Raw genomic sequence first — 57,671 nt, 5'->3', positions numbered from 1 at the left:
TAGGTTTGTAAATATGGAAAAAGGTACGTTATTTTTAATTCCAGTTCCACTTAGTGAACAAGCTTCGGCCAAATCATACACTTCTTATTTAGTGGAAACGATCAATAGCTTGGATGAATATATTGTGGAGAATGAAAAAACTGCACGTAAGTTTTTAAAACAGGCAGGCTTGAAAATTCCTCAGCAAGATTTGATAATATATGACTATGGTAAGCATGCTAGAGAAAAAGGAAATATTAAGGATTTCTTCAAAGGTTTATTAGCAGGTAAAAATGTTGGATTGATGTCTGAGGCCGGTTGTCCCGGCGTTGCTGACCCTGGTGCTGATATCGTAGCAGAAGCCCACCGGATCGGTGTCAAGGTTGTACCTTTGGTAGGACCAAGTTCTATTTTGCTGGCTTTAATGTCTTCTGGGTTTAGTGGACAAAAATTTGCTTTTCAAGGTTACTTACCGATCGATAAGGCTGATCGTACCAAAAGAATAAAAGAATTGGAGATCCAGGCATCAAAAGAAAATCAGACCCAAATTTTTATTGAAACTCCATTTCGAAATAATCAGCTATTGGCTGAACTTTTGAAAACATGTAAGGGACAGACAAAACTGTGCATCGCATGCGATCTAACAGATGAACATGAATTTATTAAAACAATGACGGTAGAACAGTGGAAAAAGAGGACGGATGATTTCCATAAAAGACCTGCTATATTTTTAATGTATTCATGAGGTTCTCCCCTACCCTATTGAGATTTAAATCACCTTATTCATAATAAAGTTGCTTAAAAAGGCTTTTAAGGATATTTCATAAGGTAAGTAAGTACTTATTTACCTCTTATTTTTTAGCATCAGTATGCTGCATCCATGGTGGCTTTGTCTGCTGCTGATAAAATTGATGATGTGTAGTTGACTAAATTGAGAGTGGTTGTTGAGTATATGTTGTTGATTATAAGCGTTATAGTTTTTTATATGTTAATATGAGTTTTAGTATTGACTACAAAAGGTACTATATATCAGCCAAGTCATCATACGATCGGTTATGTGCTATGCCCCACCCTGTTTGAATGATGTTGGATGATTTTACCTTACTAACAAATTATCAGAAATGATGATCTGTAATTTTTTAAGAATTGCTAAAAAAATAAAATTAAAGTGATAGAACTGGCGGGTGATCATAAATCCACAGATAAAGAAACTAAAAGATTTGGTATATTTACTGCATCACGAGAACTAGCATAGATGAATCAAGAAGAATTACAAGAACAGCTCTTGAAAGAATTTTCAAAACCTGAAGTTATGTATACTGCAATTGCGGTTTTGGTCGTTCATATTGTTATTTGGTTATTTTTTGCCAATACGATGCGAAAAACATTAAAACTGATAGCAACCGAGAACCAGTGTATAAAACCTAACCAAGTATTTGGTGTGGCCATTCCTTTGTTTAATATCTATTGGAATTTTGAAGTTGCGAGACGTTTACGAGATTCTTTAATCAATGAATTTTTCGATCGTAAGATTGCCATTGACGAAGCGCCCACTTATAAAAAAGGATCGCTCTACGGATGGGTTTATTTAGTGAAAAATTTACCTTTACCGGCCTTTATTTCAGTTATTGCAGTAGTTTTTCAATTTGTTACTTTGATCAATTATTGGGTGGAAATCAACAATTATAAACGTATATTAGAGCAACATAATACTTTTAGATCACAAGAAGAATTAGAGAAAGAGCATGAAGATTAAGGAAGTTACGGCTTATCTGGAACAGATAGCTCCATTAGATTTGCAGGAGTCCTATGACAACTCAGGGTTGATCGTGGGAGATCCGGATCAAGATATTTCAAAAATATTAATTTCTTTGGATTGCACTGAAGCTGTTGTTGCTGATGCAATTGCAAAAGGATGTAATTTAATTATTTCTCATCACCCTATTGTCTTTAAGGGCCTGAAAAGATTTAATGGAAATAATTATGTGGAGCGCACCGTTATTAAAGCAATTCAACACGATATTGCGCTGTATGCGATTCATACCAATTTGGATAATGTCACAGGAGGAGTTAACACGAAGATTGCTTCTTTGCTATCGCTTCAAAATCAAGCTATTTTGGAGCCAAAATCCGATCTTTTGTATAAATTGGTGGTGTATGTTCCGAGAAGCCATGTTGAATTGGTGAGAGAGGCGCTTTTTGAAGCAGGCGCAGGTCAGGTCGGGGCTAAATATGATCAATGCAGTTTCAATACGGCTGGTTACGGTACATTTAGACCTCAAGAAGATGCACAGCCTGCAATTGGTGAAATAGGTCTTCAGGAGCGTGTTGAGGAGACGCGTATTGAGGTTGTCTATACCAAGGCTATCGAAAGAAAAGTATTATTGGCCATGTACGAAGCTCATCCTTATGAAGAGGTAGCCTATGATACGATAAAATTGGAAAATAAAAATCAAGAAGTCGGAGCTGGTGTTATTGGAAATTTAGAAAATCCGTTATCAGAGCTGGACTTTTTGGCTTACTTAAAAAATAAATTAAATCTTAATGTTATTAGACATACCGCTTTACAGGGTAAGGCTGTATCGCGGGTTGCTGTTTGCGGGGGTGCTGGTGGTTTTTTGCTACCTGCTGCTAAACGATCAGGAGCTGATTTTTTTGTAACTGCAGACTATAAATATCATGAGTTTTTTGATGCAGAAAATAAAATTGTGATTGCCGATATTGGTCATTATGAAAGCGAACAATTTACGCAAGAATTATTGTTCGATATAATTACAGAAAAATTTCCTAACTTTGCAGTCCTAATAACAGAAGTAGATACAAATCCTATAAAACACTATTGTTGATGGAACAAACCGTAGAACAAAAATTGAAAGCATTATGGTTATTACAGGCCATACATACTAAAGTAGATAAAATTCGCCAAATTAGAGGTGAATTACCTATCGAGGTTGCAGATCTTGAAGATGAAATTGCGGGCTTAGAAACACGTATCGAAAAGATCAGAACAGACTTAGATGAGTTAGAAGATTCGATCGTTAAGCGTAAAAACATGATTAAAGACGCTCAATTGGCTATCAAAAAATATGAAAGCCAACTGAACGAAGTAAAGAATAATCGTGAATATGATGCTATTTCGAAAGAAATTGAAATTCAAGGATTAGAAATCCAAGTTTGTGAGAAAAGAATCAAAGAATTCGAATTCGAGATTCGTAATAAAACAGAAAACTACGATACTACAGTATCTAATTTAGATTATAGTAAAAGTGAGTTAGAAGGTAAAAAGAAAGAATTGGAAACAATTACTTCTGAAACTCAAAAAGACGAAGATGATTTGTTAGCTAAAGCTGAAAAAGCAGAAGAAAACATTGATGAGCGTTTAAATAAAGTATATTACCGTTTACGTAATTCATTTAAAAATGGTCTAGCAGTTGTTTCTATCGACCGTGATAGCTGTTCGGGCTGTCATAATAAGATTCCTGCTCAATTGCAATCAGAAATTCGTCAACGCAAAAAAATCATTATCTGTGAACACTGTGGACGTGTTTTAGTAGATGAAGGTGTTGTTTTGGAAATAGAACAAGATTACGGGTTTTAATAGCCCATACATATCGATATTGAAGCCCCTTTTGAAAAATTGGGGCTTTTCTTATTGCAACTTATTTGATATAAATAGTTTGTGTGTATAAAATGATAAATTATTGATTATTTTTGTAACACAATAAAAACCCTATTTTATTATTCAATATATGTTAAAACCTAAACTTAGATTTTTAGGATTAGTAATAGCTTTATCGGGTGCTTTTGCAGTAGAAGCCCAAGAAACTTTATTATTAAGAAGTCCTAGTGTGAGTGCCGATCATGTTGCATTTGTATATGGCGGCGATATTTGGATTTCGGATAAATCTGGAGCCAATCCAAGAAGACTAACCACAAACCCAGGAGTTGAACAAAATCCGATTTTCTCACCGGATGGCAAACAGATCGCTTTTACTGGAAATTATGATGGTAATACCGACGTCTATGTCCTCCCTATTCAGGGTGGGGAACCTAAACGAATTACTTTTCATCCTTCGTCCGATGTATTGAGAGGTTGGTTAAATAACAACGAAGTGTATTATACCACTACACGTGAGTATAACTATGCGCTAAGTCCGCGTTTATATTCGTCATCGACTACAGGATTGACATTGGACAAAGCGCTGCCCATGCCCGAAGCCTATCAAGGTAGTCCATCAAAAGATGGCCGCTATTGGGCTTATATCAAAAACACTGATCCTACTGAGCGTGATCGTGTCGCTTTTAAGCGTTATAGAGGCGGTGGCATGCCTTCAATTTGGATATTTGATACCAAGACTAATCAAATCGAAACCATCCCTGGAGAACGCTGTAATGACGTGAAACCTGTTTGGTTAGGAGACCAAGTTTATTTCCTATCTGACCGAGATAAAATTGTCAATATCTTTTCTTACGATGTAAAATCTAAGAAAGTGAATAAATTGACCAACTTTACCGATTATGATGTCAGAACTTTAGCTGGAAATGGTTCTGAATTGACTTTCGAACAGGCAGGAAAAATCCATATTTTTAATATCAATGCGCAATCGTCAACTGCTTTACAGATTCATGTAAGTAGTGATGCTCTTTACAAAAGACCGCATTATGATAATATGCGCGATGATATCCGCAATTTCACGATTTCTCCGACAGGTCAGCGTGCGCTTATTGAAGCGCGTGGCGAGATTTTTTCCGTACCCAAAGAAAAAGGTGAAGCGCGCAATATTTCAAATTCTCCAGGCGTGCATGACCGTTTCCCAAGCTGGTCTCCCAATGGTAAGTGGATTTCTTATATTTCAAGCGAGAAAGGAAAATATGTACTCCAATTACGGGATCAATTAGGAAAAGATGAACCATTGATCTATAACTTGGGTGAAACAAATTTTTATTTTGAACCTACTTGGTCACCAGATTCTAAAAAACTTTTTTATAATGATTCACATCTGAATCTATTCTACATCGATATCGATACGAAGAAAATAGTGCTGGTGGACGCTGATAAAGAAAGTGCGCAGACAGGTCGTGTTTTCAATCATTTTCAACCAAGCTGGTCTCCAGACTCAAAATGGATTTCTTATATAAAAACACTTCCAAATGCTGTTCCGGCGATGTTTTTGTATAATATAGATACCAAAAAGAGTACACAGATTACGGATGGAATGAGTGCCATTAGATCGACTTCGTTCAGCAGAGACGGCAAGTATCTATTCTTTACAGCTAGTACCAATGTTGGATTGACCAATTCGGGCCTGCATATGTCAGCAACAGAACGTCGTGCTAACTATGAAGCATATGCCTTTATTCTATCGAGTAAAACACCTTCTATTTTCAAAAATGAAAGTGATGAAGAGACGATAAAAGATGATCAAACTGAAGGCGACAAGCCTAAGGAAGTAGAAAAGTCTGATAAGAAGAAGAAAGACGTCAAGAAAGATACTAAGAAAGAAGATACTAGTAAAGAACCTGCTAAACCGGTCGTACAGCCGACAGTAATAGATTTTGATCGTATCAATAACCGTATTGTTGCTCTCCCACTTGGAGATGGTATATACGGTATCAACGGATCTGTTGCCAATCAATTGACTTATGTGAAGAACGGGACACTCTATGCCTATGATTTTACAGAGTTGAAAGAGAAAGATCTTGTTGCTGGTATCCGTGCGTATGCGATCAGTGCCGATGGCAAGAAAATGATTATTCAGACAAGTGCAGGTATTAGTATTGTAACTGCTGGTCAGAAAGTCGCTACTCCAACAACGGGTGTATTAAAACTAGATAATATCAAGCAGTTAGTAGATCCAGTTGCCGAGTGGAAACAGATCTTTGATGAGGTATGGGCGATGCAGAAAGACTATTTCTACGTTGAAAATATGCATGGCGCAGATTGGAATGCGATTAAAACAAAGTACGAAAAGTTCTTACCGTATGTAAGCCATCGCTCTGATCTGGGATATTTACTGAACGAGATGATGGGTGAAATGGTGGTTGGACATAATTATATTTATCCAGGTGATCAACCTTCTGGTCCTTCGGTAAGTGTAGGGGTACTGGGTGCTGATTATAAGATTGAAAATGGATTTTATAAAATTGATAAGATCTTTACACGCTTAGATTGGAACCCATCGTTTAAAGCGCCTTTGTCAGAACCTGGGTTAAACATTACACCTGGCATGTATTTAGTAGCTGTCAATGGTATAGCTGTGACTGCAGATATGGACTTGTATAGTTTATTTGACAATACTGTTGGAAAGCAGCTGAGCATTAAAGTCAATTCAAAGCCTAGTTTGGTTGGTGCTAAAGAATATGTCGTTAAGCCAATATCATTCTCTGATGAGATGAGCTTGAGAAGTGCTGAGTGGATGGAGCGCAATAGAAAACGTGTTGAAGACTTGAGTAAAGGACAGATTGCTTACATCTATATGCCTAATACCGGTGGTGAAGGATATACTGCTTTTAACCGTTACTATTTCTCTCAAATGGACAAAAAGGCGGTTCTTATTGATGAGCGCAATAATGGTGGTGGTTGGGTTGCCGATTACGTGATCGATTTATTATCCCGTGATTTAATAGCCGGATGGGGAATACGGGACGGAAAGGGATTCAATACTCCAGGTAATGGTATCTATGGGCCGAAAGCCATGATCATCAATGAAAATGCAGGCTCTGGTGGTGATATGATGCCGTATATGTTCCGTCATAAAGGTTTAGGAAAATTAGTAGGTCGTACTACTATGGGAATCTTAGTGGGTATCAGTGGTTATCCTCCTTTATTGGATGGCGGCAGAATTACCTCTCCAAACTTTGGTGTATATGATCTAAAAGGGAATTATATTATTGAAAACGAGGGTGTTGCTCCTGATGTTTTTGTTGAGCAAACACCAAAGGACCTCATAGAAGGTCGTGATCCTCAGTTGGAAAAAACTGTTCAAATCTTGTTGGAAGAAATGAAAACTTATCCATACAAGAATTTGAAAAAACCAGCAGATCCGATTCGTGTCAATTAATCTTTGATAACAGTAGATATAGAAGCCAGTTTCATCATTCATGAAACTGGCTTCTTTTTTATATATGGTGATCGTAAAGAAATGCTTTTAAAAACCAATCGCTTTTGGAAGAATTTGAGGTAATAAAATTTAAATATGATATCTTTATGAAATAAATTATTTGCGATACATGGAAGAATTAGGGATAAAAATAAAGCCAGGTAAGTCATTATTTAGGCTATTGTTATACATGATAGTTTTGGGTACAAGTATTCAGTTGGTATTAATGGGCTTGGTACTTTTGGTTATGAAGATCATGAATCCCGATAGCCCACTCAGTTTTTCGTTTTTTCAAGAAAATACAGCTGCACTTAAGGGGATACTGCTGATGAGTAGTATTTTTACATTTATTGTACCGGCATGGACGTTATATCGCTCAGAATCAAGAGTAAATCGTTATTTTGAGCGAACGGGAAATATTTCGTTAGTACAGTATCTGCTCGTCTTTGCATCTATGTTATGCTTTATTCCGATGATGTCTTTAATTGCGCATTGGAATGAATCTATGCAACTGCCAGATAGCCTACAAGGCATACAGCAGTGGATGAGATCTAGTGAGGACAGTGCCGCGGTCATGACTAAGCAGATCGTAGAAGAATCTACCTGGTTGGGGTTATTTATCAATCTGATCATCTTGGCTGTCGTACCTGCAATAGGTGAAGAAATGGTATTTAGAGGTTGTCTTCAACATATATTTGGGCGGTGGATAACGAATAAACATGTGGTCATATGGTTGGTGGCTATTCTATTTAGTGCATTTCATCTGCAGTTCTTCGGATTCTTTCCAAGATTGCTACTTGGTGCTTTTTTTGGGTATCTTTATATCTGGAGTAAAAACATATATTTACCGATTTTCGGACACTTTATTAATAACGCAAGTGCCACGATAACAGCGTTCTATTATACAAGAAAGGGAATCTCTTTTGAACAAATGAATGCTTTTGAGCAAGAACCATTTTGGGTTTATCTTGCAAGCTTAATATTTACTGTTATTTTTGTGGTATTATATTATCGTTCAACTAAAAAAATACCACATGGAGCAAGATTGGAAGAAAATTAAAGTCTATACAAATGCAATAGAAGCTGAAATCGTCAAACAAATGTTAGAAGAAAGCGGTATCCCAGCTATCGTATTGAATAAGCAAGATTCCTCTTATCTGGTATTTGGTAAGATTGAACTGTACGTCAACCAACAAGACGAAGAGCAAGCCATCATGCTGATTGATTCCACGATAGAAAAAGAAGATTAAGATGAAAACTAGAGCTATTACAGGTTTTTTCTTTATCGTGGTTATGGTTGGTGCGATGCTTTTAGGTGCTGAAGTTTTTCTGGGCTTCTTTACCTTATTGAGTGCTTGGTGTTTGTTTGAGTTCTATGGCATCGTGAGTTCCGAAGACCGGAAACCGAACAAGTTTCTAGGCATATTGACGTCATCAACACTGTTTATAACGACTGCATGCTATAGTTTAGGGTGGCTAGAAGCAAAATTTATATTGTTGTTCATTCCATCACTTTTAGCGATATATATTCATGCACTTTATCAAAAAAGGGACTTTCCTTTTAATGATATTGGCTTTACGATTTTAGGAATTCTGTATGTTGGATTTCCCTTCTATTGTTTTACAATATTAGGTTATATTTCTGGTGATTTTAACCACTTTTTGCCTTTGGGGTTTATGATTCTACTCTGGACCAGTGATACCGGAGCTTATTTGGCAGGTAGGTCTTTGGGAAAGCATAAACTATTTGAACGCATTTCGCCTAAGAAAACGTGGGAAGGATTTTTTGGTGGCATTCTATTAGCCGTGTTAGTCTCCCTGTGTTTAGGGCATTTTTTTGAAACAATACCGCAATGGCAATGGATAGTTACTGCGATTATCATTGGCGTATTTGGCACATTGGGTGATTTGGTTGAGTCCATGCTTAAGAGAAGCTTAAATGTGAAGGATTCGGGAAATATCTTACCTGGTCACGGTGGTTTTTTAGATCGATTTGATGGATTATTAATAGCTGGACCTTTGGTTTATTTATTTTTGTATTTGGTCAATTAGGATTATATATTTATGGCACATATCAATCAAAATACTTTTACGTTTTTAAAAGATTTACAAAATAACAATACACGAGAGTGGTTTGCGGAAGAAAAGGACCGCTATGAGGCAGCGTTAGCTGATGTCCGTTTATTTGTGGCAGATTTGATTATCGAATTATCCAAATTTGATCCTCATATCACAACCGATATTCAAGCCAATAAATGTTTGTTTCGTATCTACCGTGATACCCGTTTTTCAAAAGATAAAACCCCATATAAGAATTGGTTTGGAGCAGGGATTTCCAAAGATGGCCGTAAATTAGATGGTCCAGAGTATTATATTCATATATCACCGGAAAATTCATTTATCGCTTGTGGTTATTGGCGTCCAGAAAAGAAACATCTAGATGCTATTCGTCAAGAAATAGATTATAATGGAGACAAATTTAACCGTATTGTTGCCGAATTAAAAGAGTTAGGCGGTCTGGAATTAGAAACTGAAGATAAACTCAAACGCCCTCCTGCGGGATATGATGCCGATCATACTGCGATTGAGTTTTTAAAATTAAAAAGCTTCGTTAGTCATAAGAGCTTAACCAATAGTGATTTGACGGATAAAAAAGCCTTAGAAAATATCATCGATTCGTACAAAATCATGCTTCCGTTGAAGCAGTATCTGCATGAGGCGATCGACAATGATTAGTCTTATTGTGGAAGACTAATTTTACCCATACAGACAGCAGGTGAGTCTTTTATTTGACTCACATTGTCTGCGTTGCCGACTAATGTTTCATTGGCTAAAAGGGCAAATAAGACGGCTTCTTTAGCATCAGGATCAATGCCCAGATCAGCAAATGAGCTTACCAGATGCTGCGGTAATCCAGCTTTTATTTTATCAATTAATAAAGGATTGTGCAAACCTCCGCCACTGACATAGATATGTACTTGATTGAGGTGCTGCGATTGTTTTTGGATAGCAGTGACAATACATGTTGCCGTAAATTGATTTAATGTCGCCATGATATCCTCAGGACTGATGTCTAGACAATCGGATTTCATTTGACAGCTTTTCAAATAATCTAAATTAAATAATTCGGGACCGGTGGTTTTAGGGAATTCATCTTGCAAAAACGGTTCTTTAAGAAGTTCATGAAGTAAAGGTTCAATGACTTTGCCTTTTTTTGCAATTGCTGCATCTTTATCCATTTCGATATGAAACGATTCTTTTGCAAATTGATTCATCATAGTATTTCCTGGTCCAATGTCCGTTGCAAAGGCTTTTTGATCACTACCTTGATTTGGAATAAACGTATAATTTGCGATTCCTCCAATATTTAATAAAAAACGATTTTCTACAGGGTGCGAAAAAAGTAAGTAGTCACCGTAGGCTGCTAAAGGAGCTCCTTCCCCACCGGCAGCAATATGTTTTTGTCTAAAATCAGAAATGGTAATTATGCCTGTTTTGACCGCAATATGATCCCCATCTCCGATCTGAAGCGTACTATTGGGCATGGATGTATCTTTTGTGAGGCTTTGTGGGGCATGGTAGACCGTCTGTCCATGGCTCGCAATACAGTCAATATCTTCTTTGGATATTCCCCACTTTTGAAGAGCCTGATTGATCAGTGCTGCATGGACATGTCCAATATAGGCATTCAGACCACTTAACAGCTGCTGATCAATAGATCTTTTAGCAAATATACCTCTGATATATGTTCTAAACTCATCGTCGTAATCCATCGTTATAAAATTTTCTAAGCTTACGACGGTAGATTTACCATTATAACTAATTTTACAGAGTGCAATATCGAGCCCATCTAAGGAAGTTCCTGACATAAGACCGATAATGAAACGGCTATCTTTTTTTGCAATTCTGTAAAGTTTTTCAATCATTGAGTTCATAGGTTAAAAGTAGGAACAAAATAGCAGAGAACACACAAGATTTTTGTGATATCAATATATTTTGTAACTTCATGGCGTAATTAAATAGAAGATTAAAAAAAAATAAAATGAATTTTCCAGCTGAATTAAAATACACTAAAGATCACGAATGGATTCGTGTTGAAGGTGATGAGGCCGTTATTGGTATTACTGATTTTGCGCAACGTGAGTTAGGCGATATCGTATTTGTAGACATCAACACAATTGGTGAAGAAGTAGCTGCAAACGAAATTTTTGGAACGATCGAAGCTGTAAAAACTGTTTCCGATTTATTCATTCCAGTTACAGCTACAGTTTTATCTGTTAATGAAGCAATCGATGCTTCACCAGAATTAGTAAACTCAGATCCATATGGAGAAGGTTGGATTATTCGTATTAAATTGAATAATGCAGCTGATGTTGATGCTTTATTAACTGCTGATCAATATAAAGAAGAGATTAACGCGTAATTTTAAAACTTACGTTCAATAAAACCAGGAAAGAGCCGTCTACAAACGGCTCTTTCTTGGTTTTATAGGATTTCTATTTTGCTTGTGACATCTATATCATCTTTTTTGACTTTTGTTTCGATAGTCGCTGCTTTTAGATAATGTGTTTTGGGGTTTAACAGGTATTGTCCTGTCACTGAACCAATGGATTGTCCTTCAGCATTGATCTGACCTTCGGTAGTGATGGAGATACCATCAGCGGAGATGCTTTTAAGGGTATACGTTTGTTCTATTGGACCCAAAGCTTTATTATTGGAGATTGCTTTCCATTGTTCGCCCACCTTCAACTCCTTGCTCGGATATTCAAAAGCTGCTTCTTTCAACATATTCGGGTCAAAGAGATCATTGCCATCAGGAGCATCTTCGACATCTTTTACTTTTCCGTCCAAACTCATGACTGCTATAATTGGATTTTCCAGCATGGTTTTAACTTTTTCATGGATCTGTTTTGAAAACTCGTTAGCATCTGGATTTTTTGAATCATAGTTGATGGTCATCATACCTGCATCCATGGCCATGATCATCTCCGTAAATTTTGTTGAATACGTTATTGTGCTATCTGTGGCTGCCGTATTTGTCGTTAATGATAGCATAGTAGCATCAATCATAGTGCTTTGGGCTCCAGCATTGACATCTATTGTCATGTGCAATTTTTGCGCAATTGGATTATTAAGATCAGGCTTTAGCTTGAGTAATACTTCGTCTTGAGCATTAGAGGTCGTTATCAAGAAGAACGACAAAAATGCAAGTGAGAGGGGTTTGATCATGTAAAATTAGTTAGTATAATAAACCCTAAATTAAAAAAGTCCTTTGGTATACCAAAGGACTTTTTTAATTTAAGCAATATAAATGCTTTTATTTTTTGATGTAGGCAACTTCTTTTACAGCTTTTACCACTTTAGCTACACTTGGAAGTGCTGCTTCAATTAATGTTGCTGCATATGGAAGAGGTACGTCTGCTGCTGTAATACGAACAATCGGAGCATCTAGGTAATCAAATGCATTGCGTTGTACAGCATATGTAATTTCAGATGAAATTGATGCTAAAGGCCAAGCTTCTTCTACAATAACCAAACGATTTGTTTTCTTAACAGACTCAATAATCGTTGGGTAGTCAATAGGGCGTACAGAGCGTAAGTCAATTACTTCCACATTGATACCTTCTTTTGTCAATTCTTCGACAGCAGGTAATACAACACGTGGAACCATTTTACCGAAAGAAACGATGGTGACATCAGCACCTTCTTTTACCACATTAGCTTTACCAATAGGTAAGTAATATTCTTCTTCAGGCACATGACCTTTATCACCGTACATAACTTCAGATTCCATAAAAATAACTGGATCTGGATCGATGATAGCAGATTTTAATAAACCTTTTGCATCATATGGATTTGAAGGAACAACAACTTTTAATCCTGGAGTATTGGCGTACCAGTTCTCAAAATTTTGAGAGTGCTGTGCACCTAATTGTCCAGCGTTACCTGTTGGACCACGGAATACCATTGGAATAGAGAATTGACCTCCACTCATGGAACGAATCTTTGCAGCGGCATTGATAATTTGGTCAATAGCAACTAAAGAAAAGTTAAATGTCATGAATTCAACGATTGGTTTTAAACCATTCATCGCAGCACCTACTGCGATACCAGCAAAACCTAATTCTGCAATAGGTGTATCTATCACGCGTTTAGCTCCGAATTCATCCAGCATACCTTGGCTTACTTTATAAGCACCATTGTATTCTGCAACTTCTTCTCCTAATAAAAATATTGTTTCGTCTTTACGCATTTCTTCGTTCATCGCTTCACGAAGTGCTTCTCTGAATTGTATCTCTCTCATCAGTTGTAAAATAGTGTCAAATTTTAGATTACAAATCTACTATTTATTATTGATATTTTGAAGGTCATTACCGCCTAAATATCTGCTTTTATGTCATTTTTTAATAACAGGATGGCGAAAACAGGAATATAATCGAAATTTAAACTTGATATATTTCCGATAAAATTTGGAAAAGAACAGCATTACTATTCTCGATAGCCAGTGGTATGTTCCACGTGGCACGGTTGCGTTTTTCTACATAATTAGATATCCCGCGAAGCTGAATGGTTTGGGTTTGCGTTTCGGCAGCGGCCAAAAATACAGCTGCGCCTTCCATCGATTCTATTAATGCCTCTGGAACCTGAGTCAATAATTTTGCTATTTCGTTGGCATTTCCATGAACCTTATTGACCGTGATTCCTAGTCCGCTAGGTAGCTTATGCACGAGTTCTCGTGTTGTTGGGTTTTGTAATGCTTGATAATGTGCGGTACCAAAACCCAGTTCATCAATTGGAATAAACTGTTCATCATTTTCAGCTCCGAGCTCGGAAAATAATTCCCGATCTACCGAAACGACCGCGCCAATAGGCAAAGCACGGTTGAAACAACCTCCTATTCCGATATTAATAAGGAGATCGTAATTGTTGTGGGCAAGATGCTTGCCTAGGTGATATGCCGTTTGCACCATTCCGACCTGACTGATCAAGTAGTTGGTCTGTGGATATTGATCGATGCGATCGATATAAGGCTGAATTTCGAAAGTTGTTGCCGCTACAATGAGTGTTTTCATGTCATATAAACCTTTGTACAATATTACTTAATAATTTACGCAAATGTGATGGTAATCATTTTCTCAAAAGCAATATTCTGCTTGTAAACATGTATCTTTGTGTTATTATGGTATATATCACTCGTCGTGAGCGCTTTTGCGCTGCACATAAGCTTTACCGAGAAGATTGGAGTATTGAAAAAAACGAAAATGTTTTCGGCAACTGTTCTAATGTTAACTGGCATGGTCATAACTATGATTTGTTTGTAACGGTCAAAGGTGACGTAAATCCAACTACAGGTTTTTTGATTGATTTAAAATTGATGAAAACCATCATTCTGGAGCATGTTGTGAACAAGGTCGATCATAAAAATATTAATCTTGATGTCGATTTTATGAAAGATAAAATGGCATCTACAGAAAATATTGCGATTGCCATATTTGAAGTCTTACAACCATTATTCGAAGCAGAGCAGGTGCAATTGCACAGTATTCGTCTGCATGAAACTGAAAATAATTACGTCGAATATTTTGGCGATTAATCTTATACACTAATTTATTTAATAACTATGAGTAATCACTCATTTGAAGAGGAAGAGTTAGACGGCTACGTTAAAATTGATCAATATAATCAAGATAAAGTTGATCGTATTGCAGCTCATTATACAGATATTTTAGAATCTTTAGGCGAAAATCCAAATCGTGAAGGATTAATCAAAACACCAGAGCGTGTAGCAAAAGCATTGCAGTTTTTAACACATGGCTATGATATTGATCCGGCAAAAGTATTGCAAGGAGCCATGTTTGAAGAAGACTATAGCCAAATGGTAGTGGTAAAAGATATTGAAGTCTATTCGATGTGCGAGCACCATATGTTGCCATTCTTTGGTAAAGCACATATTGCTTATATTCCAAATGGTCATATCGTAGGTCTGAGTAAAATACCTCGAGTAGTTGATATTTTTGCAAGAAGACTACAAGTACAGGAGCGTTTGACCAATGAGATTCGAGATTGTATCCAAGAAACTTTGGGAGCTAAGGGTGTCGCTGTCGTGATCGAATGCAAGCATATGTGTATGGCGATGCGCGGTATTCAGAAGCAAAATTCTGTAACCACCACATCGGCTTTTACTGGAGCTTTTCAGAATGATGTGACACGTTCAGAATTCTTAAAATTAATTACGGCAAACTTGACGTAATTCATTAAAAAATACAAAACTTTTAAGTCGAATCTTTAGCTAAAGATTCGACTTTTTTTGCTTTAAAATTCCTTAATTTATAAAAATCTCTAAAATTGCAAAAGTGTTTCTATCGCCCATAAGGGCATATGTCATTTTTTATGTAACATTTCCTTAAATATTAATTTCCTTAAAATCAGTTTGTTATGTTTTAATTTTTCTGAATATAAATCATGTTCAGTAAATTTGTTGTTATGGACATTTGTAATGAGCATTTAGAATCCTACTTAGAGCATACCTGTGACGATGAAAATTCGTTGCTAAAAAGTATCAATAGGGAGACCTATTTGAAGGAAACAATGCCCCATATGTTGTCTGGACATTACCAAGGAAGAGTGCTTGCTATGTTGAGTAAATTAGCTGCTCCAAATACTATTTTGGAGATTGGTACGTTTACTGGATACGCTACACTTTGTCTAGCTGAAGGCTTGTCAAAAGAAGGTATCATACATACAATCGATGTCAATGCTGAGCAAGAAGAACGGGTACAGGGTTATTTTGACCGATCACCTTTTGCATCCCAAATTAAGTATCATATTGGCGATGCAGCAACAGTGATCCCGACGATTGAGGGTAGCTTTGATCTGGTTTTTATAGATGCTGATAAGAAGCGTAATCATTACTATTACGAATTAATTTTAGATAGAGTCCCGTCTGGAGGGCTGATTTTAATCGATAATGTCTTGTGGAAAGGCAAAGTATTAGATGAAAATCCAGACAATCAAACAAAGCAAATCATAGATTTGAATGAACAATTAGCTCAGGACCAGCGCATCGAAAAGGTTTTATTGCCCATTCGAGATGGACTTTTTGCATTACGCAAAAAGTGATTAGTGGACTAAATGATTCTTTATGAATTTTAAAACATTAAAAAACTATGTTGCTGTATTAATTTTGGTCGTCAGTAGTTATACTACTGTATCCGCTCAAAGCAATCAATTTTATATTGATAAATACAGCCCCGTAGCACAAGAGATGATGCAAGAACATGGTGTTCCAGCATCGGTAATTTTAGCTATTGCAATGCATGAAAGTGCACATGGAAATAGTAAGATTGCTAAAAATTTAAATAATCACTTCGGTATTAAAGGAAAAAATAATAGCAAAGTGATTAATTCAGCATATAAAGGTTATAAATCAGTACTTGATTCTTATAATGACTTTATATCTTTGGTTAAACGAAAGAAAACCACGACTCCCCTATTTGAGGATAATCGGGGACAAAATTACAAAGCTTGGGTAGGCGCTTTAGCAAAGGCGGGATATTCAAGAACTAAAGATTGGTCTTCGAAGATTATCAAAACAATCGAAATGTATGATTTAGATAATTTTGATAAAAATCCATCACCCATATCGAGAAAACTCACCGCTTCGAAGTAATTCTGCTCATACGATGAAAAAATTTGCTTTTATCCTACTTGCCATTACTGTTTTTTTTAGTTCATGCTCATCCAAAAAAAACACTGTTTATAAAAGTAAAAATCATACAGGTACTCCCTCTTCCAATCTTCCAAGTAAAACCAGACCAGCTGTTTCGGGGAATGCTTATGTTGAAAAATACAAAGATATTGCGATTGCAGAAATGAATAAGTATGGTATTCCTGCGAGTATCAAACTTGCTCAGGCCTTACTGGAGTCTGGCAATGGAAATAGTTATTTAGCAACACAGGCTAATAATCATTTTGGAATCAAATGTGGCGGGGTATGGAAAGGAAAATCCATTACTCGTCCTGACGATCGCTTTGATGATTGTTTTCGTGTATACGAAAGTCCTGAACAATCATTTCGGGATCATTCGGAGTTTTTGTTGCGCAAACGATATTCAGATTTGTTCCTACTCAACAAAAATGACTATAAAGGTTGGGCAAAAGGATTAAAAGCGGCAGGTTATGCCACCAATCCACGGTATCCGGACTTATTGATTGATATGATTGAACGATATGAATTGTATCGATACGATCGTGTAGAGACGCGTGTAGAGAAAGAGAAAAGAGAAGTTGTTGTTGAACGGGAGATTGTGCACAATGCAGTCGAAGCTCCTGTGGTACAAACAGAGCAAATCAAGAGTCCTGTAGCAATGCGTATTCATGAAGTGCAGGGTAAAGATACGCTGTATTCTTTGAGTAAGCTGTATGGCATCTCTGTGGATCAGATTAAAGCGTTGAATGGTCTTACGGATACCAATTTGTCTGTAGGTCAGCTTTTGGTGATTTCGAAGTAAATCATCAAAAGATGTTAAATATTTCACTTTTGCGATGCTAAAACGTAGTTTTACAGGAGTGAAGAATCTACAAAATATCGTTATACTCCTTCTTTTTTTTGCGATAGTACCAACAGCTATTGCGCAAAAGAAAATTGAAGGTATTGTTTCCGATTTCCACACGAAACAAAGAATTTCCAAAGTAACGATTCGCAATGTCAGGACCAACGAAGAGGTTTATAATAATACGAAAGGTGAATTTTCTATTTTAGCAGAGAAAGGTGATGCTTTGATCGCCATTTCACGCGAATACTTCCCAGATACTGTAGTGGTCAGTATGTCTCCCGTTATCTTATTTCATCTGAAACGGGAATCGATATATATTGACGAAGTTTCTGTAGTAGCAAAAAAAGATCCAGATGAAATATTGAAGAAAGCAAAAACCGATTATGAGAAAGCCTTTAGATTGTCCGAATCAGGAGATTTGTTCTCTGTGGGACAAAATGGAGCGGGCTTAAGTATCAATTCCATTTATAGTCTTTTTAGTAGAGAAGCTAAGAATGCGAAAAGATTAAAGAAATTGATTGAAAATGATTATAAAGACAATGTGATCGAGTATAAATTTTCAACGCAATTGGTAAGCCGTACGACAGGGCTTACTGGTGATGAACTTGATAAATTTAGAAGAATTTTTAAACCGAGCTACTTTTTTATCATCAGTTGCACGCAATATGAACTGACAAATTATATCAAAGATTGCTATCAAAAGTATCAAAAAAATCCTTCTCGATATTTTATTGAGCCATTACCAACAATAAATCCTATTTTAGTACCTTAAAATTAAGAAAAGAAAAAGAGTCGCTTGATATGAAGTTACAATCCTTATTTGCCTTATTAATTCTTGGTGTATCGTGCAGTACAGTTCGAGCTCAGGTTTTGAAAGACCTTAGAGTAAAGCCAGATTCAGTTATTTCGGAGAATAAACAAGAAAATGTCTCCTTAAAGAATATAAGACCTATTGTTCCTAAGTTAGAATTAGAAGTTGATTATTGGAAACATTGGACCAGTTTTGGAGTCAATATCAATCAAGCAGCATTCAATGATAATTGGAAAGGTGGTGGTGTCGGATCAACAGCCGTCGGATTAATTGCAAATCATAAATCAGATTATACCAGAGACAATTTCAATTTTGTAACTGAGATCGATTTGCGATATGGTAAGATTAGAAATAATGGGCAAATCGCGAAGAAAAACAATGACCGTATTTTTTGGGACAATAAACTGTCCTATAAATTGTCTCCGAAATGGGCTCTGTATACCTCATTGACATTTGAATCGCAATTTGATGATGGATTTAAATATAAGACAGAGAATGGTAGAGACACGATTGATTATATCGAAAATGCTTTTATGGCACCTGCGTATATTACGGAATCCCTCGGTTTTGAATATAAGCCAAGTCCTTCCTATTCGATTCGTTTTGGTACCGGTACGGCACGTCAAACTCTGATTCTTGATAATCGTATCAAGCCCTTAACTACCGAGCAATATAGTCAGAAATATCCTGACCGTAAACCACTTGAGAAGGATCAAGTAAAATATGGTGTTGAAGGAGGTAAAACTGTTCAAAATGACCTCGCTTTTCAGATCACCGGAAATATGGATAAAAACTTTACAGATAGATTGAATGTGAAAGCACGTTATAATTTATTTGCGAATTATAAAAAATTAAATGATCCTTCACATCGTTTGGATGTAACGGTTACAGCTAAAGTTTCTAGAGCGATCAATGTAAACTTAAATGGAATTATGGTTTACGATTCAGATGTTATTTCACGAGTTCAGTTAAGTGAGTCATTAGCTTTAGGATTAGTTTATAAGTTACCGAGATAATGTTGGCAAGGAAATACTTTTGCTGGTATGCTTTATTCTATTGCTTTTTATTCCTAACGGGTTGTAAGAGCAAATCGAGTGTGGTCAAAAAAGGACCTGCAGAGCAGGTCATACCTGTCAAGATCGATACAGTCATCAAGACGGTGATCGTACATGATACGGTTCCTAAGCTGAGTATGGGTGAGCATAAAGTATGGACCTTAGGAAAAATGGGGTCGCATGCAGGTATGAGACAAGAGACCGCTATCCATTATGATATACGTAAACCTAACTACGTTATTATCCATCATACTGCACAAAATAGCCTGGATCAGACCATTAGAACTTTTCAAGTTGAGCATACTAAGGTCAGCTCCCATTATGTGATAGGGCGCGATGGTGTCATTGTCCAGATGCTCAATGATTATGTCAGGGGATGGCATGCCGGCCTATCGAAGTGGGGTACGATCACTGATATGAATTCGATCTCGATTGGAATAGAATTGGACAACAATGGCAGAGAAGCATTTCCCGAAGCACAGATAGCAGCTCTTTTGGTCGTTTTAGATACATTAAAAACAAATTACGGAATTCCAACAGCCAATTTTATTGGTCATGCAGATATTGCTCCAGCTCGTAAAAATGATCCCAGTGTATTTTTTCCATGGAAAAAATTAGCAGATCGAGGATTTGGCATCTGGTATAATCCCGCTGAACTCGTCACTGCTCCTGAGACCTTCAATCCAATCGATGCACTGAAAATTATTGGTTATGATACATCCAATTTAAAAGCGGCAATAATAGCTTTTAAGAGAAAATTTGTGATCAATGATGTGAGTCCTGAACTGACGGTGTACGATAAAAGTATCTTATACAATTTATATTTAAAATATTAAGCTATTCTAGGGAATGGCTTTTTTTTCGATCTAACTTTTTCATTAGGTAAGCCAGAATCATAACGGCAAGGCAGCCGATCACATTGAGCCACAAAAAGGCTATGACATCCATCTTCCAGATTATAAAAATAATGACTTCCGACAGTATTGCGGCGTAAAATACGGCCTTCCCTCCTATCTTTTTCATGTAAAATGCTACGATAAAGATACCAAGTATGGTCCCATAAAATAAGGATCCTAATATGTTCACTGCCTCGAGGAGATTGCCCAGTTTACTTGCGTAAAGAGCAACAGCAATTGAAAAGATACCCCAAAATAGGGTGAACATGCGGGACCAAAAAAGATCCTGTTCAGTAGTCGATTGTTTATTGATAAATCGTTTATAGATATCCACAGTACTTGTAGAAGCTAAGGAGTTGATGGCACTAGCTGTCGAACCCATGGATGCAAGAAAGATGACCGCGATCAGCAAGCCAATTAAGCCCTTAGGGAACGTGTTGTTGACAAAGGACAAGAAGATGTAGTTGTTGTCGTTTGTTTCCGCTGAGGGGTTATTTTTCTTGATTAATCCAATGACTTCTGTTCGAATATCATTGAGCTGTTCATTTGAATGCTTTAGTGCTGCTCGGCTTTCATCAATGGTTGATTGGTCATCGAGGTCGATCGCTTTTGTTAACCGATCGATGGTTGTACGTTTCTCATTGCTCAGCAAGATCTGTTGCTTTTCCAGATCCTGATAGGAGCTGTTATATTCACTCTGTTTTAATTTATCGATCTCGGCTTGATTGAAAAATATAGGTGGCGTATGGTATTGATAATAAACAAAAACGAGTACTCCAATAAGTAGAATACAAAATTGCATCGGAATTTTCAATAAACCATTCATGAGTAGGCCTAGTCTGCTTTCTTTAATCGAAGAGCCCGTCAAATAACGGCCTACTTGACTTTGGTCTGTACCAAAATAAGATAGCTGCAAGAAAAAACCACCGATAATACCTGTCCATACGGTATATTGATTATTCAGATCAAATGTGAAGTCTATTGCATTTGTTTTTCCGGATTTTCCTGCGATGTGGAGCGCCTTATAGAGTCCGATATCGGATGGTAATAGTTTGACCACCAGTATTCCGGCGACAAGTAATGCCCCAAATATAATACTCATCTGGATCAATTGCGTGTGCGAAACAGCTTTAGTACCTCCATATGTCGTATAGATAACCACCACAGTTCCTATTAACAAGGTCGTGATCGGAAGGTTAATATGTAAGATGCTGGCGATGATCAGTGCTGGAGCAAAAATGCTGATACCTGTTGATATACCGCGTTGTATCAAGAATAAGAAGGCGGTCAATCCACGAGTTCGAATGTCAAATCGTTTTTCCAAAAACTCATAGGCAGTATATACTCGCAGCTTATGAAAGATGGGGACAAAAGTGATACACAGTACAATCATGGCCAAAGGAAGGCCAAAATAGAACTGTACGAAACTCATACCCGAACTATATGCCAGACCAGGGGCAGAAAGAAAGGTGATGGCACTTGCTTGAGTCGCCATCACCGAAAGCCCGACATGATACCAGGGCAAAGATTGATTGCCGAGTAGGTATCCGTCAATATTTTTGATTCCTCTACTTTTGTACATACCATACAGTACGATGAGCAAAAGTGTCAGAATAAGGACTATCCAATCGATCGTACTCATGAAAAATAATTCGTGAATAGATAAAGGAATAGTATGACCACAAGTAGGCTACACGCAACTAAAATATAAAAGCGCTTCCATTTTTGTGTTAAGGGAGTCTGTTCCCTATCTGTCATGTGGCTTTTGAGCGTAAAGGTAGCTATTGAAGAAAACTGCAATTACTAAACCAACAACAGCTCCTCCTATGATACTTAAAAATGTCTCGTTTGCAGTGAATGAAATTAAAGCTCCAAATATGACACCGATTAATACGATTAATCCTTTTGGATTAGGTGCACATGCGCTGTTTTCAACTTGATTTTCCATTGTAATGTCTATTTTATTTTGATTTTGATAACAAATTTACAAATAATCTGTAAGCTCCGGGAACTCCAGCGGGCAATTGTCTGAAAAATGACAATGATGTATAGACAAATCTACCACTTCCATAGTTAGCAATCAAGAGTGATCCATGATGAAGAGGTTCATTTTTATCTTGTATCTGGATCGGTGTCTGGTACCGACTATCGATGTCTTCAGCAAAGTATAATCCCCTTTCCTGGATCCAATTGTCAAAATCAGATGCCGTTATTTTATTGGGATAATCGAAGATGGGATTTTGTGCGTCAAAATGCACCACCGCAAGTTCTTCTGTTACCCTACTATTACCGATCCGGAATGGGTAAGGGCCAAATTGACTGGACAATAATTTATTGTTTACATTATATTGCTCCAAGACAGTACCCCCATTTTTGACATATTCGTTTAGTTTTGGGCTTATCTGATCCATGGTTTTCAATACATTAAAAGCTCTGATACCGACAATAATCGCATCATACTGCTGTAAGTTTTGCTGTAAAATCTGGGATTCAGACAATATATCCACCGATATGCCAATTGCTTTGAGCGATTCTGGTATCAAATCTCCTGCTCCGATCAGATAACCAACCTTTTTAATCGGCACTTGTAACTGCAGATTGCTGACCCTCACGGCCAGATCTGGAAACCAGTTAATGGTTGGGATATGATCGTAATGGATCTGACGATCTATCTTAACCTTTTCATCCGTATCAAAACGGAAGGATAGCGTATCCAATCGCGTCTCTTTTGTTTGAGCTTGAATCGTGAATTCTTTGCTGATGTGTTGAAGATTGTCCGAAAATTCTAATGTAAACACCTCTGGTGTTATTTTCCAGTTCTTATTGATGACTGAAGAAACTGTTTTCGTTATGTTTTTAGTATTGCTTTCATTATCAAAAGTCAGTGTGAGCTTCTGTGGAGTGCTGTTTTGACTGAGTACGACCGTTTGATTTGTCGATGCGGTGACAGCAGGAGCAATTACAATTGGATCGTAGATTTCTCCCCTCACAGGATCTGTAAATTTGTACTGAATAGGCTTTTTATAAGTTAGGGAATTTCCATTGATAAGCAATTCATAACTCACAGATGGGTAATCTGGATTTTCTGGTTCTCCAGTTTTATTAAAGTCTGAAAATTGGAATCGACCGATTAGAACCGGTTCGTTGAGCCAATACGGCTGGGTCGTTGAAATTGCGTCAAAGGTGCCAGAAAAGCTCGTTAGTGAATTATTTTCCAGCTTTTGATTGATAGCTTGTTCATTTATTTTTTTCAGTTGCACAGAGGCAATATCTGCTCTTACAATAAGTTGATTGTTTACCTTGATCTGGTCTCCAACAGCAAAATGTGCTCGGTCTGCTAAGCTCTCAATTCGTATTCCGGCGCATGCAAGTATCAAATCTTTGATTTCATTTGTTTTTTCTACTTTCCAATACGGATCATCGATCGTCTGGATCAGATTCAATACTTCAAATAATTGCGGTAGGGACTTTTCAGGAGCGCGGAGTTGATAAGACGCATTTATAGCTTTGATTTTGTCACTTATGATTTTGCCTTTACCTATTCTAGACCAAGATTGATCGATTCCTTCGAAGATGTCTATTTTAGCGGGTTTTCCAGCAATAAACTCAAAATATTCTTTCGATTTTCCTACTTGAGCAGCACTACCAAATCCTTGACTTTTATGCGATGATCTGCTATCCGCAGCAATTTCACCATAAGATTTTCCAATTAAGGGATTGTATTGCCCGATTTCTACCTGCAGTTGATTTTCGTTTATCGTATTCTGATTGCCAAAATTGTAGGTATTCCAAAGTAATCGTGCAGCTTGCCATGGTTTTACTTGCGTAAGTTGTTCGGGAAAACGAGTTGGATCTGCAGCAGCTAGAAAGGCTTCGTGTGCAAGTATTGCTGATGCTTGATGATGGCCGTGTCCGCCCCTTGCATCTGGTGGAAAACGGGTGATAATCACATCAGGTCTGAATTTTCGAATGATCCATACGGCTTCCCTAAGCACCTGATCTTTATCCCAAAAATTAAAAGTTTCTTCCGATGTTTTGGAAAATCCAAAATCAAATGCTGAGGTAAAGAACTGCTCACCATGATCGATTTTTCTTGCCGCTAAAAGCTCTTGTGTTCTGATCAAACCGAGTTCGATGCCCTGTTCTGTGCCAATTAAGTTTTGACCACCATCTCCTCGAGTCAGTGAAAGATAGCCTGTTTTATAATGTTTTTCTTGCGCTAGCCAAGCGATTAATTTCGTGTTTTCATCATCAGGATGAGCTGCAAAGTATAAGACAGAGCCCAGAACATTCAATTTTTCTAATTTTGATTTGATCGTAGCACTATTCCAATTTGTTGCTGCCTTTTGAGCATGAGCATGTTGAAAAAGTCCCAAGAAAAGAAGAACGTTGGTAAATAGAATTGATTTTAGCATAGATTAAAGGTAAATATATTGTGGTTAAATAAAAAACGGAAATTCTGTGGGGAGAATTTCCGTTTCTAACAATTAAAATATTTTCTTAAAATCTACCCTTTTAAAAGTTTGTTTTTGAGGATAGTCAATTCTTTAAGTGGTAACCTTTATTACCGCTAAAGATAGTATAATCTTTATTGCAGTTTAGCATTAATTTAGAACAAGTTTTCCACAACATACAGCTTATAAACATTTTCCTACTAAAAATGAGTTCTTTAATTGTTAAAACAAGTATTGCTAAAGTGCATTAAAACTATAATTTATTTATCGATAGAACCCAATACACGTTTCATAAACATGTTCATGGCATCTTTTTTACTGTTTCCTTCTTTCATTAATTTGTCGACTTCAACAGCACCATAAAGATTGGAGATCAATTCGCCGATCACATCAAGTTCCTCGTCTTTTAAAGGAGCTTCAACTAAAGATTCCAAGGTTTCGATTGTTTCTAAGACATAATCAACGTCGTTTTGTTCGATAAACTCGGTGATATGTTTAATTACTGGAAGCTTCATTGAATAAGTCGATTAAGGCGTCAAATTTATTTGTCTGTACTTGATTTACTAATTTACCGTTTTTAAAAGCTGCAAAAGTTGGCAAATTGCTGACATTCGCTAGTTTTCTAGATTCAGGAAATTTTTCAGCATCAGCGATAACAAAAGTTACGTTTTCATTTTCTGTTGCCAATTTCTTGAATTTTGGTTTCATTATTTTACAGTTACCACACCAAGTAGCTGCATATTGAACCATTACAATATCATTATTTTCTACAATTTCTTGTAAATTATCGTTTTCTAATTCTTGTACCATGATTTTGTTGTTTATTTATTGAGAAAGATGAATAAACAAAGGGGAAATGGGATTATCCCCTTTGTCAAAAGACTGCAATGTCGTCTTTATTATGGTTTAGTTACCAGCTAAATAGCTAGCTACACCGTCACGAGTCGCATGCATAGCTTCTTTTCCTTCTTCCCAGTTTGCAGGACATACTTCACCGAAATTTTGAACGTGTGCATAAGCATCGATCAAACGTAAATATTCTTTCACGTTACGACCTAATGGCATATCGTTTACAGATTCGTGGAATACGCGACCTGTTTCATCGATTAAGTAAGTCGCTCTGTAAGAAACTGCAGAACCTTCTACCAATGTACCGTACTCTGGGTGCTCTACTTCTTTAATATCTAAAATACCTAATACTGAAGATAAGTTACGTGTAGTATCTGCTAAAATTGGGTATGTTACACCTTCGATACCACCGTTATCTTTAGCTGTATTTAACCAAGCGAAGTGAACTTCGTTTGTGTCACAAGATGCACCGATAACGATTGTATTACGTTTTTCAAATTCTGGTAAAGCTTCTTGGAAAGCATGTAATTCTGTTGGGCAAACAAAAGTGAAATCTTTTGGGTACCAAAACAATACTACTTTTTTACCTTCTTGAACTGCTTTTTCGAAAACGTTAATTTGTAAATTATCGCCTAAATAATCGATTGCATCTACAGTGATGCTTGGAAAACTTTTACCTGTGAAACTCATAATATATCTTTCTTTTTTTTGTTGCTACAAAGATACCTCAAAATTGGTTAATAAAGAATCGATTTTATCAATGAGCTATCGTTAAAATCTATTTTTACATTGAGGGTACAATCAATTTTGTCGATATATTTTTTATAAATAAATTTTGCATATATCAGACAAAATTCTACCTTTGTAGCGTTCCATAAGGAAATTGAGATTCAATAAATCTTAATACTTTATAAGTCAACAAATTATACTGGGGGGGTTCCAGAGCGGTCAAATGGGACGGACTGTAAATCCGTTACTTCGGTTTCGAAGGTTCGAATCCTTCTCCCCCCACAGTATTTTTTCTCTCCTCTATTTTCATCAATATTTTACAAAATAAGTTTGGGATTAAGCAATATATTTGAAATATTTGCATACGATTTGTCGGCCCTGTAGTTCAACGGATAGAATAGATGTTTCCTAAACATTAGATAGCAGTTCGATTCTGCTTGGGGCTACAACTTTTAAAGAAAATCGCCGAAATCTTTAAGACTTCGGCGATTTTGATTTTTTCACATACAAGGTCCCATACAATTTGTCGGTTTTTTAATCCAAATGATTATAGAGATTCGAGATTTTAAGGTTTTCTTACGATATATAGGATTTTCAGAATTTTTTCCGATACATCTCTAAAAACCTAAATCCTTGATTTTTTGAGAGTTCTCAATTGAAACACTCTTCCCTATTTTCACCTCTAAAATAGATGCACTATTTACCTCAACTCTTTGATATCCATTTTCTATTTTACAATTTTGAGAATAAAGTCTATATTCTTTTTCACTTTCGTATTTTTTTTCTTTTGCAAAGACCCAATTTGTTAGCATTTGTATCTTCTCAATTGAAGATACTCCGTATTTTACAGATAAAATATTGTCAACATATATAATTGGAGAATGTACAATAGATTTTTTTTTATTATATTGAAAATGAGATGAATCATTCAAACTATCAAATAGAGTATCAAAATCATACTTTATACATATTCCGTTGTAATTATCAGCATAGTTAACCCAATGAAAATCACTCTCTTCCAACAATGTAAAACAAGTTACTCCAAATGATTGAATAAGCTTATTCCAATGCTCTTCTGATTCTTCTTCCAGCTCTCTATATGAAGATTTTTCTATTTTAGAAGTGTCTACATTATACCCTAAGATTTCAAACTCATATTTTTTTATCTCCTCACTTAGCAAGGCTTCTTTTATTCTTTTTCCTTGATTTTTAAACTTAATCCTTTCAACTCTGCACTCTGACTTATCTTCAAACATTAAGGGGTTAGTAAATTGAATTGTTTTATTTTTTAAACTTAAATATCCTCCATTAAAATCATAATATTTATATACATACTTAGGAAAGTATTCCGAATGGTTTTCAAGAAAACTTTCCAATAAGTATTTACAATATATTTCGTAGTCCATAATTAAAAGAGCTTATATCTTATCAGTAAATATAACTCAAACAATGTAAAGAGCCTCCGAATTGAGATAAATTATCACAATTCACTGTCTCGACTTTAAAACCTAATTTAGTGTATAAGTCTCTATTTACTCTGTTGTAATAATCTGTTTCTTTTCTGGTAGGTAAAGTATATTGAGGTAGCATTACTGTGTCATTAAGAATTATATTATTGAGATAAATACCTTTTGATACCGAATAGCAACCACTTCGTTTCTTCTTCTTACATTGACATTTAATAGTCTGATCTACAGGTCTATCTTCAATCCTCAATGTATGTAAGCCCAAATTATGAGCCGTTATTAATATATCATCTAAGTACTTATTATCTTCTCTTAGAAAAGGCATATTTGGATATATACTAACCGCTAGCTTTTCTTCACTTATAAATGATGCAATTCCATCAATATGACCAATAACATCATCTTCATGTTTTGGTATTATTATAGGTCTTATATTTAGATATTCTTCGATCATTTTCTCAATGTAATATTTTGAAAATGATGTATTATCTTCAATTACTTTTGAGGTTAAAAAGCCATATTTACTATTATTAATGAGATTCCCTCCGTCCCATATCAATGGAATATCTATTATCTCCTTTCCAATAAAAGCATTAACAACTTCTTTTGATAGTTGATTTATTTTTTTGAAATAACTCCATCTGTATCGATAGTCACAGTACATTGGAAAGTAAATAGGCTTTACCAATTTATTCTCATTGATAAAGCCTAACCAATCTCTTAACCAAATTTCATCCCAGTCTTCTAATAATATTGGCTGTATATTTTTATTATCTCCATTAGCAATCTTTTCATATAGATGATCTAAATCATTTGGATGAGATGTAATCAATTGAATATTTATATCATTTGGAATTTTTTGAATTAGCTCTTCAATTACGTTTGAAGCCTTATTAAAATTGTTCTTAAATGATTTTGGATAAGCTAAAATTATGTTATTTACTTTCTTAAAATCACAATTCATACGAAACTAGTTTTGTCCTAATTTTGCAAACGTAAAAAGGAGATTTTTGAACTCAAATTTCTCTTCTAATTTTGACAATCGTGAAGTTCCATTATTCTGTGTCTAATTTTTTTATCAAACCATTGTACAGAGACAAACATTCTTTTAGTATTTTTAAAGTGTGTTACAGTAATTTTCAATCCATCTTTACAATCTCTATATATCATAGTCAATGAGCTTGCTTTTCTATTAACTTCATCTCTAACAAAATTTAGTTTCAACTTCTTCTGCATTACATCAGGCAAGAAATCAAAAATGTTATTATCTCTTACGGTCACTTCATAAATAATAGAATTTCTATCAGATTTCGTAAAATCACTATGAACTAAATGATCTGTTTCATAAGATTTATAAGGTTCTATGTTATTTTTTGCTCTCTCTGCATAGTTGTATAATGTTTGTAAATCTTCAGTAAGCATATCATAATCAGTATCTTTAATTGAAAATATCTGACTTCTTACATTATTGATATTTACTATGAAAAATACGCATAGCAAAATTGATTTTAAATATCTATTCATAACTTCTTATAAAAATTCTTTTTGCCTTTATATATTGCTGGCGGATTTTTAGAATTGGAGTTATTGTTTTTTATTTGATTTTGTTTAGTGCCAATCTCTTTTTCTAGATCATTAAAACATTCTCCATTTGTAACGAGCGTAAAAATTTTTTTCCACGCATCTATACTATAATAATCATCAACAACTTTTGCTGTTTTTAAAACTATGAGACATTTTCCTTCGTAAGTCTTTATTGTTACTAAAGAGCATTTGATATTATCATCTATCCAAAACCCTGAATAGTTAGTTCTCAAAACTCTACCATATATTTCTTGAGTTTCTGTCTTTTGTTCTTTTTTAGTAATTTTTGCAGTCCAATCTTCTCCATCTTTCCATTTGATAGAAAACCTCTTTGATTTTTCATCAAGAATTACTCTTCCTTGTCGTCTTTCTTCATAGAATCTATAATATGGTTTATATTCATTTTGTCTCACCATTACAGGCTTATCATACTTAGATAATTGATAGCCATAAAATTGAATTTGATTTTCACTCTGTCCAAAAGTTGTTTCTGAAAACAAGAATGAAATAATGCACGTTAAAAGTTTAAAGTATTTGTTCATAATCGATCTTTTTTCAAAAATAGAGCATATATGCGTTTATTCAAAATATAAAAATAAGCCAAATTGCTTATGTGGTAAAAACTAAAAATATTGAACTTAATAAGGCTTTCGGAAATCATCTGAGAGAGCTTCGTGTTCAACAAAATCTATCACAAGAGGAATTAGCAAATGGAGCTAATATCCCTATCTCTCAAATTGGACGTATTGAGAGAGGAGAAGGAAATCCAACAATTAGTACTTTATTCCAAATTGCTTCAACTTTAAAAATTGAATTAAAGGAACTTCTCTTTTTTAATTATTCTGAATAAATCGCACCATAATTTATTATGGTTTATATACGGAAGAGTTTTTTGCGAACGCAAGATTTACCGAGGAGCAAAGAATTTTGCCGTATATGCCGTCTAATGCAGTATAAATCTCTATAAATTTTATATTACAGCTTTTTTAATATAAGGCTGCATGAGCAACCTTATATTCCTTAAAATTAATTGACAACATACAATTTCACATAACTACTAACATATTCAATCATTTCGTGTTCTGTAAGAAGATCGCTATGACCATTTTGAGCTAAAGTGTCTTTAAACGCTTGATAAAATTTAGCAATCAATTTATTTTCAATTTTTTCAATTTCATCATCTTCGTCAATAATTTTAGAAATTAAATCAATATTATGATTATCAATACCTTCTATTATATTGTATATTGATTCATCCAAATTTTGAATACTTTTTGATGGAATACCATCTTTTAATTTAATTGTTTTCATGTTTTTTTAATTTTTCATAGTATTCGATTTTCGTTTCATAATTACTAACGAGATATGAAACGATGCAGATTTTCGCATTAATGGTTACATAGGTATTTGATTTTTGAAAATATTTTATCACCTATGACGTTGTGATAATTATCTTCAGATTGACTTATTTTATTGTACACTTCTTTGCATTCATCTATGTATTTTGAATAGTTATGTCGTGACAAGTGAGTTGCTAAATCTTTTTTGAAACTTTTATTACAGAAGGCATAGACTTTATTTAATTCATCCACTGTTAAATCGCGACTTGTAAATGGAATCTTTTTAATATTATTATAACAATCATTTAAGTAATTGCCAAGGCTTAACCAGCTTTTAAGTTCAGTTAATGTTTCGAGTGAGATATCAGTAACACCAAGGACTGATCGAATTTTCCTTAATTGTCCATAGACAATTTCCATTCTAAGGAGGTTAACTTTAGCTAATTTAGATTCAGCCGATTTGTTATATAGTTTCAACTGATAATCAGACATAAATACTTTTCTTGTCTTTGGTTTCCCAATCGTTCCTCCCCAAGTGTCTATTGTTTCGAAGTGGTTGATAGAGTTACATACTTGAAAGGATTGATAGCGTTCCAAAATATCCATTGGTTTATAACCACCAGTATCTATATTGATACCTGTCTCTAATTTGGTAGAAATCTTAAATTCTTTTAGATCTCTTTCAAAATAGAACTCCGACAACATGTATGATAATGAAACAAAATTGCTGAAGCAAAAATCATTGTGATTACCATCGATTTTTATATCTGCATAAGTCCTATTATAGAACTTATGCAAACTATTCCTGATTTTTAGCATTTTAGCATTTGGATAATACTCAAGTTTAAGATTTTCCAAATGCACTACCATTTTTTCAGACTCAGTAGGCATTTCTATGTCGACTAAATCTAAAAATTTTTGATAGTCTCCAAAGGTGAAATTAGAAATAACTAATACTGTATAATCGATCATCTTAAGCCCTATTTTTAATAGCATTCAATACCTCATTTTTCGAGAAAAGTAACCTTCTTCCACATTTGGAATAAGGAATACAGTTATCTTTGATTCTCTTTGTAAGAGTTGTTTGTGAAATCTGTAACAAATTACAGATTTCCAATCGACTTAGTAAATCGTGATTTTCTTGATTAACTTTCATTGATTCTGTTTGAGATTCTTGTAGTTTTTGATTAAAGATTTGGAAGAAGACTTCAACTAAATTTTCAATTGATACCGTGGCTTCTATAGCAACCTCTTTTAAGTCGCATTTAGTGATAATTATTTTGTTCATATACAAATAGATTTGAAATTTTAAAAATTTTACAAGATGTTATTGAAAATAATTATTAATTAGGGTTTTAAATGTCTAATTTTTCTACCAATTGTGACTTTTGGAAGCTTGGTTCTATTTTATTATATCGGGCAAAAGAAGAGAGACTTTTATGATTGGTAATTGATCTAATAAGCTCAGAATCCATACCTTGATTGAAGAGGTAAGAGATAAAAGTTTTTCTACCAATATGGGTTGTTAATACTTCGTATAGTTTCCGAGGGAATTCACGTCGTTCTGAACCATAATATTTCACCTTAATGACATCCCTTGTCAATTCAGCTTGCTTTCCCAAATCTTTTAAATGAGCGTTCATTTTTTGATTAGATATAAATGGTAATAGTTTTTCCGTTTCATTGTTCTTATATTTATTAATGATATCGATTGCTAATGGATGAAGAGGAACGCTAACAGGTGTTTTAGTTTTTATTGATACATATTTTAAAATATCATTGATTATATTATTTTTCTTTAAGTTGGATGCATCAGAATATCTAAGTGATGTAAAACAAAGAAACATAAAGCAATCCCTAACTTGATCTAAGTACTTATTATTGCATAAGTCTAAATTTTTTAATGCCAGTATCTCTTCCTTTTGTAAAGAAATGATTTCAGGATCTTTTGCTGAAAAAGTAAATGTTTTATAAGTGATATTTTTATTATATGTGCGTTGACTACAGTAATTTAGAAATTGTTTAAGGGTCTGAGTGTATTTTGCCACTGTTACGTTTGAATGATTCATTTTAGTAATTAAGAACGAAACATATTTGTGATAAAACTCTGTATCGATCATACTAAATTCAATTCCGATTCTATTATTTTTGGAAAATTTGGAAAGTAGATCCAATGAAGTTTTATGTTTTTTAACTGTATTTTTAGCACATTTCAGTTCAACATTTTCAATATATTCAGCATAGTACTCCCAAAAAGTTTTATTGCTACTTGTTTTAACTTGATTCAATATATTTCTGATATAGGTCACAGAAACATTTACATTATTTAATTTTGCATCTAGATATATTTTTTCAAGTTTTGAACTATGCTTGTGTATTACAGCATTTAATTCAATACTGTTGATAACAGAAGGTTTAATTCGATGATTTTTAGAGTCCCAATTTTTTCGATCAACTGTTAATCCTGTTTGAGTCCATAAGCGTTTACCTTCAAAAGTAAAATCAATTACGATTGGAACATTTTTTTCTCTAAGAAGTCCTGTTTTTGCGTCAATTCTTTGTTCTAATTTTGCTGTTGCTTTTGCCATATTTTTGTTATTAAATTGTTTTAAATTAATATATAATAATATATAAATATTTGTATATCAGTTTATTGCAATTGTAATGACCTTGTATGGAAAATCAATGAGAAAAGTTGAGAAAGTCGTTTATAAATAATTGGTTTATATATATTCTTATACTTATTTTATAAATTAATTTTAGCTAATTTTAAAAATCAGAGAATAAAAAAGGCTTTCTATTATTAGAAAGCCTCCTGTATACATTATTTATTATATAATTACTTATTGTTGATTTTCTTCCACAGATTGTTTAAAATAATTAAATCATTGTCCGAAGAAATTTTAGCTGGTTGTGGACGTATCGCACACGAATATTTTCTATTAACTTTGAAGTAGTTTACTTCATCACTAATTTTATGTAAAATCCCTTGAAATATTCGCGAACCAACAGTAAGGTTTATGGGACATAGGTTATTGTTGGTTAGTTCTAATGATAGGCATCCGCAGTATCCAGGTTGAGCAATGGTAGATAATGTTAAACCTAGTCGTGAATATGAACTACGCATATTAAGGCTTAATAAAATATCTCTTGGAAGTTTTACATATTCAAGACTAGATGCAAGAACTGTTTGATGAGGGTATAAAGTAATTGTTTCTCCCAGTTGTCTTCTCGTTTCTGAAAAAAACGATTTTAAATCTTGAGATTTCCCAAATTCTTCATTAAGTGATGTTGTTATTAATGGGTTTCTACCTAATGATGAAACAAGAAAATTAGTTCCGAGCCTAAAATCAATACTAACTTCTCCTATTTGTGACTCTTCAAGTAATGGTCTAATTACAAGATCGTGCTTTTTAATTAGAGCATCAATTTCTTTATGAGAGAGTATTGTTGACATTATTTATTTTCCTTCCAATTTTTATTAATAAAATAATTTCCAATTGATTTTTCAACAAGATTATTTATTATACTGTAATAGTTGCTTTGAGTAATATCTTCAAAACTATCACCATTTGTTTCAATAAATTTGTCTTTCGAATTTAGCCATGTTCTCCATCCGTAGTCAAAAATACCATGAAGCTCATCTTTACAAGAAGCTTCAAATGGAATTAAATGATAAAAGTCATCAGATTCAATAGTTTTATACCTAATTCTTAGTTCTTCACCTGAAAGTTGTTGAATTGAATTAACTAGGAATTCTATTACCCTATTTGTCTTGCCATCTAGAAAGGTTTCCACCATTTCCATTCTTAATTTCGTGTCTGGATGGGTGTATGATTCAGAATTACTATATTGGAATGAAATATAATTTATGTATATATTTGAATTTATTCCAATATATTGTGAAGCAAATATATCGCAAAAATATTCAGCCAAATGATTAATAAAGCAGTTCATTATTCTATCCAAATTCTCTGCTGGAGTATTATCATCAACTTCTAAAATATCTGGGATTATTGAGGGAAAGTAATGATGTAAATCTTGGTGATTAAATCCAAATTCACTATCATTTATAATTAAATTAACAGTATTTCTTACGACACTCAGCTGATTATCAATGAAGTGACCTAACTCATGATATAAAGGAACTGTGCAGAAATAATCTTTGGACAAAGTAAATGGCAAATTTATTTTAACCAATTTTTTTTCAAAAGATATTCCAAATTTAAACTGTAGGTCTTTATAAAATAACTCTGTGAAAGATTCGAGGGAATAACTGAATGAATATAATTCCTTTTTTAGGCCAGTCACAATAATATAATCATCCGGGTTGATCCAATCTTCCATAGCATCCTTTAAACATAAAACCATTTCATAAGGTATGGTATTTAAAGTGTTGTCTTTCAATAGTGTGATACTACTTAAAATAAACTCTAAATAGGTCTTATAAATTGATAGCTGGTTAGGATCTGTTAAAGTATTAAAATCTGTGTCTCTAAGATGATCGAATAGACTAATTAAATTTTTATGGTAGTCTTGTTTGTGACTGTCTGAATATGTGTCTTCTCTACTATTTGATAGTAACTGTCCAACTTCTTCTAACTGAAGTTGTAAAACTTTAATTAATAGATCCATTAAAAGGATAATGCAAATTTTTCCTGTTCTTTATGCGCTAAAATTTGTTCTAGCTTATCTAAATCCTGATTTGATACATTATCAAGATTTAATTCTTGAAGCCAAGGTTTTGCTATTCTTGATATAAGAATTTTTAATCTTCTAGATTCTGGATCAGTTTCGAATAATTGTTTATTACCAGAAGCTAAATCTTTAGAATCCTTTAATATACTTTTTACATACTCTAAATAAGATGAATCCATTTTTGCATTAGCAATGAAATACTTAATGAATCCTAAATCCTCATTTTGGTTGTTTACAGCGAATAACATATATCTCAGATTAAGAATAAAATTTCTGTTAAAAGTGATTATTTTATACTCTTTTTTATAGAAAAAGTTATCAACACATGTTGGTAACTTTTGTTTTGTTGGTTCTTGCTTTAAGTTTTACAAAAATATAATAAATTTTTAGAATTAAAAAAATAAAGTTATATGTTGAGTAAAAATTAGGATTTATAAATATGATGAATATTGATGCGGGGTAATTTTGAATAGTTTCTGCATACAAAATCTCATACAAATTTTTCTTTTAGTATTAAATAGACAACTCTAGTATATTGGAAATCTTAAAAATTTATGCTTGAATAAAGTTTTAGCATTTCCAATTTTATAATGAAGTATGATATTTCATTATGAATGTGTCAATTCTGCTTGGGGCTACAAAATAATAAATGTGAGATCGCTCAATGACCTCACATTTATTATTTTATACGATGAGGAGACCCATCTCTAACCTTTGATCGCGCTCATAATCAATAGATATAAATTGCTTAGCCTTTAAATACCTTTAATTTACTGGCCATCACAAACATCATAATGCCGAATAAAGAAAATACACCATAAGAATAGCGTAAACTTGTCAGCTCTGCAATATATCCAATCAGAGGCGGTCCCATTAGGAAGCCCAAAAAGCTGATGCTCGATACCATGGCTAATGCTACACCCGAAGGGACATGTTTGTTTTGTCCAGCGACACTATATACCGTTGGTACATTGCAGGCAACACCAATACCGACCATCATAAAGGCAAGTGTTGAAATATAGAAGTCCGGAAAAATCACGGAGGTCATCATACCGGTAAACATAAGGATACCACTAATTTGCAAGGTGCGTTTTCGTCCAAGCCGACTAATAACAGCGTCGCCAATAAATCGACCTAATGCCATCATCACCATGAAGGAAGCATAACCCACGATAATAAACTGCTCGGGAGCATGAACGATCTCCTTAAAATAGACACCACTCCAATCAAACATGGCGCCTTCTGTTGCCATGCTAAAAAATCCAATGATGCCCAATTGCACTAAGCTACTTTCTGGTTTCGAGAAAAAAGAGGTCTTTTTAGTTTGAACCGCTTTTCCCGGTACCAGGTATCGGTAATTGATCGTCGTATTGATGACTATTAATATAAAAATAATCATAAAATGGGGTATGGTATCGACAGCAATATTCATGGTGAGCAGGCCAATGAGTGCACCTATAAATCCAGCAATGCTCCATGCGCCGTGAAAAGAAGACATGATTGATTTCTTGAATATTTTTTCAGCCGCCACACCTTGCGTATTGACCGCGATATTGCACATGTTGCCAACCACCCCAAATAAGAATAAAACCGCTCCCAATTCCCAGGCATTTCGTGCAAATCCTACCAAGCAAAGTACTAAAGCATAGATAATGGCTACAATCCGTAATACCTTTGCACTGCCGTATGTGGTCACTAATTTTCCTGACAGTGCCATCGTCACCAATTGTCCCACCGGTAGCATCAATAATATGGTTCCCAATTGGCCTTCAGTAAGATCTAAGCGCTCTTTGATAATTGGAATACGACTTGCCCAAGAGGCAAATGCTAGTCCTTGGCAAAAATAAAATAGAGATACGGCAATCCGAATGCGATTGCGTTTTTGATAAAGCTCTTCTTCAGAGTAGGTTAGGGTTGAGTCCATTGTTGATGTTATGAGTGACCAAAGTTACATGTAAGAAATTAAAATTTAGGTACAGGTCTATTTCTTCTTTCAAAATAAGACCCGATTTAATTTACACCAATCAGTACCGACGGTCAGTTTTTGATACAACACTTTGTTTTTAAAACAGTTTTAGTAAAGAGTACAATTTGTGCAATCAGTCGATGGATTATTTATTGGTTTTTAACAAGTTCTTAAGTAACTTTATAGAGTCATATCATCCATTAACCACCTATAAAAGTATGATCAAAAAATTTTTGTTGGGTACTTGTCTTACCCTTTGTGGAGCTGTGCTTACATTCGCGCAGCAGCAGCCGACTTTTTTATCGCATCCGACCTTAAGTCCTGATGGAAAAATCCTTGTTTTTAGTTTTGAAGGCGATCTATGGAAGGTCGAAAGTGAGGGCGGAGTGGCTGTCAGGCTCACCGGCATGGAAGGCAACGAAATTAATCCGCGGATATCACCTGATGGAAAACAGCTTGCCTTTTCTGCGAATCAGAATGGAAATATGGACGTCTATGTCATGCCATTAGCAGGTGGTGATATCCGTCAACTCACCTCTCATGAAGGGGCAGATGAAATAGACAGCTGGAGCTGGGACAGCAAAACGCTCTATTTTACTTCTACCCGTTACAACCGAATGAGTAGCTATCAAGTTGCCGCCACAGGCGGTACGGCAAAACGCTTATTTCCACATTATTTCAATTATATCAGTCAAGTCGTGGAGACACCTTCAGGGGAACTGTTGTTCAATGACAGTTGGGAGGGTTACAGTTCTGCAAACCGGAAGCGATATAAAGGAGCATTCAATCCCGACATAAAATCATATAATCCCAAGACAAAAGCATTTAAGCAATATACCGATTATAACGGCAAAGACTTTTGGCCTACTGTAGATCAGCATGGAAAGATCTATTTTGTTTCCGATCAGGGAAATGCAGAATATAACCTTTACCAGCTCATCAATGATAAGCCAACAGCATTGACCTCATTTAAAGAGTCTATTAAAAGACCTGCTGTGGCTGCCAATGGAAAAACGATAGCCTTTGAAAAAGGATATCAGCTGTTTCTCTATGATGTAGCATCAAAGAAAGTGACACAGCCCAATATTGCATTAAGTAGAAATCAGGTGCTTGGCAAAAGCAAAGAATTTAATGTCAATAGCAATATCAGCTATTTTGATGTTGCGATGGATGGAAAGAAAATGGCTTTTGTGTCTAGAGGTGAACTTTTTGTTTCGGACAGCGAAGGTAAGTTTATCCGTCAGATGCCGAGTCAAGGACAGCGCATTATGGAAGTAAAGTGGCTCAAGGATAATAAAACATTGCTTTATAGTCAGACCTATCAAGGATATCTAAACTGGTATACGCGTAGTGCGGATGGTACGGGCGAAGTCAAACAATTGACCCAAGATCTTCGAAACAATAGAGAGATTACATTTAATACGGATAAATCGCAAGCAGTCTACTTAAGCGGAAGGGACGAGGTTAGGGTATTGGACTTGACGAGTCTGAAAAGTAAAACAGTTGTTAAAGATGAGCTGTGGGCTTTCCAAAATTCATCTCCATCCTTCTCCCCAGATGGTAAATATCTTTTATTTACGGCTATCCGCAATTTTGAGCAAGATATATTTGTCCATCAGCTCGCGTCAAACCAGACAACCAATTTGACCAATACGGGTGTGTCAGAAACCTCTCCTTCTTGGTCTCCAGACGGAAAATATATCTATTTTGCCAGCAATCGTACAAAACCAGCTTTCCCTACAGGAATGCAAAATTCGAGTATTTTCCGCATGGCACTGGAAAATTTTGATGAACCGTATCGAAATAATAAATTCAACGAATTATTTAGTCAGCCAGTAAAAAAAGATACCATTGCGGACAAAAAGACTGATGATCAATCAAAAGGTAAGGATAAGAAAGATGAAAAAGCAATCGCCACCCATACACCTAGTGATAAAAAGGTAGTGGTGACTATTGATCTGCAAGGTTTACGAGACCGTATCGAACAAGTGAGCCCGGCTTTTGGAACACAGTCCGATCCGATCGCCATACAAAAAGGAGAAAAGAATTATGTTTTCTTCTCATCCAACCACGAAGGGAAATACAGTCTGTACAGAACGATTTATGAACCATTTGAAACGAGCAAAACAGAGAAGGTGATCGAGAGCGGGATTAATCAATTTACAGAAGCGAATGGTAAATATTTTATCCTCAATAAAGGTGCTATACAAAAATATAATCTTGAGCAAAATAAGCTTGATGCAATAAATATCAATTTCAAGTTTAACCGTGATCTAGAAAATGAGTTTAAGCAAATGTTCTATGAGACTTGGGCTGGATTGGAGGAAAACTTCTATGATAGTACTTTCCACGGTATCGATTGGGGAGTGATGAAAAAGAAGTATGAACCTTATCTGACAGTGGTTAATAACCGCAGCGATCTACGGATTTTACTCAATGATATGTTGGGCGAGTTAAATTCATCGCATCTCGGATTTAGTTCAATGGGAGCAGAAGAGCGCAAGCCATTTGGATTTGTGACCAATGAAATAGGCGTTCTGTTTAATCAGGAAAACCCTTATCAGATCGAGCATATTGTCAATAATAGTCCAGCTTCACGAAAAGGTGTAGATCTAAAAGAAGGGGATGAAATCATAGCAGTCAACGGCAATAAGGTGGATCCAAAGATCGATCGTGATGTCTATTTTACCTGGCCGTCACTGGCAGAAGAAGTCCAATTAACTATTAAGCGTGCAGGAAAAGAGATCATGGTCAATATCCGTCCCTTGACAAGTACCGCCTTTAAGGATCTTATCTACGATGAATGGATAAAGAGCAATCGTGGTAAAGTGGATACCTGGAGTAAAAGTAGGATCGCTTATTCGCATATGAAAAATATGGGCGGACCGGAATTGCAGCGCTTTTTAATAGATATGGCGGAACAAGAAAATAATAAAGAAGGTATTATTTTAGATTTACGATACAACACCGGAGGCAATGTACATGATGAAGTCTTGCGTTTTCTATCGCAAAGACCTTACCTGCAATGGCAATACCGAGGCGGTAAAATGGCGCCACAAAGTAACTTTGCGCCAGCATCAAAACCCATTGTATTGTTGATCAACGAGCAGTCTTTAAGTGATGCTGAGATGACTGCAGCTGGATTTAAAGAATTAAAATTGGGTAAGATCATCGGAAATGAAACGTATCGCTGGATCATCTTTACCTCGGCAAAGGGATTGGTAGACGGATCTAATTATCGCCTACCTGCTTGGGGCTGTTATACTTTAGATGGCAAAGATCTGGAATACACAGGTGTAGCGCCAGATATTTTTGTGCATAATACCATTGCTGATCGATCTAATGATCGAGACCCCCAGTTAGAAAGAGCTGTGCAAGAAATATTGAAAGATTTAAAATAAGGATAACATTTAAAAACCTAAAAAGACCAGATTCGGGATGTGAAATCTGGTCTTTTTTGTTTTATGATCTTACGAGTAAGTGGAGGGTTTATTCCATCATGAACCTTGTGATGATTGAACAAGATGATGATATGAATAGGTTGACGGATAAAATAATGACTATGCTTGCTGTTTTAAAAAGAAAACGGTCAGGCTGCGTGCTCCTTGGGCACCGCGGACTAGGTAAGCACCGATATCTGCTGTAGCAGAGGGGCCCATGACAAAACATCCATAAGTGGAAGCCTGAAAATCAATTTTACGATAGGCGGTATGCATATTTTCCGTGATTAAATCAGGATCCAGTAAAATGGCAAGATGCTGAGAAAGAAAACCCAAAGAATTTACTTGCAACGAATTTTCTGTTAACCATATCATGCCCATTTCTGCGACACCAAACTCAGCTCGAATGATCCCTAAGTCTACGTCCTCCAATTCCCTAGGATGGGCAATAGCTTGGATTGATTTGCTTCCCTCCCACTCCGAAGTTGCAGAACAAGTGACTCGTGTATCTGGAAGTTTTTGGCGCATGATTTCCTTTGCTTCATCGATACTGCCTACCTCATAGCTTTCTCCTCCAGAAAGTCCCAGATTTACGATAAATTTATCTTTTAGATTAGTACCTTGTTTTTCATAGGTTGGTATCGTTGGATAATCCACCTTTTGAGCAGGAAGATTCTGCCGTATAGCTGCTAATAATTCTTCTAGTGAACTCATTTTTTCAATCTATTTTTAATATACCAATCCCTAAAAGTTTCTTTTTTGATTTCTGGCAATTCGCGATGTTTACCCCAAGCATTTAGCTTTTTATGGTACAATAACCAATTCGGAGTCAGTTTCATTCCATAGTAAGCAGCTTTCTCTGCCAATCGGAATAATTTTGGATTCGCAAACACTTTTTCTACTGCCCCGAAAGCATAGTGAAGTGTTTTAGAGGATTCATTTATGTTGACCATGCGCTGCCTCCACAGACCGATCTGCTCCGCGATATTGATACGGACGGGGCACACCTCAGAACAAGAGCCGCACAAAGAGGAGTGGAATGGAAGTTCGCTGAATTTGGATTCATCAAACGTCGGGTCGATAATAATGCCAATAGGTCCTGAATAAGTTGCGCCATAGGCAAGTCCCCCACTGCGACGATAGACTGGACAGGTATTCATACAGGCGCCACAGCGGATACATTTTAAAGATCGCCAAAAATCTTCCATACCAAGACGACGGCTTCTGCCATTGTCCGTGAGTACGATATGCATTTCGGTACCCGATTCGCGAGGACCCATAAAATGAGAGGTGTAACGGGTCGCGGGAGTACCCAGGGCACTTCGAGATAAGAGTCGGATAAATAAACCCAGATCTTCCGTCTTAGGTAGGATTTTTTCGATCCCAATACTTGCAATATGCAGCGGTGGGATGCTCGCCGTCAAATCAGCATTACCCTCATTGGTGCAGACGACAAAAGCTCCAGTTTCGGCAATAGCGAAATTTGCACCTGTTAGACCAGCGTGGGCTTCCAAAAATTTGGGACGTGCATTATTGCGCATTGCTTCAGTCAATTGCTGTGGATCATCTTCGTTGGGATCCGTACCAATCGTTCGCGCAAAAAGTTCGGCGACATCTGCAGTTGTTTTGTGGATAGCGGGCATGACGATGTGACTTGGCATCTCTCCGGAGAGTTGTTGAATGCGCTCTCCAAGATCCGTTTCGATCAACTCGATCCCCCTAGCCTCTAGAAAAGCACCCATTTCACATTCTTCCTGCAACATGGATTTACTTTTCACGATTTTAGTCGCATGGTGACTTTTTAGAATATCATAAACAGTTTGATTGTGCTCAATGTCATCCTTTGCAAAATGAACGATCACGCCACGTTTAGTAGCTTCGGTCACAAACTGTTGGACATATTGGTCTAAGTGTGTCAAGGTATGCTCTTTGATCTGGGAAGCCAGATCACGCATCTGTTCCCATTCGGGAATACCAGAAGCTGCGGTATCCCGTTTCATACGGGCATTCCAAAGGTTTTTATCATGAGTCGGCTGATGGATGTCATCCATGTAGATGAAATCTGCCGCATTTTGGTCAACTTTAACTTTACTCATCTTCGTTCTAATTAAAAAGGACCGTTGTTCAATACTTGTGCGATATGTACAAATTTTAAAGGTGCCTTTTGGCGCTTGGCTATACCCTCTTGATGCATCAAGCAAGACATGTCTGGAGAAACAATACAAGTCACTTCATGTTGCATATAATCAGCGACTTTATCTTGCCCCATTTTAACACTCACGGCTTCATCTGTTACGCAAAACGTACCCCCAAAACCACAGCATTCGTCTGGACGGGTGATCCGTTCTATCGTTACCCCTTGTACCTTACCTAACAACTCCTCTGTTTTATTGAAATACGGTTCCTGCCATTCCGATCTGGACTGTATATGTAGGCCACGTATAGCGCTACAACTATTGTGTACAGCGACCTTATGATTATAAGTCGCCCACGGAAATTCCTTGACTTGCAAGATATCGGTCAAAAATTCGACCAGTTCGTATGTGTTTTTACGCACATGCTCTACTTTTTTAGTCTGTGGAATAGCATCAAAATGCATGCGAACATGCTTGACACAGCTTCCCGCAGGACCAACCATGTAATCGAAACTTTCAAAATTATCACAGAAGAGCTGTTCTGAAGAAGCTGCATTTTTTTGATCACCTTCATTTCCCATAGGTTGACCACAGCAGGTTTGATTTAAAGGTACGACTACGTCTACTCCAAGGCGTTCCAATAGTTCTAATGTTGCAATACCAACTTCAGGATAGATGGCATCTATATAACAAGGAATAAATAATCCTACACGCATATTGTTGATTTAGATTGATGGGCTAAGTTTACAAATAATATTCGAAAATACTGTTCTTAACTGTGATGGTACAGCAATAAAATGACGATAACGATCTTTTTTATAAAAAAGATGGCGACACCCGCTTGATCATCTCAGTGGTAGTACTAAAAACAAAATCCACAGAAAAGATATCCCGTGGATTTTGTTTTTTTTAAATGATTTGATTTCTTATTTTTTCTGAACTAAGAGCGCTTTGAGAACTTCGATCGTTTCATTTTTTGCTGCGATGGTTTCTTTAAGTGCCAAGATCGTTTCTTGATGTCCAGAGTTTTCTGAATATGTCGTTGAGGTTAATTGCGCTGTTTCGTTTGGCGATAAATACAGCTGATTGCTCGCTCCGACTAAGTAGTCCGTATTGATATAATTGTATGAAATTTTCATATCATGGATATGTTGAACACTCACCTTCTTACGTTCAGTTTTGAGATCATTGATCCCAACTTTAGTTTCGTTGATTAATTTACCGAGCTCTACGTATGTTTTTAATTCGCCTTTTTTCTTTAAATTCTCGAATAGGAGAAAGAAACGTTCGTTGTATGAAATTGACATTTTGTATGAATTGTTTTTACTATTGTTTTTTGATAGATGATATACTCATACTATCTTTGATTTTAGCATGTGCAAACATACATTTTATGTGTCGATCTGGTACGATAAAAGTGAACTTATTGTCAATTAAATAGCATCGGTAGATCCAAATACACTAGTAGAGCTGCAGTGCATCGATGATGACGGTATAGATATAATCAAGATCATCATCGCTTATGCAGTAAGGAGGAACGAGATAAATGATATTGCCCAATGGTCTGATCAAGATGCCTCGGCTTAAAAAATAGGGGTATAAGACCTCACTTAAAACACTAAAATAAGATGTTTTTTCATCCTGTTGTAGCTCGATAGCCAAAATAGTTCCCGTTTGCCTAGCATATTTGACCTTTGGATCCAGTACAATATGAGCAAGAAAGGTCTGATGCTTCTGTTCAATAGCTGTTATTCGATCACGAGTTTCCTTTTTTAATAAGAGTTCCATGCTTGCCAAGGCAGCTGCGCAGGCCAAAGGATTAGCTGTAAAGGAGTGACCATGGTAGAGAGCCTTTTTTTTATCATCGGCATAAAAAGCATCATAAATAATCGAGGAGCAAGTGGTCAGGCCTAAAGGCATGGTACCACCCGTAAGTCCTTTTGAAAAGCACATCACATCCGGATATTCGGTTAGGTGATCTGCCGCAAATAATTTACCCGTGCGCCCAAAACCGACAAAGATCTCATCTTGAATCATTAGAATACCTTTTTGACGGCAATAGTTCATGAGCATATTTAGATCTTCAGCTTTATGCATCAGCATACCAGCCGCCCCTTGTATCAAAGGTTCGTAGATGAAACATGCGACGTCGTCAACATACTGGTCGATTTCTTCGAATAAGGATGCTATATTGTCGTGGGTCGGTATATCGATAAAAATAACATCAAAAAGAAGATGCCCAAATGGTTCGGTCCATACCCCACGTGCACTCACCGACATGGCACCAAATGTGTCACCATGATAAGCATTTTGAAAGGCTAGGATTTTTGATTTCTTATGCCCCTTGTTCGCGTGGTATTGTACACACATTTTAAGTGCGACCTCCACAGCTGTCGATCCATTATCCGTGTAGAATACTTTTTCTTGATTGCTCGGAAGGAGCTTTAATAAATTTTCGGCTAGCTGTATGGCTGGTTCATGTGTAAATCCTGCAAATATCACCTGTTCAAGGGTATTGAGCTGGCGGTACACGCGGTCTGCTATGTAAGGATGGGCGTGACCATGTAGCGTCACCCACCAAGAGGAGACAGCATCGATATAGCGCTTGCCCTCGTTGTCATAGAGGTAAGTTCCTTCAGCGCGCACGATAGGCACGATCGCTGATGCCCCTTTCATTTGTGTATAAGGATGCCAATTTACTTTTTGATCCCGTGCTCTTAAATCGTCGTGCATGATCCCTCCTTGATTCCTTTGGCTAGGGGCTGGAGTCCCAATGTCTGGAACATCTTCATATCCTGAGATACACCGGGGTTGGGAGTCACCAATAATGTTTCTTGTTCACCAGTAAAAATAGAATTTGCTCCAGCCATAAAACACCATGCCTGTTCGGTTTCACTCATCTCAACGCGCCCTGCACTGAGTCTTACCATAGCCTTAGGCATGACGATACGGGCCGTCGCAATCATTCTGACCATATCCCAGATGTCGACCTTTGGATTATTTTCTAAAGGAGTGCCCTTTACTCGAGCTAGTGCATTGACAGGGACGGATTCAGGATGCTTGGGCATTGTTGCTAAGGTTAATAGCATAGAGATGCGGTCTTTGTGAGACTCTCCTAATCCAATGATGCCGCCAGAACAAACGGTGATGCCCGCTTTGCGGACATGGTTGATGGTATTGATCCGATTGTCAAATGTACGGGTCGAAATAATCTCGTCATAATAGTGTTCTGAGGTGTCCAAATTGTGATTATAAGCATATAAACCCGCTTCTTGTAGACGTATTGCTTGCTGTTCGGTCAACATCCCTAATGTACAGCACACTTCTAGCCCCAGTGCATTGACTCCCTTTACCATATCAATAATTCTGTCAAAATCACGGTTGTCACGCACTTCTCTCCAGGCAGCGGCCATGCAAAATCGAGTGGAGCCATTCTTTTTTGCCTTTTTAGCATGATCGATTACGGTTTCTGTCGGTAAGAGCGCCTGTACATGGATGTCAGTATGGTAGCGCGCCGCTTGACCACAATACGAGCAGTCTTCAGGGCAGCCTCCGGTCTTGACAGACAGTAAGGTGCACACTTGTACTTCTGCAGGATTGTGAAATTCTCGGTGCACCGTAGCGGCTTGGTATATAAGCTCCATGAGGGGCTGATCATAGATTTGCTGTATTTCTTCTTTGGTCCAGTTGTTTCTGATCTTTGTTTTCATATTGTATTCGTTTGTGTTAAAGAGTTAAACCATGGGCAAGATTGCTGATGGCTTGTGCCGTTATTGCGCTTAAATGCGGTATATGGATCACCCGAGTATCGGATGGTATGTGCTGGCTAATCACCTTTTTTGAATCGGGGTCGATGCCACCATTAAATAGGATATATTTCAAATGCAGGTTTCGTTGTTTTATGGCATTGATTGATAGCAAGGTATGATTGATGCAACCGAGATAGTCTTTGACTACTAGGGCAACAGGAACTGCAAATGATTGTATTAAATCAATCATAAAATGGTTATCATTAATCGGGACAAACAAGCCTCCGGCACCTTCTATGACCAGATGATTGTCTGTTGTCGGGACTTCAAAGTCCGCTAGAGCAATGCTGACCGCTTCTAGTGCTGCCGACTTATGTGGTGATGCTGCAAGCTTTAGTTTATACCGTTCGCTGTGGATGACCACATCGCCTTGTAGCAGATCATAGATGCGCATACTGTCTGTTGCATGCAGTTCTCCAGATTGAATAGGTTTCCAATAGTCCGCTTTCAAATATTGTGTCAATACAGCAGCACATATTGTTTTCCCGATTTCTGTCCCGATTCCGGTGATAAATAGTTGTTCTTTCATAGCTATTTAAAATGTTATTTTTCTTTTACTAAAAATAATAGCAACATGCTGTTTTGCTTACTTCATAGCGATAGGTTTTCTTGTATAAGAGATGCCAGCAATCGGATATCTTCTTTCGTATTAAACGTATGAAGGCATATCCTCAGACGTTCTTGTCCCAATTTTACTGTTGGAGAAAAAACCGCGTAGGTCTGTAGGCCTTTGTGCAATAGGACGTCTCTTAATTGCAAGAGTTGCTCATTATTTTTTACCGCAAGTGCTTGAATAGGACTTTCTTTTGCAGATAGAATCGGGAGACCCTGTGATCGAAAAAACTGAATATTTTGTTGCAGCTGATCAGCTAAAGATGGATGATTAAGGATATACTGATACCCCATTTTTAGCTGCATCCACGTCAGATCTGTTGGTGCTGTACTGTATATAAATGGTGAACCAAAATTGATCAAATAGGATTTGACGATAGCCTTACATAGTACCGCAGCTCCATGACATCCCATTGCTTTGCCATAAGTAACAAGAGTCGCGAAAACGTTGTTTTGTAAATCCGATCGATGAACCAATCCGTACCCAAATACTCCAAAAGCGTGTGCTTCATCGACGATTAAAGAAGCGCCATATTTTTCAGTCAACTGTATTATTTCTTTCAGCGGAGCGAAATCGCCTTCCATAGAATACAGGCTTTCAATAGCGACGTAGCAGATACCTTGGGTACGTTTGAGTTTATCTTCGAGATCTTGAAGATTATTGTGTTTGAATTTCCACTTTGTTGCGGTAGACATCATACATCCATCGTGTACAGATCGATGGATATACTCATCGACAATCACGGTTTCTCCTTTTTGTGGTAGGCATGAAAATAAAGTTAGATTTGCGATATAGCCCGATGGAAATAGTAGCGCGGACTCTGCGTGATGAGTTTGGGCAAGAAAATCCTCTGTTTCAAGTGCGACTTGGGTATGACCGCTTATGAGTCTAGATCCCGTGCTTCCGCCAATCAAAGTATGATCGTCTTGTATTGCTTGCAAAACTTCTGCATGGAACTCTTGGTTACGGGCCATACCCAGATAGTCATTGCTATAAAAGTCAGTTGCCTTAGCACGAGGTTTGAGCGCTCTTAAAAATCCTGATTCGGATCTTTGCATCAATCGGGTCGCCAATAAACGATACATCTTCTCTGTTTAATTGATGTACGATCCAATCGCCGAAATCCATTCTTTATACAAGCCTTGCTCTATAGCCTGTATATCCTCGGCATAGCGTTCCCAATTGGGCGAAAACAGTTGAAGCTGAGCAGTCATTTCTTCCAGATGCCCTTCTTCTTCGAGAATGATAGATTTTACCATTACTTTGCTTTGCTCTAGGTCGAGTGTATGTTGATAGATGGGATAAAGTTGATCAGCACGAACCTCAATAGCGTAAGTCACAAAGAGGTAAGCCGCATGCTTAAGCGCTGGTCCGCAGAGATTAAAAGTATCTTTGAGGTAACGGCAAGATTTAATATCCAACTGATGTAGGTATTGTCTGGTATATCTTGGAGCAATGAGATACTTGTCGTCATAAGTCTTGCACATATCGTTACTTAATTTTCCAATCTGTTTTTTCAGATAGTACGCATGCCGGTGTTCTTCAGCGGCATGTTTGAGCTGAATAATATCTACTTTTGTGGAGTGTTCACATTGTGATATTTTTCTAGCACCGGCATTTTCCATAAATGATAGTGTGTTCAACCACTTTGCGTGCAGTTGATCTTGTTGGACAATATGTCGGATTACTTGGTGAATATCCATAGCCTTAATTTTGAGACAAAGGTATTGCCCTAGTAAACACGTATCATGTGCCAGTTTTAATTTTTCAGCTAGTCCGGATGAAAAGCTTATTAAATTTGTTAAGAATCGAAGTTTTTTATTTTTTGTGTTATTTAATTCTGATAGTGAGTCGATTATGTCATTCAATGATCACGTGGATTCCTGCCAATTTTGCTTTGTATTTGATCTTTTCCATGAGGCCGTAGTAGCTCCAATTACGCAGTAGGAAGTCATCCTCTTTGGCTAATCGTTCTTTGTTAGATTGATTGACCAAGAGCAAGGTACCTGCTTGCGATTTGATACATATATCAATAAGTCTACGGCTGTACAGGTGTAGTCTACTATCGACATAGTTTTTTTCTTTTTCATGATAATGATCGAGACTTTTGAGTTTTCTTTTTCTTCCATTTCCACCCTTATTATAGGTGGAAGCTTTCTGTAGGCGATATCTAGCAGCCTGTATCGCTATACGTCGGTATAGAAACTCCTCTTTTGAGCCGATCTGATAGTTGTCTCTATCAATAGCCACTGAAATCGGATGTTCGATGGATAATGATGCTTCGGCGATGATATGTTTGTTTAGTGTATGTTCTTTATTGGGTATTTCTAGTGCGAGGAGTATAAATATCTTGCCTTTTACGATTTTAATGGAACTTGCACAGATTTTGAGTTGGCCGATCAATGCGCGTTGCAGAAGTACGCGTTTATCGGTTCTATCTTTTCCTAAATAAGTGCGGAATGGGATTTTAAAGAGATTCAGTTTAAAATCTCGGCTATGCTCATCATGACTTAATTTAAGTGACCGAGAAGAAAAGGGAATAGGCATATCTTTCTTATAATTGCGCAGGGAACGCTGTCCTTTCCAATATGCTAAGCGGTCAGATTGAAAATTTTTTATCAGAGAAGTATTCACCTTCGATAATATATCAGTAGGAATCTGTCCTTTAAAATAGCTTGAGAGCAGTCGGTATGTGGTATTCATACGTGACGTGTTTAGTATTCCCTCCCCATCAGTACTGCTATCGGTTAATGTTACTTTAACATCTGTTTTGAGGTAGATCAGATCTTTTATATTTTCTTGTACATATTGATGCGTAAGCACTAGATTTGCTCCCCGATACACAATATCTTGCCATTCGTATAATTTTTTAAAATATTCACTACGTTTTTCTTTATCATCGCAGTCGATGAAAATTTGAATTTTGCGAGTTAATATAGTCGTTTCACTGGCCATAATCCTTTACTTTAAGCAATTTGTTTACTAGGTTTTATTTTACTGTGCGCTTCTACAAATAACTTTTTAACGGTCGTAGGATCTAATTGTAGCTGTTGTGATATTTGCTCGAAAGACAACTGTAGTTCATAGCGCATGTGAAATATCTCGAATTGTTCATCCGTAAGATTTCCTTGCGCTATCATCTTTGGATTTTTGCTCACCTGACCTATTTTTTGATTACTGTTTAAGATCGCACGTAGCGTTCCAATTGTTTTTTCCACTTGCATATTGACTTCATAGTCCGATATGCCACCCAGATAATAAGCTATTCGTTCATAATTGAAGCTGTATTGTAGGCAAAGTTTAATGAAGAGCTGCTGTTCGATATTTAATGAAGGCAACAGGGTGTATATTTTATGTAGTTTATCCTTATTCTCATCCTCTAGTCTTTCCACATCGATCAAGTCTTCGACACACTCTTCTTTCGGCTCATATTCGTCCCTAAACTCTTGTTGATTTTTGAATGCATCTAGCTGTAAAAGACTTCTGTGAAAACGATTTCTAGACTTGTTGTAGTATGCATGGACTGCCGTGCGAATCTGAGTTTTTAGAAAGTTGAAAATATCTGCTTCGCTATGTACATTTTCGCGAAATAGCCACAAGCGTAAGAAAGCTTCCTGGGTGATACTCTCTGCAATGCATGTATCCTGTATTGCACGGTTGGCTCTGCGGTAGCAATAAGGATAGAAGTGCTGGTAGAAAAAATTAAGTCCCTTCTCTATGCCATTGTTCAGATAAGTAATTTGAATTTTGGTATTTTTTTTAATGTAAAGTTTGTTCATATTTCGATCTCTAATTGGTTGAAGATTAAAAAAAAACGTAGTCAGCTCCTATTTCGGTGGATTTTTTTATGGGTCGAAGCAGGACAAGTTGAGTGATTTATGAATGGGCAAATTGGTATTGAAGTGAAAAATGGGAATCTGATTTTTTTTAAAGAGCTGCTATTCTTTTTAAAGTCCTTTTAATTTTGAAAGGCCAACAAAAGGCTACTTAACTCAAAATTCAATGTTGTAATGACAGGCTATATAGCTATGAAAAGTCAAGCTTATATATCGCTATATTAAAACTTAAAGAAATAATTTAAGTCTTTTTTTAGGTCTTTAGTGAGTGGCTATTGCCCTCACCCTACGGCTGTACAAGCAACCTCCATACATGTTTTATAAAAATTAGATCAGGATATCTAATCGCTAGCTTTCTCACCATACAATTTATATCGCTCAATCGTAGACTATATCTTCAAGCACGATCAGGGTTAGCGGTAACAGGTAAGGGCATGTGCTCTAGCCCTACCTTGCTACCGTGCTCAATTAACCCTAAAGAGTTAAGTTCGCAATATTCTTAATTAATCTTTGATAAACCTGCAATTTTCCGGTGAGCTGCTACGATAGGAATATCTCCTCATCAGACAGCTCCATACTCGATAAGTATAAAAGTCCTTTGTTGTATATACCAGTGAGCCTATAATTTTAACAAACATAGCAGGGTTTTATTAAAATATAGTTAGGGTACTTGATGAGGCGATTAAACGCTCACCCTGCGGCTATACAAGTCGCCTCGATGCCTATGCTGTATGAGTTTGCAGACATAGGACATGTCGTTCTTCATGGTAGATGAATGTGTCATATTAAGGTGTCAAGTATAAAAATATGTCGCGCCAATATGTAATAGTAATCAATAATGAATGAGATTATTAATGCAATTATATAATGGTTGTGATAGTTTAAGTTTCATCATTAATTAAACTTAAACATAAACATAATTGTGTATCGCTTCAAAATTTGGGGTCATAAACAAGACCAATATGAGTAGACCCTAATTATATGTTTACCAATGCAATTTTGGAAAACATAAAATAGGATCAAAATCCATGATCATCTCATCTAGATGTGGCCAGTAGCTTTAACTATTGGAGTATATAACTCATGAATGGACCTGTTTAATTTTAAAGTATTTAGTGAGTAGTCATGCCCTCACCTTACGGCTCCACAAGAAGCCTCGATCTTTCAATACCAGTATGTCAAAGAACTTGCAAATGGAATCGGTCAATTTGGTAGAAAAATAACATCAGTTGTTTTTTACACAAACAAGCACATTTCCTTATTCTTACATTCTAACGCGATCGCTTAAGGATTATAATTGGTAAAGTCGTCCATAATATAGATCGGTTACTTATCTTTTTTTAATATCATCATATATTTATTCAAATTGCTGATCATGCTTGATATTGATACAAATATAATAGTAATTGGATTATTGAGCAAATAAAATTACACTTTTATTTATATTTTATTTGCGCAAATAATTATTCTATTTGTTACGTGTCAAGTAATAATGAAAATACAATTATAGATATTGGGATCCGGTTTCGTAAGCGAAGAGATGATTTGCGTTACTCTCAACGAGATGTCGCACATATGACCGGACTTACTATCAATACCATTGCTGCGGTTGAAAAAGGAAAGGGTACAACCATCTTCAATTTCTTATCGATCTGCCGTGCCTTAAAGATTCAACCTAAATCAATTTTTGAAAAAGAAATAGATTTAAAACCCTTATATGATATTGAGCCAGAATCTAAACGGCGCATTGAAACAACACAAAAGCTAGATGATTTGGTTTATAATTCTGACTTTTTTGACACCCGAAGACGTGTCTCGGAAGTATTGGCCAAACTGAAATCGGATAAAAATGACAGTAATAAGTTTTCTGTTTACCTAACAGAATATTGTAAGCATGATGTGTTAGAATATGAAAAAGTAGGCAACTTTAAGCTGTATATAAAAAAACTAAAATAAGGGTAATCAAACTCCGATCTCAAGCTAGATCCATGCATTTTGTTCTACTATCTATCCAGCCATTTTTTAAAATCATTGACTTTTTCTCGGCTCACGATCATATCCGTTTGTTGATCATGATGTAAATAAACACGTAGTCTTGAATTGCTGTGAATGGCGATTTCTTTAATATGTTTGATATTGATCAACTGGCTGCGATTGATCCGGAAGAAGAGATTGGGATCTACGAGCTGCTCGATCTGATCTAAGCTTAGGTCTAATAAATAATCGTGCTGATCCGAGCAACGACAATAAGTCCCTTTGTTCGCACTATAAAAGCAACTGATCATGTTTGTTTCAATCATTTTAATTGAAGCGCCTATCTTGATCGTAAAACGCTCTTTATAGTGCTTGACCTCATTGGTCAATAGTGATTTTATCTGAGCAAAATCAAAGGTCGGACGAGACTGAAATTGTTGTAAGAACTTATTGAAAGCAAATACCAGTTCCTCATCGATAATGGGTTTTAATAGATAATCAATACTATTGAGCTTGAAAGCCTTGAGCACAAATTCATCATATGCCGTTGTGAAAATCAATGCTGAATCAACAGTTTGCCCTTCAAATATTTCAAAAGATAGCCCATCTGATAGTTGGATATCCATCAAAATTAGGTCTGGATGAACATGCGTTGCAAACCATTCTTTCGCTTCTTTAACAGTATGTAACATGGTTTGGACGGTATAACCCATTTTTTCGATCTTTCGTTTCAGTAAACGTGCAGATGGTAATTCGTCCTCAATAATGATGATGTTCATGATGCTTTATTTTCTTTTTTTATCAATGGGAGTCCTACAATAAAATGATCAGTAGTTTTGGTTACCGTTACTGGATGCTTGGTCAATAGTGCATATCGCTCTTTAATATTCTTCAGCCCTATTCCCATACCGTTTATACTTTCTTTTTCTTGCAAATTGTTTTGGATGATAAGCCTGTCGTATTCTTTAAAGATGTGGATATGCAATTGGTTATGAAGACTAAGGCTGTTGTGCTTGATCGCATTTTCAATTAAAAGCTGTAAGGCCAAGGGTACGACTTGTTCATCCTGCTGGATATCTCCATCAGCAATATGAATCTCCAGCGATCCTTCAAAGCGGATCGCCAAGAGATTTAAAAATATGCGTGCGAAACTGATTTCTTGGCTGGCCTCTACAAGGCTTTTGTCTTTTTGTTCCAGTACATAACGGTATACTCTCGATAAGGAAGTCGTAAAATTAACCGCTTTTTGCGGATCTTCTTCGATTAAACTTGTGAGTACATTCAGACTGTTGAATAAGAAATGAGGGTCTAGCTGATTTTTTAAAGATTCAAATTGAGCATTGGCAGACTTGGTGAGTGCGGTCTGTTTCCTGAGCTGACTCTCTTTATAAGCTTTATAAAAATAGAAACTGAATATTAAAAGAGAAACAATAATACTGATCAGAGTCATATTAAAATAAGTCCCAATATGTTGTTTGGCTACAAAATCTAGTAAAGACTGATCGACTGCGATTTTGAGGATAGCAAATCTGATGATAAAAACAACGATCGGGGTTAGTACTGCAGTTGCTGGTATAAACAATAATATTCTTTTCACATAATGTGAATTTTGTGGAAATACTTGACAGACCTGACGGTATAAAAAGGTATTTACAAGATAAAGGAAAAAACCAGTTAAGAATCCTGATAACATACCTTTGGATAAGACAAAAGATCTTAAATCGAAATTAGGATCAGAAGCAAAGTTAACAGCGGTAATGACAGCACTAATGATGAGCGTAATGAGCAGGGCATTTATGCAAAGTGTTTTAAAAGGTTTCATCTTTTCCTATTTTACTGACCGCAGTTCTGAACAATCTGCTCCGCTCTTTCTTTACCCCATGCTGGAGCAAAAGGAAGTGCTGGTTTATGAGTCTCAAACAAATCTAGTGCTTTCTTCACAGCTTCGCACTCTTTGCTGATATCTTGTTTAAAATATTTTTTGCTTCCGATCTGAAACTCCGCAAGTCCTAATACCGCACGGGGATTGTTGGGATACAATTGAATTGCCTTTTCATACAAAGCGTAGATGGTCGGTGCTAAGGTCTTGGATTTTGTCATTGGATCTGTCGTCAATTCTGCAACCAGGTTCATTGCTTTTAAAGTCAGCCATTCCGAATTATTGTCTTGGCTGCTTTTGTTAAGGATGATTTTGGCGTTTTGGATCAGTTTTAATTTTTCCTCCGGATCTCTTATGGAAAAGGCAGTAGTTGTCCCGATGAGTGCTTGATAATAAAGTGGAATCCAATTATCAGGCTCCGCTTGTGCAATCCGTTCAAATTGTGCTGCTGCTTCGGTTGTATTTCCAGATTTCCATAGTGCTAAGCCTTGGGACATTCCTTTCTCATAAGGGGACTGTGCATAGGTGGCGACTGAGAATAGGGCAATAAATGCAATTATTAAAGTTTTCATATTGATATTGTTTTATACTATCAAATTTCATTATTTATCTAAATGCCAACAATTTTAATGTGCTCAATTGTTGTATTTATGGGACGAACTGTCGATTATAAGTTGTCTAGTTGATTTTGTTTTTTATTTGAAGATAGGGTCCAGAAAAATCCAACAAAAACAAATCGCTTGGTACTAGGGGTGATCGCAATACGATTGTATATACCTTGCTGATTTGGCTGATCGGCATATTGATATCCGTAGATCGGACTACTGCCCAGTAGATTATTGACAGATAAGTGAATGATCTTTTGTTGCGATATAAGATAGGACCAGCTGGCAGAGAGTGTATTGTAGGCGTCTGTCTTACGCTGTGTGTAAGACGGGAGATTAGGATCATGGTAGCTCCTTCCAGAAAGATAATTGTTTGTTAAACTGACTTGAGAGTGCAGAGCATTGATCCAATATTTTGCTACTACCGATAGGGTGTGTTTGAATAAATAGGAAGGGGTGACGGAAAATGGAGCATCAGTTTCATTACGTTTGGAGTCCGTGTAAGCATAGGATATCCAATATTGTAAGTTTTTGATCGACCTATTATCTCTGAAAAACAGATCAATACCCTGCGCATACCCTGTCCCTGTATTGGTAAATATACTGCTGCTATTGATGCGAGGGGTATCGTACTTGATCAGGTGATCGTATGTTTTTCTGTATGCCTCAACACGGACTGTCCTTCCTTTTTTTTCGTAATAATAATTGAGGATGTAATGATGCGCTTGTTGCCATTTTATTTGCTTATCGTATATGAGCATCTCCGGTGGCCCCTGTTGATGAAAATCACCATAAGCAAAAGAAAGCTGGTTGTAAGGATCGATGAGGTAGCCTAAAGAAAATCGCGGCTCCAAGAGAAAGGGTTCAGCAGTGCTTGAAGTCCCCCGAATACCTAATTTTGCAATGAGGTTGTTATTCATGGCATAGGTGGTTTCAGTGTAAAGAGCAGCTATAGAAGAGGTGGAGGAGGCTTCTTTGCGTATACTTGGGCTTGTAAAATCCTGTGTAAAATCAGTATAGAAATAGTCTATCCCAAAGATGCTTTTTAACCGGTTGTTCCATGATTTTGTGAACTTTTCTTTCACATGGACAGCGATCTCTTGATGTGGCATACCCATGCTGTCTGCTTGTAGTTTTTCATTTAGATAACCGATACCCATACCTGATTGCAAGTCCCATCCGCCACCGAGATTTTGCTGGTAATCGGTATTGGAATAACTGTTGTATGCCCTCTTTTTGATCGCTATAGGATGAGTATAGTTGCTATTTTTCTGATATAAGCCCATATCTTCAAAATTGAACGAAGCATAGGAGCTGATAAATCCAGCTTTTAATTTTTGACGATAGATGAGTTCTCCAGAAGCGTTTTCATAGGGTTTAGTCCAATCAATGTTGGGCGTGATGATTTTACTGTAAGGCTTGAGGTTGGTGTAAGAAGTATTGAAAGTAAGGGATTTTGTTTTCCAGTTTTGTGTATTACTCAGACCTGCCCCAACAGAAGAGATGGAAATCTCAGTTTTGTTGGGTTCGATTTGATTCGCTGTATTGAGAATCAGTACACTGGAAAGGGCATTTCCATATTCAGCAGAGTAGCCTCCGGTAGAGAAATTGATCCCTTTAAAAAGAAACGGTGAGAATCTTCCTCTTACAGGAACATCATTGGGAGAAGACGTATAAGGCTGTGGTACTCGAATACCATTGATGTAGGTCTGTGTCTCTGCTGCACTTCCCCCATGAACCATCAATCTTCCATTTTCTCCTGCTACCTGTGCGCCGGGAAGTGTCGCTAATGCTCCAAAAATATTACCCATACTCCCTGCCGTAGTGACAATATCCAACGGGGTCATCACGGTGTTTTTGCCCTTATCTCCAGCCTGCAATAGACCCGCTTGGATAA

At 36.4% G+C, this 57,671-nt stretch carries 58 protein-coding genes and 2 tRNA genes (1 of these 60 cut by a window edge); 23 read left to right on the top strand and 37 right to left on the bottom strand.

From position 1 onward, the window contains the following. Positions 1-13: 13 nt before the first annotated feature. The 9 genes from AC06G9_RS22655 to AC06G9_RS22615 all read left to right on the top strand — a co-directional run bounded on the left by AC06G9_RS22655 (position 14) and on the right by AC06G9_RS22615 (position 9,815). On the top strand, positions 14-724 hold the full coding sequence (locus tag AC06G9_RS22655; protein ID WP_248755123.1) for an SAM-dependent methyltransferase: 711 nt from the start codon (positions 14-16) through the stop codon (positions 722-724). A 510-nt stretch (positions 725-1,234) separates the two neighbouring features. Then, positions 1,235-1,735 (top strand): hypothetical protein, encoded by a 501-nt coding sequence (locus tag AC06G9_RS22650; RefSeq protein WP_094771815.1) that lies wholly within the window; start codon positions 1,235-1,237, stop codon positions 1,733-1,735. Beyond that, positions 1,725-2,825: a Nif3-like dinuclear metal center hexameric protein gene (locus AC06G9_RS22645; protein ID WP_045754836.1), complete on the top strand. Its 1,101-nt coding sequence runs from the start codon at positions 1,725-1,727 to the stop codon at positions 2,823-2,825. Before AC06G9_RS22650 ends, AC06G9_RS22645 begins: the two co-directional genes overlap by 11 nt. After that, entirely contained in the window at positions 2,825-3,577 is a 753-nt protein-coding gene (locus AC06G9_RS22640; RefSeq protein ID WP_045754837.1) for a zinc ribbon domain-containing protein, read from the top strand. Before AC06G9_RS22645 ends, AC06G9_RS22640 begins: the two co-directional genes overlap by 1 nt. 151 nt (positions 3,578-3,728) lie before the next feature. After that, positions 3,729-7,040 (top strand): S41 family peptidase, encoded by a 3,312-nt coding sequence (locus AC06G9_RS22635; protein WP_480957291.1) that lies wholly within the window; start codon positions 3,729-3,731, stop codon positions 7,038-7,040. A gap of 238 nt (positions 7,041-7,278) precedes the next feature. Continuing rightward, positions 7,279-8,139, top strand: coding sequence for a CPBP family intramembrane glutamic endopeptidase (locus AC06G9_RS22630; protein WP_480957290.1), 861 nt, complete (start codon positions 7,279-7,281; stop codon positions 8,137-8,139). Continuing rightward, the gene (locus AC06G9_RS22625; RefSeq protein ID WP_045754840.1) at positions 8,114-8,329 is read left to right on the top strand and encodes a putative signal transducing protein; all 216 of its coding nucleotides are present in this window, start codon (positions 8,114-8,116) and stop codon (positions 8,327-8,329) included. The genes AC06G9_RS22630 and AC06G9_RS22625 overlap by 26 nt, the downstream gene beginning before the upstream one ends. Position 8,330: 1 nt before the next feature. Next, entirely contained in the window at positions 8,331-9,131 is an 801-nt protein-coding gene (locus AC06G9_RS22620; RefSeq protein WP_480957289.1) for a phosphatidate cytidylyltransferase, read from the top strand. 12 nt (positions 9,132-9,143) lie between these two features. Beyond that, positions 9,144-9,815 (top strand): DUF2461 domain-containing protein, encoded by a 672-nt coding sequence (locus AC06G9_RS22615; RefSeq protein WP_045754842.1) that lies wholly within the window; start codon positions 9,144-9,146, stop codon positions 9,813-9,815. A 2-nt stretch (positions 9,816-9,817) separates the two neighbouring features. Here AC06G9_RS22615 and AC06G9_RS22610 read toward each other — a convergent pair whose 3' ends face one another. Further along, positions 9,818-11,005, bottom strand: a complete 1,188-nt coding sequence (locus tag AC06G9_RS22610) for an anhydro-N-acetylmuramic acid kinase (RefSeq protein ID WP_480957288.1) — start codon at positions 11,003-11,005, stop codon at positions 9,818-9,820. Positions 11,006-11,121: 116 nt separating this feature from the next. On the opposite strand from AC06G9_RS22610, the gene gcvH reads away from it, so the two are divergent. Continuing rightward, positions 11,122-11,502, top strand: coding sequence for a glycine cleavage system protein GcvH (gene gcvH / locus AC06G9_RS22605; protein WP_045753154.1), 381 nt, complete (start codon positions 11,122-11,124; stop codon positions 11,500-11,502). Positions 11,503-11,564: 62 nt separating this feature from the next. Here gcvH and AC06G9_RS22600 read toward each other — a convergent pair whose 3' ends face one another. The 3 genes from AC06G9_RS22600 to mqnB form a co-directional block, all read right to left on the bottom strand. Beyond that, on the bottom strand, positions 11,565-12,308 hold the full coding sequence (locus tag AC06G9_RS22600) for a DUF6263 family protein (RefSeq protein WP_480957287.1): 744 nt from the start codon (positions 12,306-12,308) through the stop codon (positions 11,565-11,567). Positions 12,309-12,396: 88 nt separating this feature from the next. Further along, positions 12,397-13,383, bottom strand: coding sequence for a pyruvate dehydrogenase complex E1 component subunit beta (locus AC06G9_RS22595; RefSeq protein ID WP_045753152.1), 987 nt, complete (start codon positions 13,381-13,383; stop codon positions 12,397-12,399). A 139-nt stretch (positions 13,384-13,522) separates the two neighbouring features. Continuing rightward, a complete protein-coding gene (gene mqnB / locus AC06G9_RS22590) occupies positions 13,523-14,152 on the bottom strand; it encodes a futalosine hydrolase (RefSeq protein WP_045753151.1) in 630 nt (209 codons plus the stop codon). Between the two features lie 107 nt (positions 14,153-14,259). Here mqnB and AC06G9_RS22585 point away from each other — a divergent pair, with 107 nt between their 5' ends. The 8 genes from AC06G9_RS22585 to AC06G9_RS22550 all read left to right on the top strand — a co-directional run bounded on the left by AC06G9_RS22585 (position 14,260) and on the right by AC06G9_RS22550 (position 20,337). After that, positions 14,260-14,673, top strand: a complete 414-nt coding sequence (locus AC06G9_RS22585) for a 6-pyruvoyl trahydropterin synthase family protein (protein ID WP_045753150.1) — start codon at positions 14,260-14,262, stop codon at positions 14,671-14,673. A gap of 27 nt (positions 14,674-14,700) precedes the next feature. Further along, entirely contained in the window at positions 14,701-15,330 is a 630-nt protein-coding gene (folE, locus tag AC06G9_RS22580) for a GTP cyclohydrolase I FolE (protein ID WP_045753149.1), read from the top strand. A gap of 233 nt (positions 15,331-15,563) precedes the next feature. Continuing rightward, positions 15,564-16,199 carry an O-methyltransferase gene (locus AC06G9_RS22575; RefSeq protein WP_248755128.1) on the top strand — a complete coding sequence of 212 codons (636 nt, stop codon included), beginning with the start codon at positions 15,564-15,566 and terminating at the stop codon, positions 16,197-16,199. Between the two features lie 22 nt (positions 16,200-16,221). Further along, positions 16,222-16,749 (top strand): glucosaminidase domain-containing protein, encoded by a 528-nt coding sequence (locus AC06G9_RS22570; RefSeq protein WP_045753148.1) that lies wholly within the window; start codon positions 16,222-16,224, stop codon positions 16,747-16,749. 13 nt (positions 16,750-16,762) lie between these two features. Next, positions 16,763-17,590 (top strand): glucosaminidase domain-containing protein, encoded by an 828-nt coding sequence (locus tag AC06G9_RS22565; protein WP_293928932.1) that lies wholly within the window; start codon positions 16,763-16,765, stop codon positions 17,588-17,590. A 34-nt stretch (positions 17,591-17,624) separates the two neighbouring features. Beyond that, positions 17,625-18,407 (top strand): hypothetical protein, encoded by a 783-nt coding sequence (locus AC06G9_RS22560; protein ID WP_434442833.1) that lies wholly within the window; start codon positions 17,625-17,627, stop codon positions 18,405-18,407. A gap of 29 nt (positions 18,408-18,436) precedes the next feature. Next, positions 18,437-19,462, top strand: a complete 1,026-nt coding sequence (locus tag AC06G9_RS22555; protein WP_346569418.1) for a DUF3078 domain-containing protein — start codon at positions 18,437-18,439, stop codon at positions 19,460-19,462. Between the two features lie 80 nt (positions 19,463-19,542). Then, positions 19,543-20,337, top strand: a complete 795-nt coding sequence (locus AC06G9_RS22550; protein WP_281047729.1) for an N-acetylmuramoyl-L-alanine amidase — start codon at positions 19,543-19,545, stop codon at positions 20,335-20,337. Between the two features lies 1 nt (position 20,338). Here the strand turns inward: AC06G9_RS22550 and AC06G9_RS22545 are convergent, their stop codons facing one another. The 6 genes from AC06G9_RS22545 to AC06G9_RS22520 form a co-directional block, all read right to left on the bottom strand. After that, positions 20,339-22,039 carry a sodium:solute symporter family protein gene (locus tag AC06G9_RS22545; protein ID WP_480957286.1) on the bottom strand — a complete coding sequence of 567 codons (1,701 nt, stop codon included), beginning with the start codon at positions 22,037-22,039 and terminating at the stop codon, positions 20,339-20,341. A gap of 105 nt (positions 22,040-22,144) precedes the next feature. Beyond that, positions 22,145-22,345: a hypothetical protein gene (locus tag AC06G9_RS22540; RefSeq protein WP_045753143.1), complete on the bottom strand. Its 201-nt coding sequence runs from the start codon at positions 22,343-22,345 to the stop codon at positions 22,145-22,147. A 13-nt stretch (positions 22,346-22,358) separates the two neighbouring features. Further along, positions 22,359-24,812 carry a PIG-L family deacetylase gene (locus AC06G9_RS22535; protein ID WP_480957285.1) on the bottom strand — a complete coding sequence of 818 codons (2,454 nt, stop codon included), beginning with the start codon at positions 24,810-24,812 and terminating at the stop codon, positions 22,359-22,361. A 299-nt stretch (positions 24,813-25,111) separates the two neighbouring features. Next, positions 25,112-25,366 carry a DUF6952 family protein gene (locus tag AC06G9_RS22530; protein ID WP_045753142.1) on the bottom strand — a complete coding sequence of 85 codons (255 nt, stop codon included), beginning with the start codon at positions 25,364-25,366 and terminating at the stop codon, positions 25,112-25,114. Continuing rightward, positions 25,347-25,661 (bottom strand): thioredoxin family protein, encoded by a 315-nt coding sequence (locus tag AC06G9_RS22525; protein ID WP_045753141.1) that lies wholly within the window; start codon positions 25,659-25,661, stop codon positions 25,347-25,349. Before AC06G9_RS22525 ends, AC06G9_RS22530 begins: the two co-directional genes overlap by 20 nt. Positions 25,662-25,757: 96 nt before the next feature. Further along, complete coding sequence (locus AC06G9_RS22520; RefSeq protein WP_021189264.1) at positions 25,758-26,390, bottom strand: peroxiredoxin; 633 nt, start codon at positions 26,388-26,390, stop codon at positions 25,758-25,760. 240 nt (positions 26,391-26,630) lie between these two features. Between AC06G9_RS22520 and AC06G9_RS22515 the strand changes: the two genes are divergently transcribed. Further along, positions 26,631-26,711, top strand: a tRNA-Tyr gene (locus AC06G9_RS22515). A 92-nt stretch (positions 26,712-26,803) separates the two neighbouring features. Further along, positions 26,804-26,875: transfer RNA gene (locus AC06G9_RS22510), tRNA-Arg, on the top strand. Between the two features lie 171 nt (positions 26,876-27,046). Here AC06G9_RS22510 and AC06G9_RS22505 read toward each other — a convergent pair. The 4 genes from AC06G9_RS22505 to AC06G9_RS22490 form a co-directional block, all read right to left on the bottom strand. Beyond that, entirely contained in the window at positions 27,047-27,835 is a 789-nt protein-coding gene (locus AC06G9_RS22505) for a DUF2971 domain-containing protein (RefSeq protein WP_480957284.1), read from the bottom strand. Positions 27,836-27,857: 22 nt separating this feature from the next. Further along, positions 27,858-28,859: an agmatine deiminase family protein gene (locus tag AC06G9_RS22500; protein ID WP_480957283.1), complete on the bottom strand. Its 1,002-nt coding sequence runs from the start codon at positions 28,857-28,859 to the stop codon at positions 27,858-27,860. A 65-nt stretch (positions 28,860-28,924) separates the two neighbouring features. Further along, a complete protein-coding gene (locus AC06G9_RS22495; protein WP_480957282.1) occupies positions 28,925-29,419 on the bottom strand; it encodes a hypothetical protein in 495 nt (164 codons plus the stop codon). Then, positions 29,416-30,021, bottom strand: coding sequence for a hypothetical protein (locus AC06G9_RS22490; RefSeq protein WP_480957281.1), 606 nt, complete (start codon positions 30,019-30,021; stop codon positions 29,416-29,418). Before AC06G9_RS22490 ends, AC06G9_RS22495 begins: the two co-directional genes overlap by 4 nt. Positions 30,022-30,092: 71 nt before the next feature. Between AC06G9_RS22490 and AC06G9_RS22485 the strand changes: the two genes are divergently transcribed. Continuing rightward, positions 30,093-30,329 (top strand): helix-turn-helix domain-containing protein, encoded by a 237-nt coding sequence (locus AC06G9_RS22485; protein WP_480957280.1) that lies wholly within the window; start codon positions 30,093-30,095, stop codon positions 30,327-30,329. Between the two features lie 176 nt (positions 30,330-30,505). On the opposite strand, the gene AC06G9_RS22480 is transcribed toward AC06G9_RS22485, so the two are convergent. From AC06G9_RS22480 to AC06G9_RS22445, 8 genes are all read right to left on the bottom strand, one after another. Next, on the bottom strand, positions 30,506-30,790 hold the full coding sequence (locus tag AC06G9_RS22480) for a hypothetical protein (RefSeq protein WP_480957279.1): 285 nt from the start codon (positions 30,788-30,790) through the stop codon (positions 30,506-30,508). A gap of 77 nt (positions 30,791-30,867) precedes the next feature. After that, positions 30,868-31,791, bottom strand: coding sequence for a hypothetical protein (locus tag AC06G9_RS22475; RefSeq protein ID WP_480957278.1), 924 nt, complete (start codon positions 31,789-31,791; stop codon positions 30,868-30,870). 1 nt (position 31,792) lies between these two features. Further along, positions 31,793-32,107, bottom strand: coding sequence for a helix-turn-helix domain-containing protein (locus AC06G9_RS22470; protein WP_480957277.1), 315 nt, complete (start codon positions 32,105-32,107; stop codon positions 31,793-31,795). A gap of 67 nt (positions 32,108-32,174) precedes the next feature. Then, entirely contained in the window at positions 32,175-33,407 is a 1,233-nt protein-coding gene (locus AC06G9_RS22465; protein ID WP_480957276.1) for a site-specific integrase, read from the bottom strand. Positions 33,408-33,658: 251 nt separating this feature from the next. Continuing rightward, positions 33,659-34,276, bottom strand: a complete 618-nt coding sequence (gene dcd, locus AC06G9_RS22460; RefSeq protein WP_480957275.1) for a dCTP deaminase — start codon at positions 34,274-34,276, stop codon at positions 33,659-33,661. Next, positions 34,276-35,454 carry a hypothetical protein gene (locus AC06G9_RS22455; protein ID WP_480957274.1) on the bottom strand — a complete coding sequence of 393 codons (1,179 nt, stop codon included), beginning with the start codon at positions 35,452-35,454 and terminating at the stop codon, positions 34,276-34,278. The genes dcd and AC06G9_RS22455 overlap by 1 nt, the downstream gene beginning before the upstream one ends. Next, positions 35,454-35,765 (bottom strand): hypothetical protein, encoded by a 312-nt coding sequence (locus AC06G9_RS22450; protein ID WP_480957273.1) that lies wholly within the window; start codon positions 35,763-35,765, stop codon positions 35,454-35,456. Before AC06G9_RS22450 ends, AC06G9_RS22455 begins: the two co-directional genes overlap by 1 nt. Positions 35,766-36,265: 500 nt before the next feature. Further along, positions 36,266-37,441 (bottom strand): MFS transporter, encoded by a 1,176-nt coding sequence (locus AC06G9_RS22445; RefSeq protein ID WP_480957272.1) that lies wholly within the window; start codon positions 37,439-37,441, stop codon positions 36,266-36,268. Between the two features lie 260 nt (positions 37,442-37,701). Here AC06G9_RS22445 and AC06G9_RS22440 point away from each other — a divergent pair, with 260 nt between their 5' ends. Further along, a complete protein-coding gene (locus AC06G9_RS22440; protein WP_480957271.1) occupies positions 37,702-40,884 on the top strand; it encodes a S41 family peptidase in 3,183 nt (1,060 codons plus the stop codon). A 159-nt stretch (positions 40,885-41,043) separates the two neighbouring features. On the opposite strand, the gene AC06G9_RS22435 is transcribed toward AC06G9_RS22440, so the two are convergent. From AC06G9_RS22435 to AC06G9_RS22385, 11 genes are all read right to left on the bottom strand, one after another. Beyond that, the gene (locus AC06G9_RS22435) at positions 41,044-41,637 is read right to left on the bottom strand and encodes a LutC/YkgG family protein (RefSeq protein WP_045755806.1); all 594 of its coding nucleotides are present in this window, start codon (positions 41,635-41,637) and stop codon (positions 41,044-41,046) included. After that, positions 41,634-43,019 carry a lactate utilization protein B gene (locus AC06G9_RS22430; RefSeq protein WP_480957270.1) on the bottom strand — a complete coding sequence of 462 codons (1,386 nt, stop codon included), beginning with the start codon at positions 43,017-43,019 and terminating at the stop codon, positions 41,634-41,636. Before AC06G9_RS22430 ends, AC06G9_RS22435 begins: the two co-directional genes overlap by 4 nt. Before the next feature lie 11 nt (positions 43,020-43,030). After that, on the bottom strand, positions 43,031-43,774 hold the full coding sequence (locus tag AC06G9_RS22425; protein ID WP_480957269.1) for a (Fe-S)-binding protein: 744 nt from the start codon (positions 43,772-43,774) through the stop codon (positions 43,031-43,033). A gap of 210 nt (positions 43,775-43,984) precedes the next feature. Next, entirely contained in the window at positions 43,985-44,365 is a 381-nt protein-coding gene (locus AC06G9_RS22420; protein ID WP_480957268.1) for a hypothetical protein, read from the bottom strand. A 154-nt stretch (positions 44,366-44,519) separates the two neighbouring features. Then, positions 44,520-45,791 (bottom strand): adenosylmethionine--8-amino-7-oxononanoate transaminase, encoded by a 1,272-nt coding sequence (bioA, locus tag AC06G9_RS22415; protein ID WP_480957267.1) that lies wholly within the window; start codon positions 45,789-45,791, stop codon positions 44,520-44,522. After that, entirely contained in the window at positions 45,776-46,768 is a 993-nt protein-coding gene (bioB, locus tag AC06G9_RS22410) for a biotin synthase BioB (protein WP_346569428.1), read from the bottom strand. Before bioB ends, bioA begins: the two co-directional genes overlap by 16 nt. Positions 46,769-46,784: 16 nt before the next feature. Then, positions 46,785-47,396, bottom strand: a complete 612-nt coding sequence (gene bioD, locus AC06G9_RS22405) for a dethiobiotin synthase (protein WP_045755812.1) — start codon at positions 47,394-47,396, stop codon at positions 46,785-46,787. Positions 47,397-47,458: 62 nt separating this feature from the next. Continuing rightward, positions 47,459-48,565, bottom strand: coding sequence for an aminotransferase class I/II-fold pyridoxal phosphate-dependent enzyme (locus AC06G9_RS22400; RefSeq protein ID WP_293928952.1), 1,107 nt, complete (start codon positions 48,563-48,565; stop codon positions 47,459-47,461). A 9-nt stretch (positions 48,566-48,574) separates the two neighbouring features. Continuing rightward, positions 48,575-49,183: a hypothetical protein gene (locus AC06G9_RS22395; RefSeq protein ID WP_045755814.1), complete on the bottom strand. Its 609-nt coding sequence runs from the start codon at positions 49,181-49,183 to the stop codon at positions 48,575-48,577. 157 nt (positions 49,184-49,340) lie between these two features. Next, entirely contained in the window at positions 49,341-50,435 is a 1,095-nt protein-coding gene (locus AC06G9_RS22390; RefSeq protein WP_248755141.1) for a hypothetical protein, read from the bottom strand. Between the two features lie 11 nt (positions 50,436-50,446). Beyond that, on the bottom strand, positions 50,447-51,259 hold the full coding sequence (locus tag AC06G9_RS22385) for a sigma factor-like helix-turn-helix DNA-binding protein (RefSeq protein WP_480957266.1): 813 nt from the start codon (positions 51,257-51,259) through the stop codon (positions 50,447-50,449). A 1,536-nt stretch (positions 51,260-52,795) separates the two neighbouring features. On the opposite strand from AC06G9_RS22385, the gene AC06G9_RS22380 reads away from it, so the two are divergent. Further along, positions 52,796-53,272, top strand: coding sequence for a helix-turn-helix domain-containing protein (locus AC06G9_RS22380; RefSeq protein WP_045756244.1), 477 nt, complete (start codon positions 52,796-52,798; stop codon positions 53,270-53,272). A 47-nt stretch (positions 53,273-53,319) separates the two neighbouring features. Here the strand turns inward: AC06G9_RS22380 and AC06G9_RS22375 are convergent, their stop codons facing one another. The 4 genes from AC06G9_RS22375 to AC06G9_RS22360 form a co-directional block, all read right to left on the bottom strand. After that, positions 53,320-54,069: a LytR/AlgR family response regulator transcription factor gene (locus AC06G9_RS22375; protein ID WP_045756245.1), complete on the bottom strand. Its 750-nt coding sequence runs from the start codon at positions 54,067-54,069 to the stop codon at positions 53,320-53,322. Further along, entirely contained in the window at positions 54,066-55,112 is a 1,047-nt protein-coding gene (locus tag AC06G9_RS22370) for a sensor histidine kinase (RefSeq protein WP_434442855.1), read from the bottom strand. The genes AC06G9_RS22375 and AC06G9_RS22370 overlap by 4 nt, the downstream gene beginning before the upstream one ends. A gap of 11 nt (positions 55,113-55,123) precedes the next feature. Further along, a complete protein-coding gene (locus AC06G9_RS22365) occupies positions 55,124-55,741 on the bottom strand; it encodes a tetratricopeptide repeat protein (protein ID WP_480957265.1) in 618 nt (205 codons plus the stop codon). Between the two features lie 95 nt (positions 55,742-55,836). Then, a protein-coding gene (locus AC06G9_RS22360) for a TonB-dependent receptor (protein ID WP_480957264.1) crosses the window boundary here: on the bottom strand, positions 55,837-57,671 show its 3' portion. It continues 310 nt past the right edge of the window; the window shows 1,835 of its 2,145 coding nt (coding positions 311-2,145); its start codon lies beyond the right edge, outside the window — the gene reads right to left on this strand; the stop codon is at positions 55,837-55,839.

The sequence above is a fragment of the Sphingobacterium sp. MAE genome (assembly GCF_056711605.1).
The sequence above is the reverse complement of the archived record's forward strand: the minus strand, read 5'-3'. Positions and strand labels throughout refer to the sequence as shown.

Bases quoted from the DNA above. Each gene is read 5' to 3' on its own strand.
- AC06G9_RS22655 (WP_248755123.1), top strand. From the start codon at position 14: ATGGAAAAAGGTACGTTATTTTTAATTCCAGTTCCACTTAGTGAACAA.
- AC06G9_RS22650 (WP_094771815.1), top strand. From the start codon at position 1,235: ATGAATCAAGAAGAATTACAAGAACAGCTCTTGAAAGAATTTTCAAAA.
- AC06G9_RS22645 (WP_045754836.1), top strand. From the start codon at position 1,725: ATGAAGATTAAGGAAGTTACGGCTTATCTGGAACAGATAGCTCCATTA.
- AC06G9_RS22640 (WP_045754837.1), top strand. From the start codon at position 2,825: ATGGAACAAACCGTAGAACAAAAATTGAAAGCATTATGGTTATTACAG.
- AC06G9_RS22635 (WP_480957291.1), top strand. From the start codon at position 3,729: ATGTTAAAACCTAAACTTAGATTTTTAGGATTAGTAATAGCTTTATCG.
- AC06G9_RS22625 (WP_045754840.1), top strand. From the start codon at position 8,114: ATGGAGCAAGATTGGAAGAAAATTAAAGTCTATACAAATGCAATAGAA.
- AC06G9_RS22620 (WP_480957289.1), top strand. From the start codon at position 8,331: ATGAAAACTAGAGCTATTACAGGTTTTTTCTTTATCGTGGTTATGGTT.
- AC06G9_RS22615 (WP_045754842.1), top strand. From the start codon at position 9,144: ATGGCACATATCAATCAAAATACTTTTACGTTTTTAAAAGATTTACAA.
- AC06G9_RS22610 (WP_480957288.1), bottom strand. From the start codon at position 11,005: ATGATTGAAAAACTTTACAGAATTGCAAAAAAAGATAGCCGTTTCATT.
- gcvH (WP_045753154.1), top strand. From the start codon at position 11,122: ATGAATTTTCCAGCTGAATTAAAATACACTAAAGATCACGAATGGATT.
- AC06G9_RS22600 (WP_480957287.1), bottom strand. From the start codon at position 12,308: ATGATCAAACCCCTCTCACTTGCATTTTTGTCGTTCTTCTTGATAACG.
- AC06G9_RS22595 (WP_045753152.1), bottom strand. From the start codon at position 13,383: ATGAGAGAGATACAATTCAGAGAAGCACTTCGTGAAGCGATGAACGAA.
- mqnB (WP_045753151.1), bottom strand. From the start codon at position 14,152: ATGAAAACACTCATTGTAGCGGCAACAACTTTCGAAATTCAGCCTTAT.
- AC06G9_RS22585 (WP_045753150.1), top strand. From the start codon at position 14,260: ATGGTATATATCACTCGTCGTGAGCGCTTTTGCGCTGCACATAAGCTT.
- folE (WP_045753149.1), top strand. From the start codon at position 14,701: ATGAGTAATCACTCATTTGAAGAGGAAGAGTTAGACGGCTACGTTAAA.
- AC06G9_RS22575 (WP_248755128.1), top strand. From the start codon at position 15,564: ATGGACATTTGTAATGAGCATTTAGAATCCTACTTAGAGCATACCTGT.
- AC06G9_RS22570 (WP_045753148.1), top strand. From the start codon at position 16,222: ATGAATTTTAAAACATTAAAAAACTATGTTGCTGTATTAATTTTGGTC.
- AC06G9_RS22565 (WP_293928932.1), top strand. From the start codon at position 16,763: ATGAAAAAATTTGCTTTTATCCTACTTGCCATTACTGTTTTTTTTAGT.
- AC06G9_RS22560 (WP_434442833.1), top strand. From the start codon at position 17,625: ATGCTAAAACGTAGTTTTACAGGAGTGAAGAATCTACAAAATATCGTT.
- AC06G9_RS22555 (WP_346569418.1), top strand. From the start codon at position 18,437: ATGAAGTTACAATCCTTATTTGCCTTATTAATTCTTGGTGTATCGTGC.
- AC06G9_RS22545 (WP_480957286.1), bottom strand. From the start codon at position 22,039: ATGAGTACGATCGATTGGATAGTCCTTATTCTGACACTTTTGCTCATC.
- AC06G9_RS22540 (WP_045753143.1), bottom strand. From the start codon at position 22,345: ATGGAAAATCAAGTTGAAAACAGCGCATGTGCACCTAATCCAAAAGGA.
- AC06G9_RS22535 (WP_480957285.1), bottom strand. From the start codon at position 24,812: ATGCTAAAATCAATTCTATTTACCAACGTTCTTCTTTTCTTGGGACTT.
- AC06G9_RS22530 (WP_045753142.1), bottom strand. From the start codon at position 25,366: ATGAAGCTTCCAGTAATTAAACATATCACCGAGTTTATCGAACAAAAC.
- AC06G9_RS22525 (WP_045753141.1), bottom strand. From the start codon at position 25,661: ATGGTACAAGAATTAGAAAACGATAATTTACAAGAAATTGTAGAAAAT.
- AC06G9_RS22520 (WP_021189264.1), bottom strand. From the start codon at position 26,390: ATGAGTTTCACAGGTAAAAGTTTTCCAAGCATCACTGTAGATGCAATC.
- AC06G9_RS22505 (WP_480957284.1), bottom strand. From the start codon at position 27,835: ATGGACTACGAAATATATTGTAAATACTTATTGGAAAGTTTTCTTGAA.
- AC06G9_RS22500 (WP_480957283.1), bottom strand. From the start codon at position 28,859: ATGAATTGTGATTTTAAGAAAGTAAATAACATAATTTTAGCTTATCCA.
- AC06G9_RS22495 (WP_480957282.1), bottom strand. From the start codon at position 29,419: ATGAATAGATATTTAAAATCAATTTTGCTATGCGTATTTTTCATAGTA.
- AC06G9_RS22490 (WP_480957281.1), bottom strand. From the start codon at position 30,021: ATGAACAAATACTTTAAACTTTTAACGTGCATTATTTCATTCTTGTTT.
- AC06G9_RS22480 (WP_480957279.1), bottom strand. From the start codon at position 30,790: ATGAAAACAATTAAATTAAAAGATGGTATTCCATCAAAAAGTATTCAA.
- AC06G9_RS22475 (WP_480957278.1), bottom strand. From the start codon at position 31,791: ATGATCGATTATACAGTATTAGTTATTTCTAATTTCACCTTTGGAGAC.
- AC06G9_RS22470 (WP_480957277.1), bottom strand. From the start codon at position 32,107: ATGAACAAAATAATTATCACTAAATGCGACTTAAAAGAGGTTGCTATA.
- AC06G9_RS22465 (WP_480957276.1), bottom strand. From the start codon at position 33,407: ATGGCAAAAGCAACAGCAAAATTAGAACAAAGAATTGACGCAAAAACA.
- dcd (WP_480957275.1), bottom strand. From the start codon at position 34,276: ATGTCAACAATACTCTCTCATAAAGAAATTGATGCTCTAATTAAAAAG.
- AC06G9_RS22455 (WP_480957274.1), bottom strand. From the start codon at position 35,454: ATGGATCTATTAATTAAAGTTTTACAACTTCAGTTAGAAGAAGTTGGA.
- AC06G9_RS22450 (WP_480957273.1), bottom strand. From the start codon at position 35,765: ATGTTATTCGCTGTAAACAACCAAAATGAGGATTTAGGATTCATTAAG.
- AC06G9_RS22445 (WP_480957272.1), bottom strand. From the start codon at position 37,441: ATGGACTCAACCCTAACCTACTCTGAAGAAGAGCTTTATCAAAAACGC.
- AC06G9_RS22440 (WP_480957271.1), top strand. From the start codon at position 37,702: ATGATCAAAAAATTTTTGTTGGGTACTTGTCTTACCCTTTGTGGAGCT.
- AC06G9_RS22435 (WP_045755806.1), bottom strand. From the start codon at position 41,637: ATGAGTTCACTAGAAGAATTATTAGCAGCTATACGGCAGAATCTTCCT.
- AC06G9_RS22430 (WP_480957270.1), bottom strand. From the start codon at position 43,019: ATGAGTAAAGTTAAAGTTGACCAAAATGCGGCAGATTTCATCTACATG.
- AC06G9_RS22425 (WP_480957269.1), bottom strand. From the start codon at position 43,774: ATGCGTGTAGGATTATTTATTCCTTGTTATATAGATGCCATCTATCCT.
- AC06G9_RS22420 (WP_480957268.1), bottom strand. From the start codon at position 44,365: ATGTCAATTTCATACAACGAACGTTTCTTTCTCCTATTCGAGAATTTA.
- bioA (WP_480957267.1), bottom strand. From the start codon at position 45,791: ATGCACGACGATTTAAGAGCACGGGATCAAAAAGTAAATTGGCATCCT.
- bioB (WP_346569428.1), bottom strand. From the start codon at position 46,768: ATGAAAACAAAGATCAGAAACAACTGGACCAAAGAAGAAATACAGCAA.
- bioD (WP_045755812.1), bottom strand. From the start codon at position 47,396: ATGAAAGAACAACTATTTATCACCGGAATCGGGACAGAAATCGGGAAA.
- AC06G9_RS22400 (WP_293928952.1), bottom strand. From the start codon at position 48,565: ATGTATCGTTTATTGGCGACCCGATTGATGCAAAGATCCGAATCAGGA.
- AC06G9_RS22395 (WP_045755814.1), bottom strand. From the start codon at position 49,183: ATGGATATTCACCAAGTAATCCGACATATTGTCCAACAAGATCAACTG.
- AC06G9_RS22390 (WP_248755141.1), bottom strand. From the start codon at position 50,435: ATGGCCAGTGAAACGACTATATTAACTCGCAAAATTCAAATTTTCATC.
- AC06G9_RS22385 (WP_480957266.1), bottom strand. From the start codon at position 51,259: ATGAACAAACTTTACATTAAAAAAAATACCAAAATTCAAATTACTTAT.
- AC06G9_RS22375 (WP_045756245.1), bottom strand. From the start codon at position 54,069: ATGAACATCATCATTATTGAGGACGAATTACCATCTGCACGTTTACTG.
- AC06G9_RS22370 (WP_434442855.1), bottom strand. From the start codon at position 55,112: ATGAAACCTTTTAAAACACTTTGCATAAATGCCCTGCTCATTACGCTC.
- AC06G9_RS22365 (WP_480957265.1), bottom strand. From the start codon at position 55,741: ATGAAAACTTTAATAATTGCATTTATTGCCCTATTCTCAGTCGCCACC.